Origin of the sequence: Nocardioides cremeus (genome assembly GCF_030518195.1) — a bacterium.
GTDB classification, from domain to species: Bacteria; Actinomycetota; Actinomycetes; order Propionibacteriales; family Nocardioidaceae; genus Nocardioides; species Nocardioides cremeus.
Genome location: NZ_JAULSC010000013.1, coordinates 1 through 55916, shown reverse-complemented (window position 1 = coordinate 55916; position 55916 = coordinate 1). Strand labels below are relative to the sequence as shown.

The following is a 55916-nucleotide window of genomic DNA, read 5'->3' as shown; positions in this document are numbered from 1 at the left end:
GCCTCTTCGAGACCGGCGCCGGCGGCTCGGCGCCCAAGCACGTGCAGCAGCTCATCGAGGAGAACTACCTGCGCTGGGACAGCCTGGGCGAGTTCTTCGCGCTGGCCGCCTCCTTCGAGCACCTGGCCGGGTACGCCGACAACCGTGGCGCGCAGGTCCTTGCCGACACCCTCGACGCCGCGACCGCGACGTTCCTGGAGGAGGACAAGTCCCCGACCCGCAAGATCGGCGGCATCGACAACCGCGGCTCGCACTTCTACCTGGCGCTCTACTGGGCCCAGGAGCTGGCGAAGCAGGACGTTGACGCCGACCTTGCGGCCGCCTTCAAGCCGCTGGCCGAGAAGCTGGCCGCCGAGGAGGAGACCATCGTCTCCGAGCTCAACGGCGTGCAGGGCAGCCCGGCCGACATCGGCGGCTACTTCCAGCCGGTCGACGAGTTGGCCGACAAGGTGATGCGTCCCTCGAGCACCCTCAACGAGGCGCTCGCCTCGCTCTGAGCCGCCCCCGCGGCACCCCGCACCAGCCCCGCACCAGCCCCGCACGAGCCCCGCACGAGCCCCGGACCGGTCACGGTCCGGGGCTCGTCGTGGAATAGCGGTAAACCATCGCGGTGTTGGACGATGGTGACTCGCCCTCCCACGTCTCGGAAGTCCCTCGCATGACTGCTCTCGCCCAGGCCGCACCGGCCGCCGAGCCGGTGACCCGCGCCCGCTTCGTGCTGGCCGTGGTGGCCCTGGCCACCGGTGGCTTCGCGATCGGCACCACCGAGTTCGTGACCATGGGCCTGCTGCCCCAGATCGCCGGCGGCATCGGGGTCACCATCCCGCAGGCCGGCCACCTGATCTCGGCCTACGCCCTGGGCGTGGTCGTCGGCGCCCCGACCCTGGCCGCGCTGGGGGCGCGGCTGCCCCGGCGCGCGCTGCTGGTGTGGCTGATGGTCGCCTACGCGGTGCTCAACCTGCTCAGCGCGGCCGTCTCCCACTACGGCCTGCTGGCCTTCGTGCGCTTCCTCGACGGGCTGCCGCACGGCGCCTACTTCGGCGTCTCGGCGCTGGTGGCCTCCGGCATGGTCAGCCCCGAGCGGCGTGGGCGTGCCCTGGCGCTGGTGATGATGGGCATCCCGGTCGCCAACCTGGCCGGCGTCCCCGCCGCGACCCTGCTCGGCCAGGCCTACGGCTGGCGCGCGGCGTACGTCGCGGTCGGGCTGGTCTCGGTGCTCACCGTCGTGCTGATCCTGCTCTTCGTGCCCAGCACCCCGGGCGACGCCACCGCCACCGGCCGGCGCGAGCTGGCCGCGCTGCGCCACCCGCAGCTCTGGTACGCCGTCGGGGCCGGGGCGATCGGCTTTGGCGGCCTCTTCGCGCTGGTCTCCTACATCGCGCCGATCACCACCGACGTCGGCGGGCTGCCCGAGTCGGCCGTCGCGGTCTTCCTGCTCGTGCTGGGCGTCGGCATGGTCGTCGGCAACGTGGTCGCCGGTCGCCTGGTCGACTGGTCGATCGAGAAGTCGCTGCGCGGCGCTGCCGTGGGCCTGGCGCTGGCGCTGCTGCTCTACTTCGTGCTCGCCCCCACCGGCTGGTGGGCCGTCCTGGCCGGCTTCCTGGTCACCGTGATCGGCTCGGTGCTGGCGCTGGGCTTCATGGCCCGGCTGATGGACGCCGCCGAGCACGCCCAGACCCTGGGCGCGGCGATGAGCCACGCCAGCCTCAACATGGGCAACGCCCTGGGCGCCTGGCTCGGCGGGTTGGTGATCGCGGCCGGCTACGGCCTGCGCGCGCCGCTGGTCGTGGGCGCCGCCCTGGCGCTCGCCGGCCTGGTGGTGCTCGTCGTGGCGCGCCGCGCCCACCTGCTCGAGCGCTAGGCGCACCCGCGGGCGGTCGTGCGCCCGACCCCGGCAAGTCGGTTTCGGCGGCGGTCGGGGAGAATGGCGCCATGGCAGCCACCACCCAGCCCGAGGTGTCCGTGCCGGCAGCACCGCCCTCGGGTGCGCGTCCGCGCGTGCTCTCGGGCATCCAGCCGACCGCCGACTCCTTCCACTTCGGCAACTACCTCGGCGCGCTGCGCCAGTGGGTGGGCCTGCAGCACGACCACCAGCCGTTCTTCTTCATCGCCGACCTGCACGCGATCACCGTCGAGCAGGACCCCAAGGTGCTGCGCGAGCGGACCCTGCGCGCGGCCGCCCAGCTGCTCGCCATGGGCATCGACCCCGAGCGCTCGGCGATCTTCGTGCAGAGCCAGGTGCCGGCCCACGCCCAGCTCGGCTGGGTGCTGCAGTGCCTGACCGGCTTCGGCGAGGCGCGCCGGATGACGCAGTTCAAGGACAAGTCGGCCAAGGGCGGCGAGGGTGCGGCCAGCGTCGGCCTCTTCACCTACCCCGTCCTCCAGGCCGCCGACATCCTGCTCTACCGCCCGCACTTCGTGCCGGTCGGTGAGGACCAGCGCCAGCACCTCGAGCTGACCCGCGACCTCGCGCAGCGCTTCAACCACCGCTACAAGAAGACCTTCCGGCTGCCCGAGCCCTACATCCTCAAGGCGACCGCCAAGATCGCCGACCTGCAGGAGCCCACGGCCAAGATGTCGAAGTCGGCGTCGTCGGCCGCCGGCATCATCGACCTGCTCGACCAGCCCTCGGTGAGCGCGAAGAAGATCCGCTCCGCGGTCACCGACTCCGACAACGAGATCCGCTTCGACCGCGACGCCAAGCCGGGCCTGAGCAACCTGCTCACCATCTACTCGGCGCTGACCGGCGAGGGCGTGGCCGACCTCGTCGAGCAGTACGCCGGCCGCGGCTACGGCGACCTCAAGAAGGACCTCGCCGAGGTGGTGGTCGACGTGGTGACGCCGTTCCGCGACAAGACCCTCGAGCTGCTCGACGACCAGGCCCACCTCAGCGACGTGCTGCGCCGCGGCGCCGAGCAGGCCGGCTCGGTCGCCGAGGCCACCCTGCGCGACGTCTACCAGCGCGTCGGGTTCGTGGCACCGAGCCGCACCTCGTGACCGCTAGGGTCGCAGGCGTGGTCACGATCGGAGTCGCCGTCGCCATCCCCGAGCCCTGGGGGAGCGAGCTGCAGGACTACCGCACCGCCATCGGTGACACCACCGCCACCCAGATCCCGACCCACATCACGCTGGTCCCACCGACCGAGGTCGACGCCGAGGCGGTGCCCGACGTCGAGCAGCACCTGGCGCAGGCCGCGGCCGTGGTCGACCCGTTCGTGGTCCGGCTGCGCGGCACCGGCACCTTCCGCCCGGTCTCGCCGGTGGTGTTCGTGGCCGTCGCCGAGGGCATCGCCGGCTGCGAGCAGCTGGCGGGCGCCGTACGCCGCGGCCCGCTCGACGTCGACCTCTCCTTCCCCTACCACCCGCACGTGACGGTGGCCCACGAGCTCGACGACCCGGTGCTCGACGAGGTCTTCGAGGACCTGTCCCGCTTCGAGTGCCGCTTCGACGTCGACGCCTTCCACCTCTACGTCCACGACCACCAGCACGGCTGGCAGCCGACCCGCGAGTTCCCGCTCGCCGAGCGCCCCGTCGGGCAGGAGTGAGCCGTGACCTCCCTCAAGGAGCGGGCCAGCGACGTCCGTGAGCGACGACCGTTCGTCGACCACCTGGTGCGGATGCAGGCGCACTACGGCGCTGCCCGCGCCAGTCAGCACGCCGGCGCGATCACCTACTTCGCGTTCCTGTCCTTCTTCCCGATCCTGGCGCTGTCGTTCTTCTCGGTCGGCGTGGTCTCCGACGTGTGGCCCGGTGCCAACCAGACGCTCGTGGAGGCGATCCAGTCGCTCTTCCCAGGCATCATCGGGTCCGACGAGGGCCAGCTCGAGCTCAAGGACTTCCGCACCTTCTCCGGCCTCGCCGGTGTGGCCGGCTTCCTGGGTGTCCTCTACGCCGGGCTGGGCTGGATCTCCGCGCTGCGCCTGGCCCTCTTCGCGGTCTTCGAGCCGCCCGAGCAGGCCATCCCCAACTTCGTGATGGGCAAGCTGCGCGACCTGATGACCCTGGCCGTGATCGGGCTGACCCTGCTGGTCGCAGTGGCCCTCACCGGCCTGGTGGCCTCGTTCTCCACCGAGATCCTCGGCTGGGTCGGGCTCGACGAGGAGCTGGCGTGGGCGGTCAAGCTGCTCACTGTCGCACTGGGCCTGATGGCCAACGCGCTGCTGTTCTTCACGATGTTCCGGCTGCTGGGCAGGCCCCAGGCGCCGAGGACCTCGCTGGTCAAGGCCTCCCTGCTCGGCGCCGTGCTCTTCGAGGCCCTCAAGCAGGCGTCCGGCTACCTGATCGCCTCCACGCAGGGCCAGCCCGCCTTCCAGGCCTTCGGCATCGCGCTGGTGCTGGTGGTGTGGATCAACTACTTCAGCCGGGTGGTGCTCTACGCCGCCGCCTTCGCGCACACCTCGCCCGAGGCCCGCGCTCTGCGCCCCGACGACGAGCCCGCCCCCGTGCAGGGCCCGGCGCTGCCCAGCGGCCCCGACGCCGACGGCGTACGCGCCACGACGCAGGCGCCCGCTCACCGCGGTTCCCCGGCCACCGCCGCGGCCGGTGGCGCTGCTGCCACGCTGGCGCTGATGGCCGTCGTACGCCGCCTCGGCGGGCGCGGGGAGGGCTGAGCATGCGGTTCGAGCGCAAGCACGGCTGGTTCCTGCTCGCCGTCGCGGCCTGGGGCTACTACAGCTGGACGATGTTCGCGCGGAACCTGTGGAACGCGTGGTCGGCGGGGGAGGAGCGGGCGCCGGGCTACTGGGTGGCCCACACCGGCCTGATCGTGGTCAACGTGGCCCTCGCCGTCGTCTTCACCGTGTGGGGCCTGCGGGTGCTGCGCGCGGTCCGAGACGCCGAACGCCCCGCCTCCCCGGCCGAGGCCGGGCAGACGGGGCGTCAGGAGTAGCGCTGCTGCTCAGTACCCCGCGCGCAGGGCGTCGCGCAGGTCCTTGTTGAGCTGGGAGATCACGTCGAGCGGGATCTCCTTGGGGCAGGCGGCGGTGCACTCGCCGATGTTGGTGCAACCGCCGAAGCCCTCGGCGTCGTGCTGGGCGACCATGCTGGCCACCCGGCCCATCCGCTCGGGCTGGCCCTGCGGGAGCTCGCCGAGGTGGGTGATCTTCGCACCCAGGAACAGCGAGGCCGAGCCGTTGGGGCAGGCCGCGACGCAGGCGCCGCAGCCGATGCAGGTGGCGACGTTGAAGGCGCGCATGGCCTTGTCACGCGGGGCCGGCACCGAGTTGGCCTCGGGGGCCGAGCCGGTGTTGACCGAGATGTAGCCGCCGGACTGGATGATCCGGTCGAAGGCCGACCGGTCGACGATGAGGTCCTTGACGACCGGGAACGCGCCCGCGCGCCACGGCTCGATCGTGATGGTCTGGCCGTCCGAGAACGAGCGCATGTGCAGCTGGCAGGTCGTGGTGACCTCGGGGCCGTGCGCCTGGCCGTTGATCATCAGGTCGCAGGACCCGCAGATGCCCTCGCGGCAGTCGTGGTCGAAGGCGACCGGCTCCTCGCCGCGCTCGTTGAGCTGCTCGTTGAGCGTGTCGAGCATCTCCAGGAACGACATGTCCTCCGAGATGCCCTCGACGGCGTACGACTGCATCGAGCCGGACGACTGGGCGTCCTTCTGACGCCAGATCTTGAGAGTGAGGTTCACTTGTAGCTCCGCTGCTTCATCTCGATGGCGGTGTAGATCAGGTCTTCCTTGTGCAGCACGGGCTGGCCGCCCTCGCCGCCGAACTCCCAGGCCGCGACGTAGGCGAACTCCTCGTCGTGGCGCAGCGCCTCGCCGTCCTCGGTCTGCGACTCGGCGCGGAAGTGGCCGCCGCACGACTCGCGCCGGTTCAGGGCGTCGATGCACATCAGCTCGCCGAGCTCGATGAAGTCGGCCACGCGGCCGGCCTTCTCGAGGCTCTGGTTGAGGGAGTCGGCGGTGCCGAGCACCTTCAGGTTGCTCCAGAACTCCGCCTTGAGCTCGCGGATCATGTCGATGGCCTTGCGCAGGCCCTCCTCGGAGCGCTCCATGCCGCAGTACTCCCACATGATGTTGCCGAGCTCCTTGTGGAAGGAGTCCGCGGAGCGGGAGCCACCGATCGAGAGGAACTTGTCGATGCGCTCCTGCACCGAGGTGCGCGCCTCGACCACAGCAGGGTGCGCCTCGTCGACCTGCTCGAACGGGCCGTCGGCGAGGTAGTCGCGGATGGTGTTCGGCAGCACGAAGTAGCCGTCGGCCAGGCCCTGCATCAGCGCCGAGGCGCCGAGGCGGTTGGCGCCGTGGTCGGAGAAGTTCGCCTCGCCGGTCACGAAGAGGCCGGGGATGTTGGACTGCAGGTCGTAGTCGACCCACAGGCCGCCCATGACGTAGTGCACGGCGGGGTAGATCCGCATCGGGACCTCGTAGGGGTTCTCGCCCGTGATCCGCTCGTACATGTCGAAGAGGTTGTCGTACTTCTCGCGCACCGCGTCCTCGCCCAGGCGGGCGATCGCGTCGGCGAAGTCGAGGTAGACGCCGCGCCGGAAGTCGCCGACCATCGGGCCCACGCCGCGACCCTCGTCGCACATGTTCTTGGCCTGGCGCGAGGCGATGTCGCGGGGCACCAGGTTGCCGAACGAGGGGTAGATCCGCTCCAGGTAGTAGTCGCGGTCCTCCTCGGGGATGTCGCGCGGGTCCTTGGTGCAGTCCTCCTTGTTCTTCGGCACCCAGATCCGGCCGTCGTTGCGCAGCGACTCCGACATCAGCGTCAGCTTCGACTGGTGGTCGCCGGAGACCGGGATGCACGTGGGGTGGATCTGCGTGTAGCAGGGGTTGGCCATGTAGGCGCCCTTGCGGTGCGCGCGCCACGTCGCGGTGACGTTGGAGCCCATCGCGTTGGTGGAGAGGTAGAAGACGTTGCCGTAGCCGCCGGAGGCCAGCACCACCACGTCGGCCAGGTGGGTCTCGATCTCGCCGGTGACCAGGTCGCGGGCGATGATCCCGCGCGCCTTGCCGTCGACGACGATGACCTCGAGCATCTCGTGGCGGGTGTACTGGGTGACCGTGCCGGCCGCGACCTGGCGCTCCATCGCCTGGTAGGCGCCGATCAGCAGCTGCTGGCCGGTCTGCCCGCGGGCGTAGAAGGTGCGCGAGACCTGCACGCCGCCGAAGGAGCGGTTGTCGAGCAGGCCGCCGTAGTCGCGGGCGAAGGGGACGCCCTGGGCGACGCACTGGTCGATGATGTTGGCGCTGACCTCGGCCAGGCGGTAGACGTTCGACTCCCGCGAGCGGTAGTCGCCGCCCTTCACGGTGTCGTAGAAGAGGCGGTAGGTGGAGTCGCCGTCCTCCTTGTAGTTCTTGGCCGCGTTGATGCCGCCCTGGGCGGCGATCGAGTGCGCCCGGCGCGGGGAGTCCTGGTAGCAGAAGGACTTCACGTTGTAGCCGGCCTCGCCGAGGGTGGCCGCGGCCGCGCCGCCGGCCAGGCCGGTGCCGACGATGATGATGTCGAGCTTGCGGCGGTTGGCGGGGTTGACCAGCCGGTTGTCCATCTTGCGGGTGGTCCAGCGGTCCTTGATCAGGCCGGTGGGCGCCTTGGCGTCGACGAGCTTCTCGGGCGCCGGCGTGTAGTAGCCGTGGGCGTCGTCGGAGCGCTGCTCGGGAGGGCCGTTGAGGACGGTCAGGCCACTGACGTCTGCGGTGGATGCCATGAGTCGATCTCCCTTAGTCGATGACGCCGAAGAGCGTGAAGAGGGGCACCAGCGAGAAGCCGCCGGCGACCACGACCGCCAGCACCCAGCCGGCGGTGCGCGCGCGGGTGCGGGACGCGGCGGTGTTGGTCCAGCCGAGCGTCTGGGCGGCGCTGAAGGTGCCGTGGTGCAGGTGCAGGCCGAGCGCGGCCATCGCGGCGAGGTAGATGAGCGTCATCCACCACACGCCGAAGGTGTCGACCATCAGCTGGTAGGGGTTGTTGGTCTCCCCGCCGGTCGGGTTGATCTTGACGATCGTGAAGTTCAGCAGGTGCCAGACCAGGAAGAGCAGCAGCGTCAGCCCGCCCCAGCGCATGGTGCGCGAGGAGAAGGAGGAGTTGCGTCGCTTGCTCACCTCGTACTTGACCGGCCGGGCCGCCTGGGCGCGCTTCCACAGCACGACGGCGGCGTAGACGTGCACCACGAGCGCGATGATCAGCGCCGCGCGGAACAGCCACAGGAAGCCGGAGTAGGGCAGCAGCGGCTGCCCCAGCTCGCGCAGGTGCTCGGCGTACTCGTTGAAGGCGCTCTCTCCCGAGAACGCCTTGAGGTTGCCGTACATGTGCGCGAGGACGTAGAGGATGAACAGCGCTCCGCTGCCGGCCATCATGATCTTCAGGGTGATCGTCGAGCGCGAAGCGCGCGCTCCTCTGACGAGAGTCGAGGTTGCCACGGCGGTCACGTTACCTCCCGGCACGGGGACGTTCGGTCGCCGGGAGTGTGACAAATGCCCCTCCGGGGGCTTGCGCGATCGCTGGGTGAGGGTACCCTAACCCGCTGCGCGGGCGCCCGCGCCGGGTCGGAGCAGGGCCTCGAGCTCATCGACGGCGACCGTCCAGGTGCGCCGGGCCGCGACCTCCCGGGCGCGTGCACCCAGCAGCGAGCGGCGCGGGTCGGCGGCCACGGCTGCCACCGCACGGGCCAGGGCGTGGGCGTCGCCGGGCTCGTGCAGGAGGCCCGTCTCGAGGTGGCGCACCACCTCGAGCGCGCCGCCGGCGCGGGGCGCCACGACCGGTACGCCGCTGGCGCCGGCCTCGCGCGGTGCGTGCGAGCAGGTCTCGGCCTCGCCGGGGTGGACCACCAGGTCGGTGCTGGCCAGCGCCACCGAAAGGTCGCCGGTGGCCAGGGTGCCGGTGAGCTTGGCGCCGGGCAGGCGGCTGCGCAGCCACTCGCGCTGCGGGCCCTCGCCGATGATGACCGGCCGGATGCCGGGCACCTGCGCCAGCGCCGCGAGCCGTCGTACGCCGTGACGCTTGTGCAGGCTGCCGACGAAGCCGACCACCACCAGCGGGCCGTCCTTCGACGACGCCCGCGACCAGTGCCGGTGCAGCCACTCGTCGCGCAGGGCCGGGGTGAACGCGTCGGTGTCGACGCCGGGCAGCCACGTGGTGGTGCGCACCCCCAACGACTCCAGGCGCGCCGACATCCACGACGCGGTCACCACCACCGTGTCGGCGCGGTCGGCGACCCGGGTGCGCCAGTAGTCCCACGCCAGGTCGGGCACCGGCTGCTGCTGCAGGACCACGGTGCGCACCCCCGCGGCGCGGGCGTGCTTGAGCGCCTTGCGGCCCAGGCCGCCGGGAGTGGTCGCGGGGCTGGTGGCGACCACCACGTCGGGACGGAAGGCCTCGACGGCGGCATGCACCTGGGCGCCGGGCTGCGCCAGCGGGCTGATCCGCACGACCGCACTGCCGCGGTAGCAGCGCAGCCCCGGCGCCGGTGCCACGAACCGCACCTCGTGGCCGCGGTCGATGAGCCGGTCGGCCAGCGCCTTGACGGTCGTGGTGGTCGCGTCGCTCGCCGGGAAGAAGGTCTCGGTCACCAGCAGGATCCGCACACCCCCACCCTCCACCCGCCGCCGGACCCCCTGGCCACGCCGAGGTGACGGCCGGGCGAACGCCACGTGGCGCCCCGCCGACCCGGCCCATACTTCGAGCTGACCCGGCCTGGATCTCGCAGTGACCCGGCCCGAACCTCGCCCGGGAGAAGTCCGGGCCGACTCGGTGGGAAGTCTGGGCCGGGTCAGCGCGACATTCGGGCCGGGTCGGCGGGGTCGGCGGCGCGGAAAACATCACACTCTGTGGCCGAGGCCACGCGGGACTCCTAGGGTTCGCGTCATGACCTCACCCGAAGGTGCCGTGGAGGGCGGACTCGACGAGCCCACCGGCCTGGAGCCGGAGCAGGGCTCGCTGGAGCTGCTCGGACCCGACGACGACTGGCAGCCGGCCGACTGGGAGAAGGCGACGGCGGCGGTGCTGCGCAAGTCGCGCCGGATGCGCGAGGACGACCCCGACTCGCTGGTCTGGGAGAAGCTGACCCGCACCACGCTCGACGACATCCCCGTCACCCCGCTGGGCACCGCCTCGCTGCTCGACGACCTGCTCACCGCCGGGCGGCCGGCCCGGGCCGGCGACTGGGACGTGCGCGCCCACCTGGCCGCCGGGCCCGCGAAGGCCGGCAACGAGGCGCTGCTGGTCGACCTCGAGGGCGGGGTCACCTCGGTGTGGGTCGAGGCCGACGCCGACACCGACCTGGGGGTGCTCCTCGACGGCGTGCTGGTCGACCTGGCCCCGGTCGTCCTCGACGCGCCGACGGCCCCGCTCTCGGTCGCCGAGGCGTTCCTGGCCCTCGTCGGCGACACCGACCTGCCCGCCGGCACCAACCTCGGCGCCAGCGCCACCGCCCCGGCCGACGACCTCGTGGCCGTGGCCCGCCTCGCCGCCGAGCGCGGCGTGCTCGGCGTGGTCGTCGACGGCACCGCCGTGCACGACCGGGGCGCCTCCGACGCCCAGGAGCTGGGCTGGTCGATGGCCGCCGCGGCCCGGGTGCTGCGGGTGCTCACCGAGGCCGGCATGAACGTCGACGACGCCGCCGGCCTCGTCGAGCTGCGCTACGCCGTCACCGACGAGCAGTTCGCCTCGATCGCCAAGCTGCGCGCCGCCCGCCGGCTCTGGGCCCGGGTGCTCGAGCTCAGCGGCGCCACGAGCGGCGCCGCCCAGCGGGTGCACGCCGTCACCAGCCGGCCGATGATGAGCCGCTACGACCCCTGGGTGAACATGCTGCGCACCACCGTGGCCGCCTTCGCCGCGGGCGTGGGCGGCGCCGACGCCGTCACCGTGCTGCCCTTCGACGCGCCCCTCGGGCGCCCCGACGCCTTCGGGCGCCGGATCGCGCGCAACACCTCGCACCTGCTCATCGACGAGGCGCACGTCGCCCACGTGGCCGACCCCGCCGGCGGCTCGTACGCCGTCGAGAAGCTCACCGACGACCTCGCCCGCGCCTCGTGGGAGGTGCTCGGGCGGCTCGACACCCCCGAGGGCCCCGACGAGCAGGCGCTCGAGGAGCTGGTGGCCCGCACCGTCGAGCGGCGCGACCAGCAGGTCGCCACCCGCGAGCGCCCGCTGACCGGGCTCACCGAGTTCCCGAACCTGGCCGAGGAGCTGCCCGAGCGCGAGCCGTACGACGGCTGGGCCGGGGTCCGCTCCTACGGCGCGGCCTTCGAGGCGATGCGCGACGAGCCGCCCGCCGCCCGCGTGCTGCTGGCCACCATGGGCCCGGTCGCCGCGCACACCGCGCGCGCCACCTTCGCCACCAACCTGCTGGCCGCCGGCGGCGTCGCGGTCGACGTGGCCGGGGCCACCGACGGCCCCGACGACCTCGCGGCCGCGCTCGACGGGCACACCGTGGCGTGCCTGGCCGGCGCCGACGCGGCGTACGACGAGTGGGGCCAGGCGGCCGCGGAGGCCCTGCGCGCCGCGGGGGCCACCCGCGTCGTCGTGGCCGGCAAGCCCCGCGAGTGGGCCGACGACTCCTGCGCGACCGGCGTCGACGCCCTCGCCTTCCTGACCCGCACCCGAGAGGCGCTGGCATGAGCATCCCGAAGTCCTTCCGCGACCTGCCGCTGACCGGCGACGGTCCGGCGCCCTCGACCGGCACCCCGGCCCACGACCTGTGGACCGCGCCCGAGGGCATCCAGATCAAGACGTCCTACGGCCCCGAGGACCTCGACGGCCTCGACGCGCTCGACACGCTGCCGGGCCTGAGCCCGTTCCTGCGCGGGCCCTACCCGACGATGTACACGACCCAGCCGTGGACCATCCGGCAGTACGCCGGCTTCTCCACCGCCGAGGAGTCCAACGCGTTCTACCGGCGCAACCTGGCCGCGGGCCAGAAGGGCCTCTCGGTCGCCTTCGACCTGGCCACCCACCGCGGCTACGACTCCGACCACCCGCGGGTGCGCGGCGACGTCGGCATGGCCGGCGTCGCGATCGACTCGATCTACGACGCCCGGACCCTCTTCGACGGCATCCCGCTGGACAAGATGTCGGTGTCGATGACCATGAACGGCGCGGTGCTGCCGGTGCTGGCGCTCTACATCGCCGCCGCCGAGGAGCAGGGGGTGGCGCCGGAGCAGCTCGCGGGGACCATCCAGAACGACATCCTCAAGGAGTTCATGGTCCGCAACACCTACATCTACCCGCCGGCGCCGTCGATGCGGATCATCTCCGACATCTTCAGCTACACCTCTGCGAAGATGCCCCGCTTCAACTCGATCTCGATCTCCGGCTACCACATCCAGGAGGCCGGGGCGACCAACGACCTCGAGCTGGCCTACACGCTGGCCGACGGCGTGGAGTACATCCGCGCCGGCCTCGAGACGGGGATGAGCATCGACCAGTTCGCCCCGCGCCTGTCGTTCTTCTGGGCGATCGGGATGAACTTCTACATGGAGGTCGCCAAGATGCGCGCGGCCCGGGCGCTGTGGGCGCGGCTGGTGCGCCAGTTCGACCCGCAGAACCCCAAGTCGCTCTCGCTGCGCACCCACTCGCAGACCTCCGGCTGGAGCCTGACCGCCCAGGACGTCTTCAACAACGTCCAGCGCACCTGCATCGAGGCGATGGCCTCCACCCAGGGCCACACCCAGTCGCTGCACACCAACGCCCTCGACGAGGCGATCGCGCTGCCGACCGACTTCTCCGCCCGCATCGCCCGCAACACCCAGCTGCTGCTGCAGCAGGAGAGCGGCACCACCGGCACGATCGACCCGTGGGCGGGCTCGTACTACGTCGAGCGGCTCACCCACGACCTCGCCGAGCGGGCCTGGGCGCACATCCAGGAGGCCGAGAAGGCCGGCGGCATGGCCAAGGCCATCGAGCAGGGCATCCCGAAGATGCGCATCGAGGAGGCGGCCGCCCGCACCCAGGCGCGCCTCGACTCCGGCGCGCAGAAGCTCATCGGCGTCAACACCTACCGCCTGGCCGCCGAGGACAAGCTCGACGTGCTGCGCGTCGACAACGACGACGTCTACCGCCAGCAGGTCGCCAAGCTCGAGCGGCTGCGCGCCGAGCGCAACGACGACGACGTCCGCTCGGCGCTCGAGGCGCTGACCCGCTCGGCCGAGCAGGGCCCGCGCCAGGGCTCGCTCGAGGGCAACCTGCTCGCGCTGGCCGTCGACGCGGCCCGCGCGAAGGCGACCGTCGGCGAGATCTCCGACGCCCTGGAGAAGGTCTACGGCCGCCACCAGGCCGTGATCCGTACGATCAGCGGCGTGTTCCGTGACGAGTCCGCCAACGCCGGCGAGGGCGGCAGCCTGGTCACCCAGGTGCTCGAGGCCACCGAGGAGTTCGAGGAGGCCGAGGGCCGTCGCCCGCGCATCCTGGTGGCCAAGATGGGCCAGGACGGCCACGACCGCGGCCAGAAGGTGATCGTCTCCGCGTTCGCCGACATGGGCTTCGACGTCGACGTGGGGCCGCTGTTCTCCACGCCCGAGGAGGTCGCCCAGCAGGCCGTCGACGCCGACGTGCACATCGTCGGCGTCAGCTCGCTGGCCGCCGGCCACCTCGCGCTGCTGCCGGCGCTGCGCGAGGCGCTGGCCGAGCAGGGCCGCCCCGACATCATGGTCGTCATCGGCGGGGTGATCCCGCCCGACGACGTCCCGACGCTGCGCGAGATGGGAGCCGCCGAGGTGTTCCTGCCCGGCACCGTCATCGCCGAGTCGGCGCTGTCGCTGCTCGCCAAGCTCCGCGACGCGCTCGGCCACTGAGGAGCGGCGTGGCAGAGGACCGCGTCGCGGCGCTGGTCGCCGGCATCCGCGAGGGTCGCCGGGCGGCGGTGTCGCAGGCGATCACCCTGGTGGAGTCCTCGCGCCCGCAGCACCGGCTGCAGGCGCGCGAGCTGCTCACCGCCCTGGCCGACGAGTCGGGCCGCGGCGACGTGGTGCGGGTGGGGATCTCGGGCGTGCCCGGGGTCGGCAAGTCCACCTTCATCGAGGCCCTCGGCACCCGGCTCACCGCCGCCGGGCACCGGGTGGGCGTGCTGGCCGTCGACCCCTCCAGCGTGCGCACCGGGGGCTCGGTGCTGGGCGACAAGACCCGGATGGGCCGCCTGGCCACCGACCCCGACGCCTTCATCCGGCCCTCGCCCTCGGCCGGCACCCTGGGCGGCGTCGCCCGCGCCACCGTGCAGGCGATGGCGGTGCTCGAGGCCGCCGGCTACGACGTCGTGCTCGTCGAGACCGTCGGCGTGGGCCAGTCGGAGGTGACCGTGGCCGGCATGGTCGACACGTTCCTGTTCCTGACCCTGGCCCGCACCGGCGACCAGCTGCAGGGCATCAAGAAGGGCATCCTCGAGATCGCCGACGTGATCGCGGTCAACAAGGCCGACGGCGACCGCGCCCAGGAGGCGCGCGCCGCGGCCCGCGACCTGGCCGGCGCCCTGCGGATGGTGCGCGGCAAGGGGGAGTGGGCCCCGCCCGTGGTGACCTGCTCGGCGCTGGAGGACATCGGCGTCGACGACCTGTGGGAGCGGGTGCTGGCCCACCGCGACCACCTCGGCGACGAGGGGCTGCTCGCCAAGCGCGCCGAGCAGCAGCTCGACTTCACCTGGGCGATGGTGCGCGACGAGCTCGACCAGCGCCTGCGGCTCTCGCCGGGGGTGCGCGGGGTGCGCGACGAGGTCCGCGCCGCGGTGCTCGCCGGCGAGCTGCCCGCCACGGTCGCCGCCGACCGGCTGCTCGCGGCGTACGACGCCGACCCGAGGTAGCGCAACACCGGTTCCCCACAACTGGGCATGCCACCGCGGCCGCCGAGGTCCACCATCGAGTCGACCTTGAGCGTGGAGGCCCCCTCCACCCGACCGTGGAGGAACCCCCATGAACCGTCTCGTCTCGGCCCTCGTGCTCGCCCCGGCGCTCGGCGCGCTGGCCACCGGCTCCGTGCTGGCCCCAGCCGCGACCGCGGCCGCCCCCGACCCGTCCGCGCGCCCCGAGGCGCACGGCCTGATGACCCCGCTGAGCCTCGCCGTCACCGAGCGCGGGGTCGTGCACGTCTCGCAGAACTTCGCCGGGCTGCTGACCCGGATCGGGCCCGGCGGGAAGCGGAAGCTGGTCGCCCGGGCCGACCGCGGCGGAGAGGTCGGCGCCGTCTCGGTGCGCCGGGGCGTCGTGACGTACGCCGTCTCCCGCGGGCACAACGAGTCGGGCCTGGTCCGCCAGGTCAGGCGCAACGGCACCGACCGCGCGCTGGCCGACCTCGGCCGCCACGAGCGCCGCAACAACCCCGACGGCGACGTGACCTACGGCTTCACCGACCTGCGCAGGAAGTGCGAGGCCAAGCTGCCGGAGTACGTCGGCCCAGCGCGCTACGACGGGGTCGTCGAGACCCACCCCTACGCGACGACCAGCATCGGCGACACCGTGTACGTCGCCGACGCGGGCGCCAACGCCGTGCTCGCGATCGACCGCGACGGTGACGTCTCCACCGTGGCGGTCGTGCCCCCGGCGGTGGCGAAGGTGACCAAGAAGGTCGCGCGCGCCAACGGCCTGCCGGCCTGCACCGTCGGCTCGCGCTACCGCTTCGAGGCGGTGCCCACCGACGTCGAGGTCGGCCCGGGCGGAGACCTCTACGTGACCTCGCTGCCCGGCGGTCCCGAGGACGGCAGCGTCGGTCGCCTGGGCTCGGTGCACCGCATCGACCGCCTCAGCGGCGACACGACGCGGGTCGTGCGCGGCCTGCTGAGCGCGACCGGCCTGGCGGTCGCCGGCAACGGCGACCTCTACGTCGCCGAGCTCTTCGGCGGCCGCATCGTGCGGGTGCTGGCGGGCTCCTCGAAGCCGACCACCCTGCGCCGGGTCACGATGCCCGGTGACCTCGAGATCGCCGGCGGACGGCTGTGGGCCACCACCGAGGTGCTCGTGGGCACCGAGCCCGGCCAGCGACCGGGCGGCAAGGTGCGCAGCTTCCCCCTGCCGTGACCCTGCCGTGACCCTGCTGCGACTCTGCTGCAACTAGGGTGCCTGGCCCGTACGGGGGAGCCCGGACGGGCCAGGCGGGGCCCGGTGAAGATGGCGCACGCGGGTCATGCGCGCCCGCGCGGGACGGGAGCACGATCGGTCACCATCTCTTCTCCAGGAGGCCGTCGTGCACCCGATCCGTCGCAGCGCCGCTCTAGCCGGCATCGTGTCCGTCACCACCCTGGTGACCGGCTCGATGATCGCCCCCACCATGGCCGCCCGGGCCCCGGATCCGTCCGCGCGGCCCGAGGTGCGCGGCCTGGTGACGCCGTTGAGCCTGGCGGTGGGCGACGAGGGGACCGTCCACGTCTCGGAGAACTTCGCCGGCCGGCTGGTGGAGGTGACCCCGGACGGCAGGCGGCGCGTGGTCGCGTCGGTGCGCCGTGGCGGTGAGATCGGTGCCGTCTCCGTGCACGAGGGCGTGGTGACCTACGCCGTCTCGCGGGGGAACAACGAGGTGGGCAAGATCCGCCAGGTCCGGGCCGACGGCACCGACCGGGGCCTCGCCGACCTCGGCAGGCACGAGCGCGCCGACAACGCCGACGGCGACGTGACCTACGGGTTCTCGAGCTTGAGCAGGAAGTGCGAGGCCAGGCTGCCCGGCTACGTCCGGCCCGCGAGGTACACGGGCCACGTCGAGACCCATCCCTACGCATCGACCAGCCACGACGGCACCGTCTACGTGGCCGACGCCGGCGCGAACACGGTCGTGGCGATCTCCGAGGCCGGCGACATCTCGACCCTGGCCGTGGTGCCCCCGGCGAAGGCGAAGGTGACCAAGTCGATGGCCAGGCGCAACGGCCTGCCGCGCTGCACGGTCGGCTCGCGCTACCGCTTCGAGGCGGTGCCGACCGACGTCGAGGTGGGACCCGACGGGCAGCTCTACGTGACGTCGCTGCCCGGCGGGCCCGAGGACGGCAGCGTCGGCAGGCTGGGGGCGGTCTACCGGATCGATCCCGGCACCGGCGCGATCGAGAAGGTGGTGCGCGGGTTGCTGAGCGCCACCGGGCTCGCGGTCGCCGACAACGGTGACATCTACGTGGCCGAGCTCTTCGGTGGCCGGATCGTGCGGGTCGCCGACGGCACCGGTGAGCCGACCACGCTGCGCCGGGTGACGTTGCCCGGCGACCTCGAGATCGCTGGCGGACGGCTGTGGGCCACCACCGAGGTCCTGGTCGGTGCCGGGCCGGGCGAGAAGCCCGGGGGCATGGTGCGCAGCTTCCCGCTGCCGTAGCCGTCGTGTCCAGCACCACCTAGCCGAGCGGCGGCGCGGGCGGGCCCACTAGCCTGGGCCCGATGTCCAGCGACGCACGCCCCGACGCCCGCCTCCGCGACCTCGTCCGCGACGAGGTGGAGGCGGGCGCCGAGGCGCTCTCGCTGCTGCGCCGCGACCTGCACGCCCACCCCGAGCTGTCGTGGGAGGAGACGCGCACCACCGCGGTGGTCGCCGAGCGGCTCGAGGCCCTGGGCTGGCGCATCGAGCGGCTGCCCGGCTCGGGACTGGTCGCCGACCTGGGGGAGCGCAGCGCCCGCCCGGTCGTGGGCCTGCGCGCCGACCTCGACGCGCTGCCGGTGCAGGAGACGACCGGCGACCCGTGGAGCAGCACCGTGCCCGGCGTGGCCCACGCCTGCGGCCACGACGTGCACACCACGGTGCTCGTCGGCGCCGCGGGCGCGATCGCACGCGCCCACGCCGAGGGGCTGCTGACCGGACGGGTGCGGCTGTTCTTCCAGCCGGCCGAGGAGGTGATGCCCGGGGGAGCGCTGCGCCTGATCGGGCTCGGCCTGCTCGACGGCGTCGACCGCGTCTTCGCGCTGCACTGCGACCCGGGCGTCGACGTCGGCCAGGTGGGCCTGCGCCTGGGCCCGATGACCAGCGCCGCCGACCAGGTCGACGTGCGCTTCGAGGGCGCGGGCGGGCACACCTCGCGGCCCCACCTGACCGCCGACCTGACCTTCGCGCTGGCCAAGGTCACCACCGAGCTGCCCGCGATCCTCTCGCGCCGCTTCGACCCCCGCTCCGGCGTCTCGGTCGTCTGGGGCCGCATCGAGGCCGGCAGCGCCCCCAACGTGATCCCCGAGCGGGGGCTGCTGTCGGGCACGGTGCGCATCCTCGACGCCGCCGCCTGGGCCGACGCCGAGAAGATGGTGCGCGAGATGGTGCACGAGATCGTGCGCCCCTACGGCGTCACCGCCCACGTCGACTACGTGCGCGGGGTCCCGCCGGTGGTCAACGAGGCCGTCTCCCACAAGCTGCTCGGCGACGCCGTCGCCTCCGTGCTCGGCCCCGACGGGCGGGTGCTGGCCCCGCAGAGCCTCGGCGGCGAGGACTTCGGCTGGTACGTCGACGAGGTGCCCGGCGCCATGATGCGCCTGGGCACCCGCACCCCCGGGGGAGCGACGTACGACCTGCACCAGGGCGACCTCCGCGTCGACGAGCGGGCCCTGGTCATCGGGGCCCGCCTGCTCGCCGAGGTCGCGCTGCGCGCCGCCGCTCAGCCCTTGCGGTAGGGCGTGCCCACCGCCGCGGGTGGCCGCGAGCGGCCCACCAGCCCGGCGACCGCGAAGACGGTGACGACGTAGGGCAGCATCAGCATGAACTCGCTGGGCACCGGGGAGCCGATCACCGACAGGACGCCCTGCAGGTTGGAGGCGAAGCCGAAGAGCAGCGCGGCCAGCGTCGCCCGGATCGGGTCCCACTTGCCGAAGATGACCGCAGCCAGGGCGATGTAGCCGGCGCCACCGGTCATCTCGCGGTTGAACTGCGAGACCGAGACCAGGGTGTAGAACGCGCCACCGGCGCCGGCGGTCGCGCCGGCGATCAGCAGGGTGCGGTAGCGGGTGCGCAGGACGTTGATGCCCACCGTGTCGGCGGCCTGGGGGTGCTCGCCGACGGCGCGCACGCGCAGGCCCCACCGGGTGCGGTAGAGCGACCAGGTCACCACGGCCACGGCCACGTAGAGCAGGTAGACCACGACGGACTGGCGGAACAGGATCGGCCCGATCACCGGGATCTCGCCCAGCAGCGGGACCGAGACCGGGCCCAGGCGCGGCGGGCTGTTGAGCGTGGCCGCGTTGGGCGCCAGGACCTGCGAGAACATGAAGCTCGTCAGGCCGATGATCAGCACGTTGAGCACGACGCCGACGATCACCTGGTCGACGAAGTAGCTGATCGCGAAGACGCCGAGCACCAGCCCGACCAGCGCACCGGCGAGCATCGCCCCGATCAGGCCGGCCCAGGCCGAGCCGAGCAGGGAGCCGACCAGCGCGGCCGCGAAGGCGCCGGCCAGCAGCTGGCCGTCGATGGCGATGTTGACCACGCCGACCCGCTCGCCCAGCACGCCGCCCAGGGCGCCGAAGACCAGGGGCACCGCGAGCGCCAGCGCGCCGGCGAGCAGACCGATCACCGGCAGCGTCGCACCGGCGGCGGCCCAGGCCAGGAAGCCGATCATGGCCACGACGCCGTACGCCGCCGGCAGCCAGAGCGGGACCTTGGTGCGCGCCAGGTAGCGGCGCACCGCCTCGGCGGTGGCCAGGGCCATCAGCACGATCGCCACCCAGGCGGTGGCGTTGGCGGGCACGGTGACGTCGGGCAGCTGGGCCAGGTCGCGCCGGGTCGAGAGCCGGAAGGTGGTGTCACCGGTCTGCGAGCCGAACGCCACCACCGCGGCGAGCAGGAGCGTGACGACGCCCAGGATGATCGCGACCTTGGGGCTGGCCGTCGTCATCACGTGCGGGCCGTCGGGCCGCCCGGCGCGGTCGTCGGTGGGAGCGGCGGCGTGCGGCGTGCTCACTTGGCCTCCTGGGCGGGCAGGCGGAACATAGCCCGCACCAGCGGGGGAGCGGCGATGAACAGCACGATGAGTGACTGGATGACGAGGACGATGTCGACCGGGATGCCCTCGGAGGCCTGCATCGAGAAGCCGCCGGCCTTGAAGGCGCCGAAGAGGAGCCCGGCCCCGAGGATGCCCAGCGGGTGCGAGCGGCCCAGCAGGGCCACGGTGATGGCGTCGAAGCCGATGCCGGCGTCGAGGTCGACGGTGACGCCGCTGGTGGCGGTGCCGAGGATCTGGTTGGCGCCGGCCAGGCCGACCAGCGCTCCCGAGATCAGCATCGCCAGCACGTAGGTGCGGCCCACGTCGATGCCTGCGGTGCGGGCCGCGTGCGGGTTGGCGCCCACGGCGCGGAAGCGGAAGCCGAGGGCCGAGCGGTTCAGCACCCACCACACGACCGCCACCGCGACCAGGGCCAGCACGAAGCCCAGGTGCAGGTTGAACCGGTCGCCGAGCAGGTCGGGCAGGATCGCGGAGTCCTGCATGGGCAGCGACTTGGGGTTGATGGACCCCGGCGCCTGCAGCAGGCTCTGGCGCGAGAGGGCGTAGAAGACCAGGTAGAAGCCCACGTAGTTGAGCATGATCGTCACGATCACCTCGTGGGCGCCGGTGCGGGCCTTGAGCACGCCCGCGATGCCGGCCCAGAAGGCGCCGGCGACCATGCCGGCGAGCACGGCCGCCGCCAGGTGCAGCGGGAAGGGCAGGTCGACGTTGATGCCGACCCAGCCCGCCGCGGCGCCGGCCAGCAGCATCTGGCCGCGGCCACCGATGTTGAACATGCCGGCGCGGAAGGTCAGCCCGACGCCGAGCCCGGCCATGATCAGCGGGCCGGCGAACTTCAGGGTCTCGGTCAGCGGCCGGATCTGGGAGGCGAAGTCGGCGCCGCGGGAGTTGTAGATCGAGCCGCGGAACAGGGAGCCGTAGGCACCGGAGATCGCTTGGCCGGCCGCGGAGAAGAAGTCGCCGGGGCGCGAGAACACGTAGCCGGAGGTCTCGCGCACCGCGTCGTCGGTGACCAGGATCAGCAGCGAGCCGATCGCCACCGCGAGCAGCACCGAGAGCAGCGCGACCAGTCCGTTGCCGGTGGTGATGGCACGCACCGCCTCGCGCCACCGGTCCTCGGACGGCGGCGGTGTCGCCGCCTGGCCGGTCGCGGTGCTGGTGCCGGCCGTGCGGTCGGTGGGGCCGGGGATGCCCTGGCTCCCGGCTCCGGTGGGCTGGTCCTCGGGGCGGCTCATGCGACGTCTCCTGTGGGGGGTTCTCCGGTCATCATCAGGCCGAGCACCTGGCGGGGCGTGTCGGCCGGGACGATCCCGACCACCCGGCCCCGGTAGAGCACCATGATGCGGTCGGCGAGCGCGACGACCTCGTCGAGCTCGGTGGAGACCACGATGACGGGGACCCCGGCGTCGCGGGTGGCGACGATCTGGCTGTGGATGAACTCGATGGACCCGACGTCGACGCCGCGGGTGGGCTGGGCCGCCACCAGGAGGCGCAGCTCGCGCGAGAGCTCGCGGGCCACCACGACCTTCTGCTGGTTGCCGCCGGAGAGGTTGCCGGCGGGGGTGGTGATGCCGGGGGCGCGCACGTCGTACTGCGCCAGCTTCTCCTCGGCGAACTCCTGCAGCGCGGAGAGCTGCAGGGAGCCGGCGCGCACGAAGGGGGCGCCGAAGCTGCGGTCGAGCATCAGGTTCTCGGCGATCGTGAAGGAGCCGACCAGGCCGTCGACCTGGCGGTCCTCGGGGACGAAGCCGACCCCGGCGTCGAGCACGTCGCGGACCTTGCGGCCCACCAGCTCGCGGCCGTCGAGGCGGATCGAGCCCAGCACGTGGTGCTGCAGGCCCAGCAGCGCCTCGGTCAGCTCGGTCTGGCCGTTGCCCTGGACGCCGGCCACCGCGAGGATCTCGCCGTCGCGGACCTCGAAGCTGATGTCGTCGACCTGCACGAGCCCGGCCGGGTCGACGACGGTGAGCCCCTCGACGACGAGGGACGCGGCGCCGAGCTCGGGCTCCTTCTTGCTGACCGTCAGCTCGACGGGCCGCCCGACCATCATGGCGGCGAGCTCGGCGTTGCTGGCCGACGGCTCGGCCTCGCCCACGACCTGGCCGCGGCGGATCACGGTGATGCGGTCGGCGACCTCGCGGACCTCGCGCAGCTTGTGGGTGATGAAGACGATCGCGGCGCCGGAGCGGCGCAGCTCGCGCATGATCTCCATCAGCTCGTCGGTCTCCTGCGGGGTCAGCACCGCGGTGGGCTCGTCGAAGACGAGCACCTTGGCGTCGCGGGAGAGCACCTTGATGATCTCGACGCGCTGCTGGACGCCGACCGGCAGGTCGCCGACCACGGCGTCGGGGTCGACGTGGAAGCCGAAGCGGGCGGAGATCTCGCGCACGCGCTCGCGCGCGGCCTCGAGGTCCAGGGACCCCGCGAAGCCGGTCTCCTCGTTGCCGAGCATCACGTTCTCGGCGACGGTGAAGACCGGGACGAGCATGAAGTGCTGGTGGACCATGCCGATGCCGGCCGCGATGGCGTCGCCGGGACCGGTGAAGGACTGGACCTCGCCGTCGAGGACGATCTGGCCCTCGTCGGCGCGGTAGAGGCCGTAGAGGACGTTCATCAGCGTCGACTTGCCGGCGCCGTTCTCCCCGAGCAGGCAGTGGATCTCACCGCCCTCGACGGTCAACGAGATCCGGTCGTTGGCGACCAGGCTGCCGAAGCGCTTGGTCACCTCGCGTAGGGCCAGTTGCATGGGGTGGGTCCTTGCCAGACAGGGGAGCGAGACAGGGGAGTGGTGGACGTGGAAGCGGGGGGAGGCCGGCCGTGGTGGCCCGCCTCCCCCCGCCGGTGCTCAGTTGAGGTAGGACTCGACCTTGATGGAGCCGTCGATGATGCCTGCCTTGACCTGCTCGATCTCGTCGGCCAGCGAGTCGGAGACCTTGTCCTCGAAGTTGTGGAACGGGGCGAGGCTGACGCCCTCGTTCTCGAGGGTGCCGACGTAGGCGGTCGGGTCGAACTCGCCGTTGCTGGCGGCCATGACCGTGTCGTACGTCGAGACGTCCATGCCCTTCTGGATGGAGGTCATGATGACGTCCTGGGTGGCCGGGTCGGTCTCGAACTGGTCGGCGTCGACGCCGATCATGGCGATGTCGCGACCCGAGTCGGCGATCGCGGTCAGCGCGCCCTGGTAGATGGGGCCGCCGACCGGCAGGATCACGTCGACGTCCTGGTCGAGCAGCTGCTTGGCGGTGTTGGTGGCCTTCTCGTTGGCCTCGAAGCCACCGGTGAAGGAGCCGTTCTCGCCGTCCCAGCCGACGACCTCGACGTCGGCATCCTTCTGCTCGTTGTAGTACTCCACGCCCTGGCGGAAGCCGTCCATGAAGATGGTGACGGTCGGGAAGGGCTGGCCGCCGTAGGTGCCCACGACGCCGGTCTTGGTGTAGTCGGCAGCCGCGTAGCCGGCGAGGAACGCCGCCTGGGCGGTGTCGTAGAGGAGCGGCTTGACGTTGTCGGCGTCCTTCTCACCGTCGAAGTCGGTGTCGGCCGCGTCGTCGATGAGGGCGTACTGCATCTCCGGGTTGGCGTTGGCCGACTCGACCGTGGCCGCGGCCAGCGCGAAGCCGACCGAGACGATGATGTCGCAGCCCTCGGCGACCAGGCTGTCGAGGTTCGGGCCGTAGTCGTTCTCGCTGTTGGACTCGACGCCCTTGGCCTCGGTGCCGATCTCCTCGGCGGCCTTCTCGACGCCCTCGAAGCTCAGCTGGTTGAAGGACTTGTCGTCGAATCCGCCGGCATCGGAGACGATGCAGGGCAGGAAGTCGCTCGACCCGTCGGCGCCGGTGCTGTTCTCTTCGCTGGGTGCGTCGCCGCAGGCCACGAGGGTCGTGGTGGCCGCGAGGGCTGCAATGCCGCCGACGACGGTCTTCCTGATGCTGTTCAACGTGTTCCTCCAGTTCCGAGCCCCTCACCTCCGGGGGCCAACGACGGAACGGTAGTACCGAAGGGGGTGGCGCGGGGCCGCATCACGACGGCAGACCTCAACAGTTATCGACTTGGAACCTCGTGGCCGCACCCACTCCGCGCTCGGCGGGTGGTGCCTCGTGGTCCACTGGGACCCGACCGAGGAGGGACGATGGCAGAAGCGGAGCAGGTCCACGGCGAGCCGTGGGAGTCGCTGCGGGAGCGCGCGGTGGAGGCGATGCACCGGGCCTACGCGCCCTACTCGTCCTACCCCGTCGGGGCCGCGGCGCTGGTCGACGACGGCCGCACGGTCGTGGGGTGCAACGTCGAGAACGCGGCGTACGGCGTGACGCTGTGTGCCGAGTGCGGTCTGGTCAGCCAGCTGCACCTCACCGGCGGCGGCCGCCTGACCCACTTCGTGTGCGTGGGCGGCGACGGCCAGGTGATCATGCCCTGCGGCCGGTGCCGCCAGCTGCTGTTCGAGAACGGCGGACGCGAGCTGGTGCTCTGGACGGTCAGCGGTCTGCGGACCATGGACCAGGTGCTGCCCGACGCGTTCGGCCCCGACGCCCTGGACGAGAGGAAACGATGAGCAAGCACGATGCGGTGGAGGTCATCCAGGCCAAGCGCGACGGCCACGGCCTGAGCGACAGCCAGATCGACTGGGTGGTCGACGCCTACACCCGTGGCGACGTCGCCGACGAGCAGATGTCGGCGCTGGCCATGGCGATCCTGCTGCGCGGCATGGACCGCGGCGAGATCAGCCGCTGGACGCAGGCGATGATCGCCTCCGGCGAGCGGATGGACTTCTCCGGGCTCTCGCGGCCCACCGCCGACAAGCACTCGACCGGCGGCGTGGGCGACAAGATCACCCTGCCGCTGGCGCCGCTGGTGGCCGCCTGCGGCGTGGCGGTGCCGCAGCTGTCGGGTCGCGGGCTGGGCCACACCGGCGGCACCCTCGACAAGCTCGAGGCGATCCCCGGCTGGCAGGCCGACCTCTCGAACTCCGCGCTGCTCGAGCAGCTCGAGGAGATCGGCGCCGTCATCTGCGCCGCCGGCGCCGAGCTGGCCCCGGCCGACAAGAAGCTCTACGCGCTGCGCGACGTCACCGGCACCGTCGAGGCGATCCCGCTGATCGCCTCCTCGATCATGAGCAAGAAGATCGCCGAGGGCACCGGTGCGCTGGTGCTCGACGTCAAGGTCGGCACCGGCGCCTTCATGAAGTCCATCGAGGACGCCCGCGAGCTCGCCGAGACGATGGTGGCGCTGGGCAACGACGCCGGCGTCACCACGGTCGCGCTGCTCACCGACATGTCCACCCCGCTGGGCCGGACGGCCGGCAACGCGATCGAGGTCGCCGAGTCCGTCGACGTGCTCGCCGGTGGCGGGCCCGCCGACGTGGTCGAGCTGACCGTGGCCCTGGCCCGCGAGATGCTCGCCGCTGCCGGCGTCACCGACGTCGACCCGGCCGACAAGCTCGCCGACGGCTCGGCCATGGACACCTGGAAGGCGATGATCCGCGCCCAGGGCGGCGACCCCGACGCCGAGCTGCCCCGCGCCAAGGAGGAGCACGTCGTCGAGGCACCCACCAGCGGCGTGCTGACCCGCCTCGACGCGATGGCGGTCGGGATGGCCGCGTGGCGCCTGGGCGCCGGCCGGGCCCGCAAGGAGGACCCGGTGCAGGCCGGTGCCGGCGTCGTGTGGCACGCCCGGCCCGGCGACGAGGTCACCGCCGGCGAGCCCCTCTTCACGCTGCTCACCGACGAGCCCGAGCGCTTCGAGCGCGCGCTGGCCTCGCTCGAGGACGGCTACGACATCAGCGACGCGGGAAGCGACTTCACCCCCGACCCGCTGGTGATCGACCGCATCGGCTGAGCGGGCAGCATGGACGAGCAGCCGTGAACGAGAGGGGCGCCGTCGCCCTGGTCTTCGGCTCCTCGGCGGCCGTGCTGGTCGTCGAGCTGGTGGCGCTGCGGCTGCTGGCGCCGTACCTGGGGCTGACGCTCGAGACCAGCACGCTGGTCATCGGGCTCGCGCTCTCCGCGATCGCGCTCGGCTCCTGGGCCGGCGGCCGGGCCGCCGACCGGGTGCCGCCGCGGCGCACCCTGGGGCCGCTGCTCGGCATCTCCGGGGTGGTCGTGGCGCTCACGCCGCTGCTGGTGCGCGGAGGGGCCGAGACCGGCGCCGGCACCCTGGTCGTGCCGGCCGCGATCGTCACGATCGTGGTGCCGGGGGCGCTGCTCTCGGCGATCACCCCGATGGTCACCAAGCTGCAGCTGACCAGCCTCGAGGAGACCGGCACCGTCGTGGGCCGGCTCTCCGGCATCGCCACCGCCGGGTCGATCGCAGGCACCGTGGTCACCGGCTTCTTCCTCATCTCGCTGGTGCCCGTCAGCGCCATCCTCGTCGCCCTGGGCGTCACGCTCGTGGTCTGCGGGGTGCTGGTCGACTGGCGGGTGCGCGGCTGGCGCACCGTCGCGGCGCCGGTGGCCCTGGTGCTGCTCGGCGGCCTGGGGGCGGCGGCCGCGCCCGGCGGGTGCGACGTCGAGACGACCTACCACTGCGCGGTCGTGCAGGAGGACCCCGAGCGCGACGGCGGCCTGGTGCTGGTCCTCGACGGGGTGCGGCACTCCTACGTCGACCCCGACGACCCGACCCACCTCGAGTTCGCCTACGTGCGCGCGGCGGCCGCCGCGATCGACTCGGTGCGCCCGGCCGGCGAGCCGCTGGAGGCCTACCACCTCGGTGGCGGCGGGCTGACCCTGCCGCGGTGGCTCGAGGCGACCCGCCCCGGCAGCCGCAGCCTGGTCTCCGAGATCGACGCCGGCGTGGTCGACCTCGACGTCGAGCGGCTCGGGCTCGAGACCGGCCCCGACCTCGAGGTGCGCGTCGAGGACGGCCGCCTGGGGATCGAGAGCCTCGACGACGCGGCGTACGACGTGGTGGTGGGTGACGCCTTCGGTGGGCTGAGCGTGCCCTGGCACCTGACCACGCTGGAGGCGGTGCGCGAGGTGCGGCGGGTGCTGGTCGACGACGGCGCCTACGTGCAGAACCTCATCGACCGGGGGCCGCTGGCCTTCGCACGCGCCGAGCTGGCCACGCTCGACGCGGTCTTCGAGCACGTCGCGCTGCTCGCCCCGCCCGCCACCCTGGCCCGCGAGGACGGCGGCAACCTGGTCGCCCTGGCCTCGCCGGCGCCGCTCGACCTCGAGCAGGTGCAGGCCGGTCTCGACGAGCGTGACACCGGCTGGCGGCTGCTCACCGGCGCGGCCCTGCGGGAGTGGGTCGACGGGGCCGAGGTGCTCACCGACGACCACGCCCCGGTCGACCAGCTGCTGACGCCGTACGGCTGAGGGCGCCGGGGCCTGACAGCATGGAGGCATGGATGCCCGTGTGCTGCTCGCGACGTTCTGCCTGATGCCCGAGGGCGAGCCTGGTGGCTCGCTGCTCGTCGACGCCCTCGCCGAGCGTGGCGTCGAGGCCGCCTGGGCGACCTGGGACGACCCGGAGGTCGACTGGGCCGCCTCCGACCTGGTGGCGGTCCGCGCGACGTGGGACTACCAGCGCCGCCTGCCGGCGTGGCGCGACTGGGTGGCCCGCGTCGAGAAGGAGACCCGCCTGCTCAACGGCGGCGCCGTCTTCGACTGGAACACCGACAAGGCCTATCTCGAGACCCTGGGCGAGCACGTGCCGGTGGTGCCCTCCGAGCTCGTCGACGACGAGGACCTGGTCGGGGGGCTGCAGCGCGCCCTGGACCGCTGGGGGAGCGTGGTGGTCAAGCCGCGCATCGGCGCGGGCGGCGTGGGCGTGGTCGTGATCGACTCGGTCGAGGACGACCGGCTGGTCGGGCTGACGCCGGGGCCGTGGCTGGCGCAGCCGCTCGTGGAGTCGGTGCGCACCCGGGGCGAGACCTCCGTGGTGGTGCTCGACGGCGTGGCGCGAACCCAGGTCGACAAGGTGCCGGGCGCCGGCGAGGTGCGGGTGCACACCGAGCACGGTGGGCGCAGCACCCTGGTCGACGTCGACCCCGCGGCCGAACGGCTGGCGCTCGACGCGGTGCGGGCGGCCGAGGCGCTGCTCGAGCAGCGCCTCGACTACGCACGCGTCGACATGATGGAGCTCGACGGCCGGCTCGCGGTCAGCGAGCTCGAGCTCATCGAGCCCGGCCTCTACCTCGACCTGGCGCCCGGGTCGGCCGGCCCGTTCGCCGACCTGGTGGTCGACCGGCTGGGCTGACCGCCCCTGGCTGGTGGTCAGTCGGTGAGCAGCAGCACGACCGACTCGGCGACGCAGGCCGGCTTGTCGGCGCCGTCGATCTCGACGGTGTAGCGCACGGTGGCCTGCTTGCCGGCCGGGATGTCGGTGACCTCGCCGAGGGTGACCGTGGCGCGGATCCGGCTGCCCACGCGCACGGGGTTGGGGAAGCGCACCTTGTTGACGCCGTAGTTGAGCTTGGCGCCGGGGGTGTCGAAGCTGAAGACCTTGCTGCCCAGCCACGGCACCAGCGACAGCGTCAGGTAGCCGTGGGCGATGGTGCCGCCGAAGGGGCCGTCCTTCGCGCGCTCGACGTCGACGTGGATCCACTGGTGGTCACCGGTGGCGTCGGCGAAGGTGTCGACCCGCTGCTGGTCGATCTCGACCCACTCGCTGGTGCCGAGCTCCTGGCCGGCGGCCTCGGAGACCTCGTCGAGGGAGGTGAACACGCGCATGGACTGCTCCTGTCTGGGGGGTGCCCGGTGGTGGGGTGCGAGGATGCCGCCATGAGCGGCACTGCCACCGAACCTATCGTCCCCACCCCCGACCAGGTCGCCCGCGCGCCCAAGGTCGTCCTGCACGACCACCTCGACGGCGGGCTGCGCCCGGCGACGGTCCTGGAGCTGGCCCGCGAGGTCGGCCACGAGCTGCCGGCCGACACCGTCGAGTCGCTCGCGCGCTGGTTCGCCGAGTCCGCCGACTCCGGCTCGCTGGAGCGCTACCTCGAGACCTTCGCCCACACCGTCGCGGTGATGCAGACGGCGCCGGCGCTGACCCGGGTGGCCCGCGAGTTCGTCGAGGACCTGGTCGCCGACGGAGTCGTCTACGCCGAGGTGCGCTACGCCCCCGAGCAGCACGTCGAGGAGGGGCTGAGCCTCGACGAGGTCGTCGCCGCGGTGCAGCAGGGCATCGACGAGGCGGTCGTCGCAGCCGACGGCGCGATCGTGGTGCGCCAGCTGCTGACCGCGATGCGCCACCAGGCCCGCTCGATGGAGATCGCCGAGCTCGCGGTGGCCTGGCGCGACCGCGGCGTGGCCGGCTTCGACATCGCCGGCGCCGAGGCCGGCTACCCCCCGACCCGCCACCTCGACGCCTTCGAGTACCTCCAGCGCGAGAACGGGCACTTCACCATCCACGCCGGCGAGGCCTTCGGGCTGCCCTCGATCTGGCAGGCGCTGCAGTGGTGCGGGGCCGACCGGCTCGGGCACGGGGTGCGCATCATCGACGACATCGAGGTCGGCGACGACGGCAGCGTGAAGCTGGGCCGGCTGGCGGCGTACGTGCGTGACCGGCGGGTGCCGCTCGAGCTCTGCCCGGCGAGCAACGTGCAGACCGGTGCGGCGACCTCGATCGCCGAGCACCCGATCGGGCTGCTGACGCGGCTGCGCTTCCGGGTCACGGTCAACACCGACAACCGGCTGATGTCGGACACGACGATGACCAAGGAGATGACCGCGCTCGTCGACGCGTTCGGCTACACCCTCGACGACCTGCGCTGGTTCACGATCAACGCGATGAAGTCGGCCTTCCTGCCCTTCGACGAGCGGCTGGCGATCATCGACGAGGTCGTCAAGCCCGGGTACGCCGCCCTGGCCGCGGAGGGTGCATGAGCCTCGCCCTGAGCGTGGTGATGCTGGGCGCCGCGGTGCTGGCGCTGCTCGCAGGTGTGGTCCTGGCCGCCCGCGGCCTGCACCAGCGGCGCGAGGCGGCCGGCTTCGGCGACCGCTCCGAGCCGACGACCGCCGAGGTGCTCGAGTCGCTGCCCAAGGACGTGGCGATGGCCGGCGAGCCGGTCACCATCTACTACCAGCAGCTGCGCTACCGCGCCGGTGAGCGCGACGTCGAGGCGCAGACCATGACCGGCGTCGAGCCGCCGGTGCCGCACGTGGGGGAGCGGGTCGAGGTCCGCTACGACCCCCGCCACCCCTCGCGCGTCGTGCTCGCCAGCGCCGACCCCACCGCCGGCGCCGGCGCCACCTCCCTGGCCCTGGCGCGCATCATGCTCGGCCTGGGCATGTCGCTGCCCGTCGCCTGGGTGGTCATCCTCGGCATCGCCCGCACGCTGTAGCGGTGGCTGCGGCGGGGGCGGTGAACTGGCAACCGTTTCGGGCCGTGGTCCGGTTGCTGCCGCACCCCTGGGCCGTGGCTCGGGTGGCGACTCGGCCACGACACTGTTGGGGGCCGGAGTACAGATCTAGGCTCGGGGGATGTCAGCAGCAGAGAACCGCCCGAAGGGGGCCAAGGGCGCGATGGACTACAGCAGCCTGCCCCCGGACGAGCGGCTCGACCAGACGATCGCCACGGTCGACGCCGACACGGTGCCGGATCCGCAAGCGGGGCAGAACCTCGACCAGCACCGAGCCCTGCGTGACGACTGACGCAGGCCGGCGCCTCCCGCCCGTGCTGGCGCCCAGCCCGGCTGTGCCCTTCGGTGTGGCATGGCTCAGCGACGACCTGTACCGCGTCACGGCGGGAAGTGGACGAGCTGGGGAGAAGGTCGAGGTCGACGGTTGGGACGACGCGCTCGACACTGCCTGGAGGCAGCTCGTCGGAGCCCGGCCCGGGATTCCCACCTGGGTCGACGACTACCTGCGGGACGAGAGCAACGACGGCCTCAACGTGACGTTCGGCGATACCAGTCGGGTCGTCGGCCGCCGTGGCTACGGCTGCTTCAACGTGAGCTACCCGGCCGCCCTCATCCTCGCCCACGAGGACCGGGTGTCGGCGATGCGTGCCGCGATCCTCGTCGTGCTCGACCGGCACGTCGACAGGTGTGACCTGCACGTGCCGCCACTGAGCTCCCTCATCGACGCTCACTGACCACGCCTGCAGGGCGGATGGCGGCCTCGCCATCCGGTTCGCCGAGGTGGTTGAGAAAGTAATCAGAAATAGTTCTCGTCGGCCTGTGGAAAACCCCTTCTGACCTGCTTCTTTGTCGGTGGCCCCTGGGAGACTTCTCTCATGGCCACCACCGCGGCGCACCCCATCAACGGGGCGGTCGCGCGCATGCACTCGCTGCTCGACGAGCTCGCCGAGGTGCCGACCTGGTCGATGGGCCAGGCGGCGACGGCGGAGGCGATGGTCGACATCGCGCGGCTCGAGGCGAGGGTGGTCGAGCTGAAGTCGCGGACCCTGGTGCACGCCGAGACTGTGGCGGTGGCGGAGACGAACGCGTCGCCGTCGGTGGCGGTGTGGCACTCCAACGCGACGCGGTCGACGAAGCGGGAGTCGTTCCGCCAGGTCCGCCTCGCGAGTGGTCTCGACCGGTACGACGTGGTGCGGGAAGCGCTCGGACGTGGTGACGTGATCGCGGAGCAGGCATCGGTGATCTGCACCGCGTTGAACGAGCTGCCCGACGACCTCGACCCGACTGTGCTGGAGCAGGCGGCTAAGGCCCTGGTCGCGTTCGCGGAGGTCCACGACGCCAAGGGCCTGCGGGTGCTGGGGCGACGGATCCTCGAGGTCGTCGCACCCGAGGTGGCCGAGGCGTGGGAGGCCGAACAGCTGGACCGCGAGGAGCGGGAGGCGGAGAAGTCCGCGGTGTTCCGGATGCGCGAGGACGGCCATGGTCGCATCAAGGGGTCCTTCACGGTTCCCCTGCTGGTGGGGCAGATGCTGGAGCGGGCGCTGCTGGCGTTCGCCGCACCGAAGCACCAGATGGCCACCCGCGAGGCTCAGGAGGAGCAGAGCGAGGCGCCGGTGCCGGTACGCCGCCCGACCGCGCAGCGGCTGGGTGCGGCGTTCGTGGAGCTCGTCGAGCGCCTGAATCCCAACGACCTGCCGAAGGCCGGCGGCGTCAACGCGACCGTCGTGGTGACGATGACCCTTGACTCGCTGAAGGACGGTCTGGCGGCGGCCACGCTCGACACCGGTGACCGGATCAGCGCCGCCACCGCACGGCGGCTCGCGTGCGAGGCCGGCGTCGTACCCGTCGTGCTCGACGGGGGCAGCCAGCCGCTCGACGTAGGGCGAGCGAAGCGCTACTTCACCCCTGCACAACGGATCGCGATGGGTATCCGCGATGGTGGCTGCACCGCCCGCGGCTGCGACGCCCCGCCGGCCATGTGCCACGCCCACCACGACGACCCCTGGTCCTGCCACGGCCACACCGACCTGGCCCGCGGACGACTCCTCTGCCCCTACCACCACCGCCGCATCCACGACCCCGAGTACGAGTCGGACGTCGGCGGTGACCACCAGGTCAGCTTCCACCGACGAACCTAGACGGGACGCCTCAGCCGGCGAGCCGGCGCGGGACGACCACGAACCACGGCGTGCGCCAGCGCCCGAACGGAAGCCGCCCGGTCTCGAACGACTCCCGGGTCACCCGCAGCGTCGCGCCGCGGGCCGGGTCCCACACCAGCAGGCCCTCGCCGCCGGCGCCGACCACCAGCACCACGTGCCGCGGCAGCAGCCGCGAGCCGACGTAGAGCGGCAGCGGCACGCCCTCGCGTGCCAGCACCAGCAACGCGTCGAACGATTCGCCCCGATCACTCAGGCGCAGCAGTCGGGTGCGCCACCGCGCACCGGGGCGGTGCCCCAGCCGTCGCGAGACCGACCACGGGGGAGTGCCCAGCAGCCGCGGCCACGGCACCGCCAGCCGGCCGGCGTCCCGCAGCCCGGTCACCTCGCGGTGCGTGCGCAGCACCTCGCCGGGCCAGAGGCCGGGGTCGGCGCGCAGCCGGGCGTCGTACGACGCGTCGGTGCTCATGGCCGCCACGACCAGGCAGGCGGCCCCGCAGGAACGCTGGTCGGGCTGGCGGTGCGGCCAGCGGGGGTCAGACACGGCCCGGCCGCAGCGCCGCGACCCGCTCGAGCGCCTCGGCGGGCGCGACCGGCTCGCAGCCCTTCGCGACCGCGTCGGCGACCACGCCGCGCTGGGCCCTGGCCAGCGCCAGCCCGCGGCGCACCAGCACCAGCGGCGGCTTGCGCCGCTCGCGCAGGTCGCGGGTCAGCCGCAGCCAGAACGTGCGCGCCGTGCTGCGCCTGATGCAGTACGCCGCCGCGAGCAGGCCGGCGACCCGCGCCGGCTCCACCACGTCGGGGGCGAAGATGCCCTCGGCCACGAAGAGCGGCGCCCCGCCCAGGTCGACCGGGCGCCACCCGGTGCGGCCGTTGCGCGCGATCTCGTAGATCGGCACCTCGGCGCGACCGGTCTCGCACAGCTCGCGCATGGTCGCCAGGGCGTCGTCCGGGAGCCACGAGTCGGGGTGGTCCCAGTCGACGATCCCGGCGTTGGGACCCTCGGTGATGCGGGGCAGCGACGGGTCGTCGCCGTCCTTGTAGAAGTCGTCGAGGCGCAGCACCGGCAGGCCGAGTCGTTCGGCGAGCCGGGACTTGCCCGACCCCGAGGGGCCGGCCAGGACGATGACCCGGGCGAGCAGGGCGCTCACACCCCCATGGGGTGCCAGACCGTCTTGGTCTCCAGGAACGCCGTCATCGGCTCGAGGCCGGGCTCGGCGCTCCAGTCGGGCTCGGCGGCGGGCGCTCGGCGCACCCGCTTGAGGTTGTCGGCGGCCGCGACCTCGAGGTCGGTGGCCAGGGCGGCATCGCCCGCGACACCGGTCAGGTCGATGGCGTTGACGTCCATGTGGGCGGCCAGCCACGGCGCCACGGTGGCCGCCTTGCCGGTCAGGATGTTGACCACGCCCCCGGGCACGTCGCTGGTGGCGAGCACCTCGGCGAGGTTCACCGCCGGCAGCGGGCGCGAGTAGGAGGAGACCAGCACGGCGGTGTTGCCGCTGACGATCACCGGGGCCAGCACCGAGACCAGACCCAGCAGCGAGGAGCGCTCGGGGGCGAGCACCGCCACGACGCCGGTCGGCTCGGGGGTGGAGAGGTTGAAGAACGGCCCCGCCACGGGGTTGGCGTTGCCGACCACCTGGGCGAGCTTGTCGGCCCACCCGGCGTACCAGACCCAGCGGTCGACGGCCTCGTCGACGACGCGCTCGGCCTTGCTGCCCGAGAGGCCCTCGGACTGCTGGACGGCCTGCACGAACTGCCAGCGGCGGTCCTCCATCACCTCGGCGACGCGGTAGAGGATCTGCGCCCGGTTGTAGGCGGTGCGCCCGGCCCAGCCGGACTGGGCCTTGCGGGCGGCGCCGACGGCGTCGCGGGCGTCCTTGCGCGAGGCGAGCGCGGCGTTGGCCACGAAGGCCCCCTTGTGGTCGTTGACGACGTAGGAGTAGCCCGACTCCGAGCGGGGGAAGGCCCCGCCGATGAAGAGCTTGTAGGTCTTGCGGACGTCGATGCGGGTGCTCACGCGTCGGCTCCCTTCAGGTAGGCGGCGAGGCCGTGGCGCCCGCCCTCGCGGCCGTAGCCCGACTCCTTGTAGCCACCGAAGGGGCTGGTGGGGTCGAACTTGTTGAACGTGTTGGCCCAGACCACGCCGGCGCGCAGGCGCCCGGCGATGTCGAGGATGCGCGAGCCCTTGTCGGTCCAGATGCCGGCCGACAGCCCGTACGGCGTGTTGTTGGCCTTCTCGACCGCCTCGCTGGGCGTGCGGAAGGTCAGCACCGACAGCACGGGGCCGAAGATCTCCTCGCGCGCGATGCGGTGCGCCTGGCTGACCCCGGTGAAGACCGTGGGCGGGAACCAGAAGCCGTTGGCGGGCAGCTCGCACTCGGGCGACCAGCGCCCGGCGCCCTCGGCCTCGCCGACGTCGGAGAGCTCGTGGATGCGGGCCAGCTGGGCGGCGGAGTTGATGGCGCCCACGTCGGTGTTCTTGTCGAGCGGGTCGCCCAGGCGCAGCGTCGACATCCGGCGCTTGAGGCGCTCGAGCACCTCGTCGGCCACCGACTCCTGCACCAGCAGCCGCGAGCCGGCGCAGCACACGTGGCCCTGGTTGAAGAAGATGCCGTTGACGATGCCCTCGATCGCCTGGTCCATCGGCGCGTCGTCGAAGACGATGTTGGCGGCCTTGCCGCCCAGCTCGAGGGTGATCTTCTTGTCGCTGCCGGCGACGGTGCGCGCGATGGCCTTGCCGACGCCGGTGGAGCCGGTGAAGGCGACCTTGTCGATGCCGGGGTGGCCCACCAGCGTCTCGCCGGTGGCGCCGGCGCCGGTGATGATGTTGACCACGCCCGGGGGCAGGTCGGCCTGCTGGCAGATCTCGGCGAAGAGCAGCGCCGTCAACGGCGTGGTCTCGGCCGGCTTGAGCACCACGGTGTTGCCGCAGGCCAGGGCCGGGGCGATCTTCCAGGCCAGCATCAGCAGCGGGAAGTTCCAGGGGATGACCTGGCCGGCTACGCCGAGCGGGGTGCTGCCGTAGCCGGAGTGCTCGAGCTTGTCGGCCCAGCCGGCGTAGTAGAAGAAGAAGGCGGCCGCGGTCGGCACGTCGACGTCGCGCGACTCCTTGATCGGCTTGCCGTTGTCGATCGTCTCCAGCACCGAGATCTCGCGGGCGCGCTCCTGCAGGATGCGCGCGATCCGGTAGAGGTACTTGGCGCGCTCGCGCCCGGGCATCGGGCCCCAGACCTTGTCGTAGGCCTTGCGGGCGGCCTTGACCGCGGCGTCGACGTCGGAGGCGTCGGCCTCGGCGACCTCGGCGAGCACCTCCTCGGTGGCCGGGTTGACCGTCTTGAAGGGGGTGCCGTGGCCGTCGGTGAACTCACCGTTGACGAAGAGCCCGTAGGAGCCCTTGATGTCGACGATCGCGCGGGACTCGGGGGCGGGTGCGTACTCGAAGATGCTCATGCGATCAGTCCAGGGTGAAGTAGTCGGGGCCGGAGTACCGGCCGGTGCGCATCTTGGTGCGCTGCATCAGCAGGTCGTTGAGCAGCGTGGAGGCTCCGAAGCGGAACCAGTCGGGGTCGAGCCAGTCGGGGCCGGCGACCTCGTTGACGGTCACCAGGTACTTGATCGCGTCCTTGGCGGTGCGGATGCCGCCGGCGGGCTTGACGCCCACCATCTGCCCGGTGGCCGCGCGCCAGTCGCGCACCGCCTCGAGCATGATCATGGTCACCGGCAGGGTCGCTGCCGGCTGGGTCTTGCCGGTGGAGGTCTTGATGAAGTGGCCGCCGGCCATCATCGCCAGCCACGAGGCACGACGGACGTTGTCGTAGGTCTGCAGCTCACCGGTCTCGAAGATCACCTTGAGGTGCGCGGGCCCGCAGGCCTCCTTGACCGCCACGATCTCCTCGAAGACCTCGAGGTAGCGACCGGACAGGAACGCGCCACGGTCGATGACCATGTCGATCTCGTCGGCGCCGGCCGCGACCGCGTCGCGGGTGTCGGCGAGCTTGATCTCGCGCGAGGCGCGGCCGCTGGGGAACGCGGTGGCCACGGCGGCGACGTGGACGCCGCTGTCGCCGAGGGTCTGGCGCGCAGTGGCCGCGAGGTCGCCGTACACACACACGGCCGCGACCGACGGGCAGGTCGGGTCGGCGGGGTCGGGGCGCACGGCCTTGGAGGCCAGGGCCCGGACCTTGCCGTCGGTGTCGGCTCCCTCGAGCGTGGTCAGGTCGACCATCCGGATGGCCAGGTCGAGCGCCTGCGCCTTCGCGGTCGTCTTGATCGACCGGGTGCCGAGCGAGGCGGCGCGCGCGTCGGCGCCGACCTGGTCGACGCCGGGCAGGCCGTGGAGGAACCGGCGCAGGGACGCGTCGGAGCGGGTGACGTCCGAGAAGTCCCCGCCGGGTGCGGAGCCGGCGGCGGTGGCGGCCGGGGCTTCCGTGGTGGGCGTGGTGGGCATTGGACCAGCATAGGGTTGGCGGCCGACGGCGCCACAACCGTCGGATCGCACGCCCACGGCCCACGACAGGAGCACCACCGCATGAGCGCCCCGCAGGAGTACGTCGAGGTCTTCAAGCCGACCAGTGGTCGCTTCCTCGGGGTGGTCGGCCTGCTGGTCTGCGCCGGGGTGGTCGTGATCGCGCTGGTCGACCCCGGCTCCGGCATCGGGGTGACCGGGGTCGCCGTGGCGGTGCTCGTCGGGGCGCTGGTGCACGGCTCGATGCTCAAGCCGGTCGTGCGCGCCACCGACGACGAGCTCGAGCTGGTCAACCTCTTCGAGACCGTGCGGCTGCCGCTGGCGGCCGTCGAGTCGGTCGTGGTGCGCCAGGTGCTGGCCGTCCGCGTCGGCGACAAGCGCTACGTCTCGCCGGCGGTGGGGCGCACCTTCCGCCAGGCGCTGAAGAAGCCCCGCTCCACCCGCGAGCTGGCGATGACCCCGGTGCCCGGCGAGGGCCTGGTGGCCGAGGAGGGCATGAGCTACGCCGACTACGTCGAGGACCGGCTGCGCGAGATGGTCGCCGGGGCCCGCAGCCGGCGCCGCGTCAAGATCGGCAGCCCCGAGCAGGCCGCCCTGGCCGCCGACGTCGTACGCCGCCCGGCGCTGGTGCAGCTCGGCCTCGTGGTCGGCGCCGGGCTGGTCGCGGTGCTCAGCCTGCTCCTGGGCTGACCCCGGCTGACCCCGGGCTACAGACCGAGCGCGGCCCGCACGTCGCCGCCGAGCGCGTCGAGGCGGGTGGCCGCGGAGATCCGGGCGGCCTCGACCGGCTCGTCGCGCACCGGCACCACGACCTCGAGGTAGGCCTTGAGCTTGGGCTCGGTGCCGCTGGGGCGCACCACGACGCGGGCGCCGTCGGCGAGGCGGTAGCGCAGCCCCTCGGTCGGGGGCAGGTCGCCGGAGCCCTCGGCGAGGTCGTCGACGCCCTCGACGGCCAGCCCGCCGAGCTCGGTGGGCGGCTGCTCGCGCAGCCGGGCCATGGCGTCGGTGATGAGGGCGAGGTCGTCGACGCGCACGCTGACCTGGTCGGTGGCGTGCAGGCCGTGCTCGGTGGCCAGGTCGTCGAGCAGGTCGAGCAAGGTGCGCCCCTGGGCCTTCGCGTCGGCGGCCATCTCGCAGAGCAGCAGCAGCGCCGAGACGCCGTCCTTGTCGCGCACGTGCTCGGGGTCGCAGCAGTAGCCCAGCGCCTCCTCGTAGCCGAAGGAGAGCCCCTCGACGCGGCCGATCCACTTGAAGCCGGTGAGCGTCTCGGCGTACGGCAGCCCGGCGGCGGCGGCGATCTTGCCGAGCAGGCTCGACGACACGATGCTCGTGGCCAGGGTGCCGGTGACCCCGCGGCGCACCAGGTGGGAGGCCAGCAGCGCGCCGACCTCGTCGCCGCGCAGCATCCGCCAGCCGGTCGGCGTCGGCACGGCCGCGGCGCAGCGGTCGGCGTCGGGGTCGTTGGCCACGACGAGGTCGGCGCCGCTGCGCTCGGCCAGGTCGAGAGCCAGGTCCATCGCGCCGTCCTCCTCGGGGTTCGGGAAGGGCACGGTGGGGAAGTCGGCGTCGGGCTGCTCCTGCTGCTCCACGACCCGGGGGGCCGCGAAGCCGGCGGTCTCGAGCACCTGGGTCACGGTGCTGCCGCCGACGCCGTGCAGCGGCGTGTAGACGACGTCGAGGTCGCGGGGGCCGTCGCCGGCCAGCGCCGCGACGGTGTCGAGGTAGGAGTCGAGGATGTTCTCGTCGAGCACCCGGGCGCCGTCGGCGCGCGGCACCGACGACAGCTCGCCGACCGCGGCGATCCGCTCGGCGATCTCGGCGTCGGCGGGCGGCACGATCTGGCTGCCGTCGCCGAGGTAGACCTTGTAGCCGTTGTCCTGCGGCGGGTTGTGGCTGGCGGTGACCATCACGCCGGCCACGCAGCCGAGCTCGCGGATCGCGTAGGCCAGCACGGGCGTGGGCAGCGGGCGCGGCAGCAGCCACACGTCGAGGCCGGCGCCGTTGATGATCTCGGCGCTGTCGCGGGCGAACTGCTCGGAGAGGTGGCGGGCGTCGTAGCCGATGACCACCGCGCCCCGACCGGCGTGGCCACCCTCGGCCTCGGCCACCAGGTACGCCGCCAGGCCGGCCGCGGCGCGCGAGACGACGACGCGGTTCATCCGGTTGGGCCCCGCCCCCATCGCGCCGCGCAGCCCGGCAGTGCCGAACTCCAGGGTGCCGTCGAAGCGGTCGGCCAGGTCGGCCGACGCGGCCTCGTCGCCCGACTCGGCCGCGGCGACGAGCTGCTCGAGCTCGTCGCGGGTCGCGGGGTCGGGGTCGGCGTCGGCCCAGGCGCGGGCGCGGTCGAGCAGCTCGGTCGAGGAGGTCGGCGAGGTCATGCCCGCACGCTAGTCCCTGGTGAGGGGTCCTGCCCGGGGGAGGTGTCGGTGGGCCCGCCTAGGATCGAGGGGTGAAGCGACGATGAGCAAGATGGACGCCCTGCGGGCGATGCGCGAGGCCAAGTACGAGGCCGCCCAGAAGACGAGCCAGAAGGCCGGCGCCAAGGCGCCCCAGGCGCGCACCCGGCCCCCGGTGGCTCCACCCACCACGACCCCCGCAAGCAAGGCGAAGCCGGCGAAGGCCGAGCAGTCAGAGGAGCCGGCAGCGCAGTCCGAGGCCCTCTGCGGGCACCGCAACATGAGCGGGCGCACCTGCACCCGTGAGCACGGGCACGCCGCCAAGAGCCACCGCTACTCGAGCTAGTTCGGGCTAGTCGAGCGGCGCGCTGAGCATCGCCACGCTCATCCGCACCAGGTTGTCGACGAAGTCGTCGGTCGCCAGCTGCGCCCGGCCGGGCTGCTCGCGGTCCATCGCGCGGGCCCGGTCGCTGATGGCGCGCAGCAGGAAGCTGGTCATCAGCGCGAGGCGCTCGTCGAGGAGGTGCTCGGGCATCGCCGGTATCCGCGCGCGGATCTCCTCGAAGACGGCGTACCCGCCGGTGCGCTCGAGCGCCCCCCGGATGTCGGGGTGGATGTCGGTGCGCTCCTCGGCGACCAGCTCGGCCACGATCTGCACGTAGTGCCGGCCGCTGCTGCTGGCCTCGGCCAGCTCGGTGGTGGGCCGGGCCGCGGCCTCGACGGCCGCGCCCAGATCGCCGGGGCGCTCCTGGGCGAGCGCCAGCAGGGCGAGCTCGCGCTCGGCCAGGAACGAGGCGTGCTGCTCGAGCACGGCCGCGACCAAGCCCTCGCGGGAGCCGAAGTGGTAGTGCACCGCGCCGCGGTTGCGCTGGCCGGCCTGCCGGGTGATGTCGAGCAGCGACGCGTTGGCGGTGCCGTGCTCGGCGAAGGCGCGGCTGGCGGCCGCGATCAGCAGCTGGCGGGTCTCGGCGCCGACCTCGTTGCCCATCTCAGACCCGCGGGACGAGTCGGCCCAGCAGGTTGCCCATCCGCTCCGCCGCGGCCCGACCGGCCTCGATGACCTCCTGGTGGTCCAGGGGCTGGTCGCTGATGCCGGCCGCCAGGTTGGTCACCAGGCTGATGCCCAGGACCTCCATGCCGGCCTCGCGGGCCGCGATCGCCTCGAGGGTGGTCGACATCCCGACCAGGTCGGCGCCGAGCACGCCGGCCATCCGCACCTCGGCCGGGGTCTCGTAGTGCGGTCCGGGGAACTGGGCGTAGACGCCCTCGTCGAGGGTCTCGTCGACCTCCTTGCACAGCGCTCGCAGCCGCGAGGAGTAGAGGTCGGTCAGGTCGACGAAGTTCGCGCCGACGATGGGGGAGCGCCCGGTGAGGTTGAGGTGGTCCTTGATGAGGACCGGCGTGCCGGGCGTCCAGGCCTCGTTGAGGCCGCCGCAGCCGTTGGTCAGCACGATGGTCGCGCAGCCGGCCGCGGCCGCCGTACGCACCGGGTGCACCACGGCGGCGACGCCGCGGCCCTCGTAGTAGTGGGTGCGGGAGAGGAAGACCAGCAGGTTGCGCTCGCCCGAGCGCACCGAGCGGATCTTGCCGGAGTGCCCGGCCACCGCCGCGGCGCTGAAGCCCGGCAGGTCGGTGGTCTCGATCTCGGCGGTCGCCTCGCCGAGCGCGTCGACCGCGGGCAGCCAGCCCGAGCCGAGCACGAGGGCGACGTCGTGGCGCTCGATCCCGGTCAGCTCGGCGAGGCGTCGGGCGGCCGCCTCTGCGAGGGCGTACGGCGTGTCGGTGGGCGTGTCGCTGTGGTTCACGCCGTGAGCCTAGACGCTGCGCGCCCCCGTCGTCAGAGGCCCGTCGTCAGAGGCCGGTCGAGCGACACGGCCGGCGGCGCAGCGCGGCGACGTAGTCGTCGGGGGCGGCGGCGGCCTCCGCGGCGTCGGCCAGGACCCCCAGGTGCAGCGCCGAGGGCAGCCCGCCCTCGTAGGCGTCGAGGACGTAGGTCCAGGCGACCTCCTCGCCGTTCATCGTCGAGACGCGCACCTTGGTCTTGCGGTAGAGCCCGGAGTCGGCCGACTCCAGCTCGTCCAGCAGCTTGGCGTCCTCGGGGGTGACGTCGTAGAGCGCGACGAAGACCTGCTCGAAGGGGTCCTGCACCAGCGTCGGCAGGGCGCCGTCCCAGCCGTGCTCCTCGCCGCCGAAGGTCAGCCGCCAGCCGGCGAGCCAGCCGGTGGTGCGCAGCGGCGAGTGCGGGCAGCGCTCGCCCATGCGGGCCGGATCGAGGTTGGTGCCGTAGGCGGCGTAGAGGCTCACGACACCGAAGGTTAGACCGTCGGGCGTCGGCATTAGGGTGGTGGGCGTGACCCACTTCGATGTTCTCGTTCTTGGTGCCGGCCCTGGTGGCTACGTCGCGGCGATCCGGGCGGCTCAGCTCGGCAAGTCGGTGGCGGTCGTGGAGGAGAAGTACTGGGGCGGTGTGTGCCTCAACGTCGGCTGCATCCCCTCCAAGGCCCTGCTGCGCAACGCCGAGATCTCCCACCTGATCACCCACGAGAAGAAGACCTTCGGCATCGAGGGCGACGCCACGATGGCCTTCGGCCCGACCCACGCGCGCAGCCGCAAGGTCGCCGAGGCCAGCGCCAAGGGCGTGCACTACCTGATGAAGAAGAACAAGATCACCGAGGTCGACGGCTGGGGCACCCTGACCGGCACCAAGGACGGCAAGCACGGCATCGACGTCAAGGGCGCCGACGGGGAGGTCACCTCCCACACCTGCGACGACCTGATCATCGCCACGGGCGCCAAGACCCGGCTGATCCCGGGCACCGAGCTCAGCGAGCGCGTGGTCACCTACGAGGAGCAGATCCTCACCGACCAGCTGCCCGGCTCGATCATCATCGCCGGCTCCGGTGCCATCGGCGTCGAGTTCGCCTACGTGATGGTCAACTTCGGCGTGAAGGTCACCATCGTCGAGTTCCTCGACCGGATGGTGCCCACCGAGGACGCCGACGTGTCCAAGGAGCTGCTCAAGCAGTACAAGAAGCTCGGTGTCGACGTGATGCTCTCGACCAAGGTTGAGAAGATCGACGACTCCGGCGAGAAGGTGAAGGTCACCGTCACCAAGGACGGCCAGGAGCAGGTGCTCGAGGCCGACAAGGTGATGCAGGCCATCGGCTTCGCCCCGCGCGTCGAGGGCTTCGGCCTCGACGCCACCGGCGTCGAGCTGACCGAGCGCGGCGCGATCGCGGTCGACGCCCGCGGGCGCACCAACGTCGACGGCGTCTGGGCGATCGGTGACGTCACCGGCAAGCTGATGCTGGCCCACACCGCCGAGTCGATGGGCGTCATCGCCGCCGAGACGATCGCCGGCGCCGAGACCGTCGAGATCGACTTCGACATGATCCCGCGCGCCACCTTCTGCCAGCCCCAGATCGCCTCCTTCGGCTACTCCGAGGAGCAGGCCAAGGAGAAGGGCTACGACGTCAAGACCTCGCAGTTCCCCTTCTCCGCCAACGGCAAGGCCCGCGGCATGGCCGAGGGCGTCGGCTTCGTCAAGATCGTCGCCGACGCCGAGCACAACGAGATCATCGGCGCCCACATGATCGGCCCCGAGGTCACCGAGCTGCTGCCGGCGCTGACGCTGGCGCAGAAATGGGACCTCACCGCCGACGAGGTCGCCCGCAACGTCTTCGCGCACCCGACCCTGTCGGAGGCGATGAAGGAGGCCGTCGAGGGGATCGCCGGCCACATGATCAACCTCTGAGACACCAGCAACGCACGGAAGGAACAGATGAGCGACAAGGTCGTCATCGTCGGGGGAGGCCCCGGCGGGTACGAGGCGGCGCACGTGGCCGCCCAGCTCGGGGCCGAGGTGACCATCGTCGACAGCGACGGTCTGGGCGGCTCGGCCGTGCTGACCGACTGCGTGCCGAGCAAGACGCTCATCGCCACCAGCGAGGTGATGAGCGAGGTGGCCGAGGCCGCCGAGCTCGGGATCACCTTCAACGACCCGCAGGGCGACGCCGCGACGGCCATCAAGGTCGACCTCGGCCGGGTCAACCGGCGGGTCAAGCAGCTGGCCGCCGACCAGTCCGGCGACATCCGCCGGCGCCTGGAGCGCGACGGGGTCGAGCTGGTCGTGGGCCGCGGCCGCCTCGACGGGCCCGGCCGGGTCGTGGTCACCGACGCCGACGGCGCCGAGTCGACGCTCGAGGCCGACGCGGTGCTCATCGCCACCGGCGCCTCCCCGCGGGTGCTGCCCACCGCGCAGCCCGACGGCGAGCGGATCCTGTCGTGGGACCAGGTCTACGACCTCGACGAGCTGCCCACCGAGCTGATCGTGGTCGGCTCCGGTGTCACCGGAGCCGAGTTCGCCAGCGCCTACCTGGCCCTCGGCGTGCCGGTCACCCTGGTCTCCTCGCGCGACCGGGTGCTGCCCGGCGAGGACGCCGACGCCTCGCTGGTGCTGCAGGAGGTCTCCGAGCGCCGCGGCATGAAGGTGCTCTCGAAGTCGCGGATGGAGTCGGTGACCCGCGACGGCGACGTCGTCACGGTCACCCTCACCGACGGGCGCACCGTGCAGGGCTCGCACTGCATCCTCGCGCTCGGCTCGGTGCCCAACACCGCCGACCTGGGCCTCGAGGAGTCCGGGGTGGTGCTCAAGGACGGTGGCTTCGTCAACGTCGACCGGGTCTCGCGCACCTCCGCCCGAGGCGTGTACGCCGCCGGCGACTGCACCGGTGTGCTCATGCTCGCCTCCGTGGCCGCGATGCAGGGCCGGATCGCGATGTGGCACTTCCTCGGCGACACCGTGCACCCGCTGGACCTCAAGAAGGTCTCCTCCAACGTCTTCACCGCTCCCGAGATCGCCACCGTGGGCTGGTCGCAGCAGGCCGTCGACGCCGGCGAGATCCAGGCCGAGGTCGTGATGCTGCCGCTCGGCGGCAACCCGCGGGCCAAGATGCAGGGCGTGCGCGACGGTTTCGTCAAGCTCTTCTGCCGCCCCGGCACCGGCATCGTCGTCGGTGGCGTCGTGGTGGGCCCCCGGGCCAGCGAGCTGATCCACCCGGTGGCCCTCGCGGTCGCCGAGTCGATCACCGCCGACCAGCTGGCCCAGACCTTCACCGTCTACCCCTCGATGAGCGGTTCCATCGCCGAGGCCGCCCGCCGGCTGCACCGGGTCTGAGTCGCGGGTCCTCGGGTGCAGTTCGAGCTCGAGGGCCCCGTGGTGGAGTGGCGCGGTCCTGCGCCGTTCTACTTCGTGCAGGTCTCCGACGAGGACTCCGAGGACCTCAAGGAGGCGGCCAGGGGCGTGGAGTACTGGGGCCAGGTCCCGGTGCTGGCCCGTCTGGGCGACGTCGAGTTCCGCACCGCACTCTTCCCCAAGGACGGTCGCTACCTGGTGCCGCTCAAGGCCGCGGTACGCCGGGCGGCCGGGGTCGAGCACGGTGAGGTCGTGACCGTGCGGCTCGACGTCGTTCGTGGCTGAAGTGAATCAGGCCGGCAGACCGTCCTGACGACCCTCACGCGACACGCCGACGGCGGCGTTCGGGTCGTCAGGACGGCTGCAGCACCCGCTCGTCGAGAGCGGTCCCGCGAGCGGTCGGCGCCGCGCGCCGGCCGGTCGCGACCAGTGCCAGCCACACCGTGAACCACAGCTCGGCGACCACCGAGGGCACCGCGACGACCGCCAGCATCAGGTCGGCGTACGCCTCGTAGTCGCTGAGCAGCAGGTGCGCGACGGTGTCGGTGGCGTACGCCGCTCCCGCGAGCACCAGCAGCCACCCCAGCAGGCGTGGGGCGCCGGTGGCCCGCAGCAGCAGGAGCCCGACGAGCACCAGGTGCACGCCGAAGGCCGAGAGCCCCACGACCCACAGGAAGTCGAAGGACTGCAGGGCCAGCAGCACCGAGCTGTCCGCGGCTCCGGGGGTCTCGACCAGCTCGAGGGCCACGAAGAGCGCCACCATCGACGCGCCGAGCAGCACCGTGTAGGTCAGCCGGAACCACGCCGCGAGCAGCGCCAGGTCGGGCTGGACCGCGCGCAGCAGCACGAGCAGCGCCCAGGCGATGACCACGTCGAGCAGGAAGATCGCCAGGAAGGCGGCCGCCCCCAGCCTCATCGACGTCTCGTGCTCGACCAGGGCCGCGGCCGTGGCGGGAGCGTCGGCGGGGTCGAGCACCTGGCCCAGCGCGATGAAGTTGGCGAAGATCGCCAGCACGAAGAGCAGCGCGTAGGAGACGGCGGCCCAGCCGGCGGCGGTGCGCGCCGAGGTGCGCGGCGCCGTGGTCGCGGCGCTCACGGGACCACCACGATCTTGCCGCGCACGTGGCCCTCGACCAGGTGGTCGATCGCCTTGGCGGCCTCCTCCAGGGCGTAGGTGCGCTCCAGCACCGGCCGCAGCTCGCCCCGGTCGGCCATGTCGGCGAGCGTGGCGAAGTCGGCGGCGGTCTCTTTGCTCAGCAGCGGGGTCAGGCGCTGGCGGACGAAGGGGGAGAGCGCCATGGCGCCGAGCTGGCGGTGGGTGCCGCCGAGCCAGCGGTCGCCGCCCTCGCCGCCGGCGATCACGAGCGTGCCGTCGGGGGCCAGGCAGCGGCGCAGCAGTGAGAGGCGACGCAGGCCGGCGAGGTCGATGATGACGTCCCAGCGCCGGCCGGACGCGTCGATCTCCTCGCGGGTGTGGTCGATGACGTCGGTGGCACCCAGCGAGCGCACCAGGTCGGCCTTGGCGCCGCTGGCCACCCCGGTGACCTCGGCGCCGAGCGCCGCGGCGACCTGCACGGCGTACGACCCGACTCCGCCGGAGGCGCCGATCACCAGCACCCGGTCGCCCGCCTCGACGCCGGCGCGGCGGACGGCCTGGAGGGCGGTGCCGCCGGAGATCGGCAGGGTGGCCGCCTCCTCGAAGGAGAGGCTGGTGGGCTTGCGGGCCAGGCGGGTGACGGGGACGACCGCGAAATCGGCGTACGAGCCGTCGGCGGTGCCGATCACCTCGTCGCCGATCGCGAACGAGGTCACCCCGTCGCCGACCCGGTCGACGACACCGGCGACGTCGCGGCCCACGACGGGGAGCTTGGGGCGGCGCAGCCCGAAGGCCAGGCGCACGGCGTAGGGCCGCCCGGCCATCAGGTGCCAGGTGCCGCGGTCGACACCCGCGGCCCTGACCCGCACGAGCACCTCGCCGGGCCCGGGGGTGGGGGTGTCGATCTCGGTGAGCTGCAGGGTCTCGGTGCCGCCGTAGCGGTGCTGCGTGATCGCACGCATCATGGTCTCCGTTTCTTACGTCGTAAGGTTACGATTCCCACGGTAGGCTTACGGCGTAAGGTCAGTCAACGACCAGATCGGGTATGGAGGCACGGATGGGCAGGAGCGGCCTGACACGGGCGAGCATCGTGGCGGCGGCGGTCGGGGTCGCCGACGCCGAGGGCGTGGCCGCCCTGTCGATGCGCTCGGTGGGCAAGCGCCTGGGGGTGGAGGCGATGTCGCTCTACCACCACGTGGCCAACAAGGAGGACCTGCTCGACGGCATGGTCGACGCGGTCTTCGCGGAGTTCCACGCCCCCGAGGTCGGGGGAGCCTGGCGCGGGGAGATGCGCGCGCGCCACCACTCGGCGCGCGCGGTGCTGAAGAAGCACCCGTGGGCGGTGGGCATGATGGACTCGCGCCGCAACGCCGGCTTCGAGACCCTGCGCCACCACGACGCGGTGCTCGGCTGCCTGCGCGAGGCCGGCTTCTCGCTGGCCCTGACCGGGCACGCCTTCGCCGTCCTCGACGCGCACCTCTACGGCTTCCTGGTCCAGGAGCTCAGCCTGGCCTTCGACGGCGAGCAGGACCTCGCCGAGCTGGGGGAGCAGATCCTCACCGCCCTGCCCGAGGGCCAGCTGCCGTACTTCCGCGAGTTCACTCTCGAGCACGCGCTGCAGCCGGGCTACGACTTCGGCGACGAGTTCGAGGTCGGGCTGGAGCTGCTGCTCGACGGGCTCGCGGCGAGGCTCGAGGGGTCCTAGTCTGTCGAGATGCCCGACGACGAGGTCCTGCACCGCGCCCTGGCGCACGCCCGGGCCTGGCGGGCCGGCGCCCCCGAGCACCGGGTGGGGCCGAGCGCCGACATCGAGGAGATGCTCGCGACGTTCGGGGGCCCGCTGCCCGAGCAGGGCAGCGATCCCGTCTCGGTCATCGACGAGCTCGGCGTGGGCGCCCCGCCGGGGCTGCTGAACATCCAGTCGGGCCGGTTCTTCGGCTGGGTGATGGGCGGCACCCTCCCGGCCGCGCTGGGCGCCGACTGGCTGGTGAGCACCTGGGACCAGAACGCCGGCCTGCGCGACGCGATGCCGACGGTCGCGGCGCTCGAGGAGGTGGCCGGTGCCTGGATCCTCGAGCTGCTCGGGCTGCCGAGCGAGGCCGACGTCGGCTTCGTGACGGGCGCGACGATGGCCAACTTCACCGGGCTCGCGGCGGGCCGGTTCGCGGTGCTCGACCGCGTGGGGTGGGACGTCCACCGCGACGGGCTGACCGGCGCCCCGCGGGTGCACGTGCTGGTGGGCGCCGAGCGGCACGACACGGTCGACCTGGCGCTGCGCTACCTGGGGCTGGGCGCCCCGAGGGTGGTGGCGGCCGACGGCCAGGGCCGGATGGACCCCGCCGCGCTGGACGCCGCGCTGGCCGACGTACCCGACGGGGAGCCGGTGATCGTGTGCCTGCAGGCGGGCAACCTGCACTCGGGGGCCTTCGACCCGTTCCCCGAGCTCGTCGCCGCGGCCCACGAGCGGGGCGCCTGGGTGCACGTCGACGGCGCGTTCGGGCTGTGGGCGCTGGCCTCGCCGCGCCTGGCCCCGCTCGCGCGCGGCGTCGAGGCGGCCGACTCGTGGGCGACCGACGCCCACAAGACCCTCAACGTCACCTACGACTGCGGCATCGCGGTCGTGCGCGACCCGGTGGCGGTGCGCAGCGCGATGGGCGTGCACGCGAGCTACCTGCCCGACGCCGTCGGCCCCGGCAACCACTACGAGAAGGTGCCCGAGCTCTCGCGACGTGCGCGCGGCGTGCCGGTGTGGGCGGCGCTGCGCTCGCTGGGCAGCGCCGGCGTCGCCGCCCAGGTCGACCGGCTGGCCGAGCGGGCCCGCGGCATCGCCGACGGGCTGGCCGGGGTGACGGGCGTCGAGGTGCTCAACGACGTCGTCTACACCCAGGTCTGCCTCGACGTCGGCGACGGTCGCACCCAGGAGTTCTGCGCGCGGCTGACCGGCTCGGGCGAGGTGTGGATGTCGCCGTCGCGCTGGCAGGACCGCGACGTCGTGCGGGTCTCGGTCTCCAACGCCGCCACGACCGACGACGACGTACGCCGCACGGTGGCGGCGGTGCGCCGGGCGGTGGCCGGCTGAACTCCCGCCGTCAGGAGGGCCCGGCGGGGCCGCGGCTCGACGCCGTCCGCGCGCCGCGTCGCACCCCGAGCTCGTAGGTGGCGAGCGCGACCAGCGTGAGCGCGGTGAGCGGCAGCACGAACCCGAGCATCACCGCGCTGAACCGCGGCAGCGCGTCGTGGCCGGCGGAGTCGAGCAGCAGGTAGGCGACGTAGGCGGAGTAGTAGGCAAGGAACAGCCCGGCCTCCCACCGCGCGACGGTGAACCCGGTGAAGACGATCGGCAGCACCACGAAGGCGACGGCGACCATCACCGGCAGGTCGAAGGCGACGGCCGCGGCGTCCACCGGCACCCCGCCGTCGGCGACCACCGAGGTCAGGCCCATCACCGCGCCGATGTTGAAGATGTTGGACCCGATGGCGTTGCCCACGGCCATCTCGACCTTGCCCCTGAGCGCGGCGAGCACCGACGTGGCCAGCTCGGGCAGCGAGGTGCCGATCGCCACCACGGTCAGCCCGATGACGGTGTCGCTGAGCCCGAGAGCCGAGGCGATGTCGGTGGCCGCCACCACCAGCCAGCGCGCGCCGAGGACGAGCATCGCGACGCCGACCGCGACCATGACGGCGGAGACGACCAGCCGCCGGGACCGGCCGGCCTCGGGCGCCGCGGGCTGGTCGTCCGGGGTGAGCACCTCCGCCCGGTCGCCCCGCCGGCTGCCCACCACCGTCCACACGACGTACACCGCGAGCAGCAGCACCAGCACCGCACCGTCGACGGTGGAGACCGCGCCGTCGAGGCTCATCAGCCAGAAGAGCAACGACAGCCCGATCATCACCGGCACGTCGCGGCGCACCACGGCGGCGCGCACGGCCAGCGGCAGGATCAGCCCGGCGACGCCGAGCACCAGCAGGATGTTGACCACGTTGGAGCCCACCACGTTGCCGACGGCCAGACCGGGGCTGCCGGCGGCGCTGGCCTGCAGGGTCACCGCGAGCTCGGGCGCCGACGTCGCGAACGAGACCACGGTGAGGCCGACCACGAGCGGCGAGATCCCGGCCGCCGTGGCGATGGTGCCGGCTCCGCGCACGAGCACCTCGCCCCCGACGACCAGGAGCACGAGGCCGGCGACGAGCAGCAGGGCGGTCACGGGTCACAGCCTTCCACGGCGACGGTGCGGCGGCGCTCAGTCGGCGGCGACCTCGGAGCGGTCGCCCGACCAGAGGGTGTGGAAGACCCCGTCGCGGTCGGTGCGCCGGTAGGTGTGGGCGCCGAAGAAGTCGCGTTGGGCCTGGATCAGCGCGGCGGGCAGGCGCTCCGAGGCCAGCGCGTCGTACGACGCCAGCGCGGAGCCGAAGGCGGGCGCGGGGACGCCCGCGGTGACGGCCAGCGCGACGACGCGGCGCCAGGCGGCCTCGCCGTCGCGGACGGCCTCGGCGAAGTAGGGGTGCGCGAGCAGGGTGACCAGCGACGGGTCGTCGTCGTAGGCCTCGGCGATGCGGTCGAGGAACCGGGCGCGGATGATGCAGCCGCCGCGCCAGATGCGGGCGATCGCACCGAGGTCGATGTCCCAGCCGTGCTCCTCGGCGCCGGCGCGGATCAGGTCGAAGCCCTGGGCGTAGGCGACCACCTTGGAGGCGTAGAGGGCGGCGCGCACGTCGTCCTCGAAGCCGTCGGGTGCCGTGGGCACGTCAGGGCGGTCAGAGAAGGTGCTGCGCACGGCGTCGCGGTGCTCGGCGGAGCAGGAGAGCGCGCGGGCGAAGACGGCCTCGCCGATCGCGGTGGCCGGGACGCCGAGACCGAGGGCGTTCTGCACCGTCCACACGCCGGTGCCCTTGGAACCGGCGCGGTCGAGGATCACGTCGACCAGCGGCCCGCCGGTCTCCGCGTCGTCCTGGCGCAGCACCTCGGCGGTGATCTCGATGAGGTAGGACTCCAGGTCGCCGCCGTTCCACTCGGCGTAGACGTCGGCGAGCGAGGCGGGGTCGTGGCCGCCGATGCGCCGCAGCAGGTCGTAGGACTCGGCGATGAGCTGCATGTCGGCGTACTCGATGCCGTTGTGGACCATCTTGACGAAGTGGCCGGCCCCGTCGCTGCCGACGTGGGTGACGCAGGGCTCGTCCTGCGCGACCGCGGCGATCGAGCGCAGGGCGGGGGCGAGGGCCTCCCAGGCCTCCTTCGAGCCCCCGGGCATGAGGGAGGGGCCGTTGAGCGCGCCCTCCTCGCCGCCGGAGATGCCGCAGCCCACGAAGTGCAGGCCGCGCTCACGCAGCTCCTCCTCGCGGCGGATGGTGTCGTGGAAGTCGGCGTTGCCGCCGTCGACGATGATGTCGCCCTCCTCGAACCGCTCGGCGAGCTGCTCGATGACCGCGTCGGTGCCGGCACCGGCCTGCACCATGATGATCGCCGTACGCGGCGTGGCCAGGGAGGCGACGAAGTCGTCGATGGTCTCCGCGGCGACGAAGCCCGCCTCGGGGTGCTCCTCGACCAGCGCGTCGGTCTTGGCGGTGGTGCGGTTGAAGACCGCGACCGTGTTGCCCTCGCGGGAGGCCAGGTTGCGGGCGAGGTTGGAGCCCATCACCGCCAGCCCGATGACGCCGATCGTGGCCTCGCCGCTGGTCCGGGTGGTCTGCTCGGTGTCGCTCACTGCTGCTCCTCGAGTGGTCGGTGTGCGCTCCTCTCGACGGTAGGCGCCGGGTCCGTCTACCGGGCCACCTGAGGGGTGAGCGGGTGCCGCACCACCCTGCGGCGCAGCGTGGGGGAGGAGACCACCTCGTAGCCGGCGGCGAGGAAGACCTGCAGCAGCCCCACCGACGCCTCGTCCCAGATCACGGTCTTCCCGGGCTCGGGCTCGGTGGGGTAGCCCTCGAGCACCCGCGCGCCGACGTTGCGCCCGTGCTCGACGGTGGCGGCGGCCAGCTCGTACATCAGCCCCTCGCGGCGGAAGCCCTTGCGCACCACGAAGCAGGTCACCGACCAGACGCCCTCGAGGTCGGGGTCGGTGCGCATCCACGCCTTATGGCGGGCCCAGATCCGCGGGTAGTTCTCCCGCGGCTCGACCGCCACCCAGCCGGCCGGCTCGCCGTCGACGTACCCGATCAGGCCCGACGTGGGGCCGGGCGTGCCGCAGGCGGTCTGCTCGAGCAGGGCGGCGTCGCGCTGCTCCTGGGTGGTGTCACGCCAGATCCAGCCTGCCACCTTCAGCCCCTGGCAGCGGCACGTGCGGGCGCCGCCGGCGGCGAGGACCGTCTCGACGTCCTCGGTGGTGGCCTCGTTGGCCGGTCGCCAGGTGAACTCGGGCATGTCGCAGCGTAGGCCCGATCGCTTTGCCTTGCGCGGACCTTGTGTGGGTCAAGCGGTCAGGTGCCGTCCTCGGTGAGTGTCGTGGGCGGCAGCCAGTCGGCGCCGAGCAGCTCGGCGAGGTCGGTGAGGCCGGTGGTGTCGCTGCCGACGGTGTCGGAGGCGGCGGCGATCCGCTCGACCATCACCTTGCCGACCTGCTCCTCGACGGTGCCCTCGGCGTAGGCGATGTGCCACGGCGAGACCTGGTGGTCGCGGTGGGTGCGGCCGGTGACCTGGCGCCCGGCGATGCCCGAGAAGCGGGCCTGGTGGAAGACGCCGACGCGGGGCTCGGTGCTGGCCTGGCGGCCGTCGGCGAGGCTCTCGCCGGCGTGCAGGCTGATGGAGGCGACGGTGGTGAAGACGCAGACCTTGGCCTGCCCGGTCTGGAACCGCAGCCGCTCCGCCTCGGGGTCGAACCGGTCGCGGCCGTAGATCGTGGCGACCTCGATGCCGGAGTCGCGCAGCCGGTCGGCGATGGGGTCGGCGGCGGTCGCGACGAACTCGACCGAGCAGGCCACCTGCCGCTCGGCCTGCACCTGCTGGGCGATCCAGTCGACGGTGGAGTCGACGCGGATCAGCCCGGCCTTCTGCCGGAAGCGCAGCAGTGCGGCTCGGCCCTTGGCGGTGTTGCGGCCGCGGCGGGCGATGTCCATCTCGCGGCAGAACTCGCCCCACTCGGCCTCGTACGCCGCCCGCTCGGCCGGAGTGAGCGTCACCGGCATGCCCGAGATCGGCACCGGCCCCCAAGGCGCGGCGCGGTGCAGCATCGCCGGGGGCTGCTCCTCGTCGAGCCAGCCGCGCACCAGCTTGAGGTCCGCAGCGCGGCGGGCCGGGTCGGTCGTCCAGGTGGCGCCGTAGCGACCGTGCTCGACCTCGACGCCGTGGCGCTCGAGCGCGGTGGCGAAGGCGGCGCCGGGCTGCGTGGCCGAGGTCCACTCCTTCATCGGCTCGCCGAGCACCTGCGCGTAGGCCGGCGCGAGGTAGGGCAGCTCGAGGGGCGTGTGGCCGGGAGTGGCGGTGGTGGCGATGACGAACGGCGCCTTGTCGTGGGGCTTGGCGTGGCCGGAGATGCGCGCCCAGAGCTTCCAGCGCCTGGTCGTCGTACGCCGCAGCGCGTGGGCCTCGTCGGCGACGATCACGTCCCAGGTGTGGTCCTTGACCTTCTCGAGCCGGTCCCAGGTGATCACCACCCACTCGAGCCCGCCGTCGCCGAGCGCGGTGATGGTGCGACACCAGTGGCCGATCGTGATCGCGGCGGGCCGGTCGGCGACGACGAGCACGCGCTGCACGCCGCGCAGGTCGCCGACCGCCGTCGCGCCGAGGACTGCCGAGATCGTCTTGCCGACACCGGGCTCGTCGGCCAGCAGGAACTGCCGCCCGCCCGCCGCGGCGCGCTCCGCGATCGCGTCGGCCGCCTCGAACTGGAGCCGGCGCGGCTCGAGCGTGTCGCTCGGCTCGGGGGAGGGCGCCGGGTCGTCGGGGTTGAGGGTGTTCTCGACGAACCGCCCCAGCGTGTGCGGGCCCGGCGCGTACGGCGCCAGGTGCGTCGGCAGCGCTCGCCCGACGTAGAGGTGGGTCTTGACCGCGGGGTGCCAGCTCGCGCCGTCGACCTGCGTCCCGTACGGCACGTCGAGCACCCACACCCGTTCGCCTGGACCGGCGGCCGGCAAGGGCCGGGGTGCGCTGCTCTTACGAGTGCTGCCGCTTCGTCGACGTCCATTGGATCGACGAGAGCTGGCCATCCGCTGACGCTATCGGGGCGGCGATCACGTCCCGTGCCGGCGCGCCAATGCTTCGAGGGGATCTGGCGCGCTCAGCCCCGCGAGACGAAGCGATCGTCGAGGGGAGTAGATGCGTCGCTTCATCCGCGGGCGGCGGGTTGCCGGTATACGCCCACTGATCAGCATCGGTGCGACGCGGGTTTTGGCTAGGTGACAGTCGTAGCCGTGCACCTGCCTCTCAAACGAGGAAGCCCTGGACCTGCTAGCGGGATAGCGCCGATCCTTGCGTACTGGTATCTAGACCAGCGGCTTCAATAGGCGCTTTCGATCGATTTACCGTTGCGGGCCCGACGTCTCTGCGCCAGAGTGAAGTCGATCGCATCGACACCGCCGCGATCAGCGGTGTCACCGCCTCTCCGGAGGACCACCAGACGGCTGAAAATGGGCCCTCTGGCTTTAGTTGACCCCTACGCACAGTAGGGATGTCCGCCGCCGAGTTCATCCCGGGGCGCGTCCCGTGTAGCGGGAGGAACGCTTCCCTTCGCGATACGCACACACGTGCGATACGCGGACGGCAGCGTCCCCCAGATCGCCGCCGTTGCGGCGACTAGTCCCTACAAAGGGGCCTCGTAGTCGACCGCCTTGTAGTGCGGTCCACGCGTCGCACTTCGCGACGCTTGTCGGCTTTGGCGTCAACAACGCCCGGCGTACACATCCGTACGCCGGGCTCATCTGCGTACGCGCAGCATCGCGTGTACGTCACTGCAGAGGAGAACCGAAATGAACCTGGCCCAGCTGCCTGAGTTGCCCGTCACCGATCGGGATCTCGACCTGCTCGACATCCTTGCTCCTTTGTGTTCCGGAAGGTTCTCGTGCAACGGCCGCACCATCTGGCCGACCGACCACTGGGGCTGGAGCCATCCCAGCACCCGACGGACCCTGGACGTCGAGTGCGAGCTGCTGGAACTGCTTCGTCGACTGATGATTCGTATCGACAGTCGCGGCGGCCGGATGCTGCTCAGCCTGGAGCACGGGTATGCGTTCCATCTCGCGAGCAGATTGCCGATGGCCCGTCTGGTTGTTAGCGGTGTGGCGTGAGCGCCCTACATCGTTGCCGCCGCGGCGGCAAGCGTCGCTTCCGCGACCACCACGAGGCCGTCCGCGCCTTGCATCAGGCGGGCAATGCGCGGCGTCGAGCCTTCGACGAGGGACAGGACTCCACCCGTAGAGAGACCCGGGTGTATTCCTGCGATGCCTGCCACGGCTGGCACATGACGAGCCAGCACAAGCGGGTCGACGCCCCGAGCGGAGCCGAGTGATGGCGGGGAAGGACCCGGTCCCGGCCGCCCAGCGCTCGCAGCGGGGGACGCAAGAAGCTATCCACCAACGCTATGCATGCGACGTTCGAGATCACCTCCTGCGGATTGACACGTTCCTTACGAGACATGACTTTTACTGCGCCCGCAGAGAGATCGAAGCCCTGCAGGCGATCCGGGATCGCGTTTATGGCAGATATCGGCCACAGCTGGATCTGTTGGTGCAGGCCAATTGGGATAGGTATTGCGAGGCCCGAGGCATCGCGATTCGCGAGCGGCCTGTTTCGGTTCGCGCCTGCTCCGCGGGCTTGCCCAGCCTGGGCCGTCGTTGACAGTGCAGGCGCGCGTGACCTCGGGTCCCGACCGCCGCAGTGCCAGTCGCGACGGTGGGACTTCGGGCCAGCGCGGTCCTCTGTCGATGTCGTCCACTTCGCCCATGCACAGGTCAGCGTGGGTGCGTCGGGACTGTCGGTGCCTGGTGCTTGAGTATCAGCATGCTGATCGAGACGGACCTGGCGGGTGGTCCGGTGCGGGTCGATGACCTGGACCGGGACTCGGTGCTGTGGTTCGCCGAGCAGGCCAAGGCACGCGAGGCCGCGGCGGCGCTGGCGGTGCTGCACGCCACGATCCGCTGGTGCGAGACCAACACCGTCGACGATCCCAAGTGGGCGGCGGGGTTCGGGGAGGTCGGGGGCGACCTGGACTGTCCGGAGAAGATCGGTGGTGACGGGCGCCCGATGGTCGCGGCGTTCTCGGCCGAACCGTTGGCCGCGGCGATGGAGATCTCCACCACCGCCGCCCTGACGCTGATGGCCGATGCGCTCGAGCTGGCGCACCGGCTGCCGCGGGTGATGGCCCGCGTGGAGGCCCTCGAGGTGCCGGTGTGGCGCGCCCGCAGCATCGCCCAAGCCACCTCCTCGCTCTCACCCCTGATCCACCGGCGGCGTCCAGCGGTGTGAGCGTGGCGTAGAACGAGGTGCCCTCTTGAGCAGGGAAGATGTCGATTGCGACGTCGAATCCACCTGTTCACGAGAGGCACCTCGTAAGT

At 72.6% G+C, this 55916-nt stretch carries 54 protein-coding genes (1 of these 54 running past the window's edge); 30 read left to right on the top strand and 24 right to left on the bottom strand.

The window, feature by feature from the left end:
• From QWJ41_RS13380 to QWJ41_RS13355, 6 genes are all read left to right on the top strand, one after another.
• Positions 1-497: the end of an NADP-dependent isocitrate dehydrogenase gene (locus QWJ41_RS13380; protein ID WP_302708953.1), read on the top strand. The gene continues 1714 nt to the left of window position 1, outside the view; 497 of the gene's 2211 nt are visible here — the last part of the coding sequence; its start codon lies off the left edge, out of view; it ends in the stop codon at positions 495-497.
• A 161-nt stretch (positions 498-658) separates the two neighbouring features.
• Positions 659-1861 (top strand): MFS transporter, encoded by a 1203-nt coding sequence (locus QWJ41_RS13375; protein ID WP_302708909.1) that lies wholly within the window; start codon positions 659-661, stop codon positions 1859-1861.
• 71 nt (positions 1862-1932) lie between these two features.
• Positions 1933-2997 carry a tryptophan--tRNA ligase gene (gene trpS / locus QWJ41_RS13370; protein WP_302708908.1) on the top strand — a complete coding sequence of 355 codons (1065 nt, stop codon included), beginning with the start codon at positions 1933-1935 and terminating at the stop codon, positions 2995-2997.
• A 17-nt stretch (positions 2998-3014) separates the two neighbouring features.
• On the top strand, positions 3015-3545 hold the full coding sequence (locus QWJ41_RS13365; RefSeq protein ID WP_302708907.1) for a 2'-5' RNA ligase family protein: 531 nt from the start codon (positions 3015-3017) through the stop codon (positions 3543-3545).
• 3 nt (positions 3546-3548) lie between these two features.
• Positions 3549-4610 (top strand): YihY/virulence factor BrkB family protein, encoded by a 1062-nt coding sequence (locus QWJ41_RS13360; RefSeq protein WP_302708906.1) that lies wholly within the window; start codon positions 3549-3551, stop codon positions 4608-4610.
• A gap of 2 nt (positions 4611-4612) precedes the next feature.
• Positions 4613-4888 carry an SCO4848 family membrane protein gene (locus tag QWJ41_RS13355; RefSeq protein ID WP_302708905.1) on the top strand — a complete coding sequence of 92 codons (276 nt, stop codon included), beginning with the start codon at positions 4613-4615 and terminating at the stop codon, positions 4886-4888.
• A 9-nt stretch (positions 4889-4897) separates the two neighbouring features.
• Here QWJ41_RS13355 and QWJ41_RS13350 read toward each other — a convergent pair whose 3' ends face one another.
• The 4 genes from QWJ41_RS13350 to QWJ41_RS13335 all read right to left on the bottom strand — a co-directional run bounded on the left by QWJ41_RS13350 (position 4898) and on the right by QWJ41_RS13335 (position 9541).
• Positions 4898-5641 (bottom strand): succinate dehydrogenase/fumarate reductase iron-sulfur subunit, encoded by a 744-nt coding sequence (locus tag QWJ41_RS13350; protein WP_193667047.1) that lies wholly within the window; start codon positions 5639-5641, stop codon positions 4898-4900.
• Positions 5638-7665, bottom strand: a complete 2028-nt coding sequence (locus QWJ41_RS13345; protein WP_302708904.1) for a fumarate reductase/succinate dehydrogenase flavoprotein subunit — start codon at positions 7663-7665, stop codon at positions 5638-5640. Before QWJ41_RS13345 ends, QWJ41_RS13350 begins: the two co-directional genes overlap by 4 nt.
• Positions 7666-7678: 13 nt before the next feature.
• Positions 7679-8377, bottom strand: coding sequence for a succinate dehydrogenase cytochrome b subunit (locus QWJ41_RS13340; RefSeq protein ID WP_302708903.1), 699 nt, complete (start codon positions 8375-8377; stop codon positions 7679-7681).
• 96 nt (positions 8378-8473) lie between these two features.
• Entirely contained in the window at positions 8474-9541 is a 1068-nt protein-coding gene (locus QWJ41_RS13335; RefSeq protein WP_302708902.1) for a glycosyltransferase, read from the bottom strand.
• A 280-nt stretch (positions 9542-9821) separates the two neighbouring features.
• Here QWJ41_RS13335 and QWJ41_RS13330 point away from each other — a divergent pair, with 280 nt between their 5' ends.
• From QWJ41_RS13330 to QWJ41_RS13305, 6 genes are all read left to right on the top strand, one after another.
• A complete protein-coding gene (locus QWJ41_RS13330) occupies positions 9822-11576 on the top strand; it encodes a methylmalonyl-CoA mutase family protein (protein ID WP_302708901.1) in 1755 nt (584 codons plus the stop codon).
• Positions 11573-13747: a methylmalonyl-CoA mutase gene (gene scpA, locus QWJ41_RS13325; RefSeq protein ID WP_302708900.1), complete on the top strand. Its 2175-nt coding sequence runs from the start codon at positions 11573-11575 to the stop codon at positions 13745-13747. Before QWJ41_RS13330 ends, scpA begins: the two co-directional genes overlap by 4 nt.
• Before the next feature lie 8 nt (positions 13748-13755).
• Positions 13756-14745, top strand: coding sequence for a methylmalonyl Co-A mutase-associated GTPase MeaB (meaB, locus tag QWJ41_RS13320; protein ID WP_302708899.1), 990 nt, complete (start codon positions 13756-13758; stop codon positions 14743-14745).
• Positions 14746-14854: 109 nt separating this feature from the next.
• A complete protein-coding gene (locus QWJ41_RS13315; protein ID WP_302708898.1) occupies positions 14855-15955 on the top strand; it encodes a ScyD/ScyE family protein in 1101 nt (366 codons plus the stop codon).
• A 166-nt stretch (positions 15956-16121) separates the two neighbouring features.
• Entirely contained in the window at positions 16122-17228 is a 1107-nt protein-coding gene (locus QWJ41_RS13310; protein WP_302708897.1) for a ScyD/ScyE family protein, read from the top strand.
• Positions 17229-17290: 62 nt separating this feature from the next.
• Positions 17291-18505: an amidohydrolase gene (locus tag QWJ41_RS13305; RefSeq protein ID WP_302708896.1), complete on the top strand. Its 1215-nt coding sequence runs from the start codon at positions 17291-17293 to the stop codon at positions 18503-18505.
• On the opposite strand, the gene QWJ41_RS13300 is transcribed toward QWJ41_RS13305, so the two are convergent.
• The 4 genes from QWJ41_RS13300 to QWJ41_RS13285 all read right to left on the bottom strand — a co-directional run bounded on the left by QWJ41_RS13300 (position 18490) and on the right by QWJ41_RS13285 (position 23764).
• Positions 18490-19788 carry an ABC transporter permease gene (locus QWJ41_RS13300; protein WP_302708895.1) on the bottom strand — a complete coding sequence of 433 codons (1299 nt, stop codon included), beginning with the start codon at positions 19786-19788 and terminating at the stop codon, positions 18490-18492. The two genes, QWJ41_RS13305 and QWJ41_RS13300, sit on opposite strands and share 16 nt — an antisense overlap.
• A complete protein-coding gene (locus QWJ41_RS13295) occupies positions 19785-21065 on the bottom strand; it encodes an ABC transporter permease (protein ID WP_302708894.1) in 1281 nt (426 codons plus the stop codon). The genes QWJ41_RS13300 and QWJ41_RS13295 overlap by 4 nt, the downstream gene beginning before the upstream one ends.
• Positions 21062-22576 (bottom strand): ABC transporter ATP-binding protein, encoded by a 1515-nt coding sequence (locus tag QWJ41_RS13290; protein ID WP_439117328.1) that lies wholly within the window; start codon positions 22574-22576, stop codon positions 21062-21064. The genes QWJ41_RS13295 and QWJ41_RS13290 overlap by 4 nt, the downstream gene beginning before the upstream one ends.
• Positions 22577-22675: 99 nt before the next feature.
• Positions 22676-23764, bottom strand: coding sequence for a BMP family lipoprotein (locus tag QWJ41_RS13285; RefSeq protein WP_302708893.1), 1089 nt, complete (start codon positions 23762-23764; stop codon positions 22676-22678).
• Positions 23765-23956: 192 nt separating this feature from the next.
• Here QWJ41_RS13285 and QWJ41_RS13280 point away from each other — a divergent pair, with 192 nt between their 5' ends.
• From QWJ41_RS13280 to QWJ41_RS13265, 4 genes are read left to right on the top strand one after another with little or no spacing between them, the layout of a single operon-like run.
• Complete coding sequence (locus QWJ41_RS13280) at positions 23957-24376, top strand: cytidine deaminase (RefSeq protein WP_302708892.1); 420 nt, start codon at positions 23957-23959, stop codon at positions 24374-24376.
• Entirely contained in the window at positions 24373-25659 is a 1287-nt protein-coding gene (locus tag QWJ41_RS13275) for a thymidine phosphorylase (RefSeq protein ID WP_302708891.1), read from the top strand. The genes QWJ41_RS13280 and QWJ41_RS13275 overlap by 4 nt, the downstream gene beginning before the upstream one ends.
• Positions 25660-25682: 23 nt before the next feature.
• Positions 25683-27137 carry a fused MFS/spermidine synthase gene (locus tag QWJ41_RS13270; RefSeq protein WP_302708890.1) on the top strand — a complete coding sequence of 485 codons (1455 nt, stop codon included), beginning with the start codon at positions 25683-25685 and terminating at the stop codon, positions 27135-27137.
• Between the two features lie 28 nt (positions 27138-27165).
• Positions 27166-28020, top strand: coding sequence for an ATP-grasp domain-containing protein (locus QWJ41_RS13265; protein ID WP_302708889.1), 855 nt, complete (start codon positions 27166-27168; stop codon positions 28018-28020).
• A 17-nt stretch (positions 28021-28037) separates the two neighbouring features.
• On the opposite strand, the gene QWJ41_RS13260 is transcribed toward QWJ41_RS13265, so the two are convergent.
• On the bottom strand, positions 28038-28493 hold the full coding sequence (locus tag QWJ41_RS13260) for a MaoC family dehydratase (RefSeq protein WP_302708888.1): 456 nt from the start codon (positions 28491-28493) through the stop codon (positions 28038-28040).
• A 51-nt stretch (positions 28494-28544) separates the two neighbouring features.
• On the opposite strand from QWJ41_RS13260, the gene QWJ41_RS13255 reads away from it, so the two are divergent.
• The 5 genes from QWJ41_RS13255 (at position 28545) to QWJ41_RS13235 (ending at position 32262) form a co-directional block, all read left to right on the top strand.
• On the top strand, positions 28545-29648 hold the full coding sequence (locus QWJ41_RS13255; protein WP_302708887.1) for an adenosine deaminase: 1104 nt from the start codon (positions 28545-28547) through the stop codon (positions 29646-29648).
• Positions 29645-30106 (top strand): DUF3592 domain-containing protein, encoded by a 462-nt coding sequence (locus tag QWJ41_RS13250; protein WP_302708886.1) that lies wholly within the window; start codon positions 29645-29647, stop codon positions 30104-30106. The genes QWJ41_RS13255 and QWJ41_RS13250 overlap by 4 nt, the downstream gene beginning before the upstream one ends.
• A 139-nt stretch (positions 30107-30245) precedes the next feature.
• Positions 30246-30416, top strand: a complete 171-nt coding sequence (locus QWJ41_RS13245) for a hypothetical protein (RefSeq protein WP_302708885.1) — start codon at positions 30246-30248, stop codon at positions 30414-30416.
• Positions 30406-30858 carry a hypothetical protein gene (locus QWJ41_RS13240; protein WP_302708884.1) on the top strand — a complete coding sequence of 151 codons (453 nt, stop codon included), beginning with the start codon at positions 30406-30408 and terminating at the stop codon, positions 30856-30858. The genes QWJ41_RS13245 and QWJ41_RS13240 overlap by 11 nt, the downstream gene beginning before the upstream one ends.
• A 141-nt stretch (positions 30859-30999) precedes the next feature.
• Positions 31000-32262, top strand: coding sequence for an HNH endonuclease signature motif containing protein (locus QWJ41_RS13235; protein ID WP_302708883.1), 1263 nt, complete (start codon positions 31000-31002; stop codon positions 32260-32262).
• A gap of 10 nt (positions 32263-32272) precedes the next feature.
• Here QWJ41_RS13235 and QWJ41_RS13230 read toward each other — a convergent pair whose 3' ends face one another.
• The 5 genes from QWJ41_RS13230 to deoC are packed head-to-tail and all read right to left on the bottom strand — an operon-like array spanning position 32273 to position 36730.
• Positions 32273-32824, bottom strand: a complete 552-nt coding sequence (locus QWJ41_RS13230; protein WP_302708882.1) for a hypothetical protein — start codon at positions 32822-32824, stop codon at positions 32273-32275.
• Positions 32817-33431, bottom strand: coding sequence for an ATP-binding protein (locus tag QWJ41_RS13225; RefSeq protein ID WP_302708881.1), 615 nt, complete (start codon positions 33429-33431; stop codon positions 32817-32819). The genes QWJ41_RS13230 and QWJ41_RS13225 overlap by 8 nt, the downstream gene beginning before the upstream one ends.
• A complete protein-coding gene (locus QWJ41_RS13220) occupies positions 33428-34300 on the bottom strand; it encodes an aldehyde dehydrogenase family protein (protein WP_302708880.1) in 873 nt (290 codons plus the stop codon). The genes QWJ41_RS13225 and QWJ41_RS13220 overlap by 4 nt, the downstream gene beginning before the upstream one ends.
• Positions 34297-35733 (bottom strand): aldehyde dehydrogenase family protein, encoded by a 1437-nt coding sequence (locus QWJ41_RS13215; protein WP_302708879.1) that lies wholly within the window; start codon positions 35731-35733, stop codon positions 34297-34299. Before QWJ41_RS13215 ends, QWJ41_RS13220 begins: the two co-directional genes overlap by 4 nt.
• A gap of 4 nt (positions 35734-35737) precedes the next feature.
• Positions 35738-36730 (bottom strand): deoxyribose-phosphate aldolase, encoded by a 993-nt coding sequence (gene deoC / locus QWJ41_RS13210; protein ID WP_302708878.1) that lies wholly within the window; start codon positions 36728-36730, stop codon positions 35738-35740.
• Between the two features lie 81 nt (positions 36731-36811).
• Here deoC and QWJ41_RS13205 point away from each other — a divergent pair, with 81 nt between their 5' ends.
• A complete protein-coding gene (locus tag QWJ41_RS13205; protein WP_302708876.1) occupies positions 36812-37438 on the top strand; it encodes a hypothetical protein in 627 nt (208 codons plus the stop codon).
• Positions 37439-37455: 17 nt separating this feature from the next.
• Here QWJ41_RS13205 and QWJ41_RS13200 read toward each other — a convergent pair whose 3' ends face one another.
• The gene (locus QWJ41_RS13200; RefSeq protein ID WP_302708874.1) at positions 37456-39126 is read right to left on the bottom strand and encodes a phospho-sugar mutase; all 1671 of its coding nucleotides are present in this window, start codon (positions 39124-39126) and stop codon (positions 37456-37458) included.
• An 82-nt stretch (positions 39127-39208) separates the two neighbouring features.
• On the opposite strand from QWJ41_RS13200, the gene QWJ41_RS13195 reads away from it, so the two are divergent.
• Positions 39209-39490, top strand: a complete 282-nt coding sequence (locus QWJ41_RS13195; protein ID WP_302708872.1) for a hypothetical protein — start codon at positions 39209-39211, stop codon at positions 39488-39490.
• A 6-nt stretch (positions 39491-39496) separates the two neighbouring features.
• Here QWJ41_RS13195 and QWJ41_RS13190 read toward each other — a convergent pair whose 3' ends face one another.
• The 3 genes from QWJ41_RS13190 to QWJ41_RS13180 are packed head-to-tail and all read right to left on the bottom strand — an operon-like array spanning position 39497 to position 41448.
• Positions 39497-40132 carry a TetR family transcriptional regulator gene (locus tag QWJ41_RS13190; protein WP_302708870.1) on the bottom strand — a complete coding sequence of 212 codons (636 nt, stop codon included), beginning with the start codon at positions 40130-40132 and terminating at the stop codon, positions 39497-39499.
• 1 nt (position 40133) lies between these two features.
• The gene (locus QWJ41_RS13185) at positions 40134-40949 is read right to left on the bottom strand and encodes a purine-nucleoside phosphorylase (RefSeq protein ID WP_302708868.1); all 816 of its coding nucleotides are present in this window, start codon (positions 40947-40949) and stop codon (positions 40134-40136) included.
• Between the two features lie 46 nt (positions 40950-40995).
• Complete coding sequence (locus QWJ41_RS13180) at positions 40996-41448, bottom strand: gamma-glutamylcyclotransferase family protein (RefSeq protein ID WP_302708866.1); 453 nt, start codon at positions 41446-41448, stop codon at positions 40996-40998.
• A 46-nt stretch (positions 41449-41494) separates the two neighbouring features.
• Here QWJ41_RS13180 and lpdA point away from each other — a divergent pair, with 46 nt between their 5' ends.
• Genes lpdA through QWJ41_RS13165 form a run of 3 tightly spaced genes read left to right on the top strand, consistent with a single transcriptional unit; the run spans position 41495 to position 44623 of the window.
• Positions 41495-42898 carry a dihydrolipoyl dehydrogenase gene (gene lpdA, locus QWJ41_RS13175; RefSeq protein WP_302708865.1) on the top strand — a complete coding sequence of 468 codons (1404 nt, stop codon included), beginning with the start codon at positions 41495-41497 and terminating at the stop codon, positions 42896-42898.
• A 27-nt stretch (positions 42899-42925) separates the two neighbouring features.
• The gene (locus tag QWJ41_RS13170) at positions 42926-44320 is read left to right on the top strand and encodes an NAD(P)H-quinone dehydrogenase (protein WP_302708864.1); all 1395 of its coding nucleotides are present in this window, start codon (positions 42926-42928) and stop codon (positions 44318-44320) included.
• Between the two features lie 15 nt (positions 44321-44335).
• Positions 44336-44623, top strand: coding sequence for a DUF1905 domain-containing protein (locus QWJ41_RS13165; protein ID WP_302708862.1), 288 nt, complete (start codon positions 44336-44338; stop codon positions 44621-44623).
• Between the two features lie 67 nt (positions 44624-44690).
• On the opposite strand, the gene QWJ41_RS13160 is transcribed toward QWJ41_RS13165, so the two are convergent.
• Together QWJ41_RS13160 and QWJ41_RS13155 are read right to left on the bottom strand one after the other, a co-directional pair.
• Positions 44691-45434, bottom strand: a complete 744-nt coding sequence (locus tag QWJ41_RS13160; RefSeq protein ID WP_302708861.1) for a DUF4386 domain-containing protein — start codon at positions 45432-45434, stop codon at positions 44691-44693.
• A complete protein-coding gene (locus QWJ41_RS13155) occupies positions 45431-46396 on the bottom strand; it encodes an NAD(P)-dependent alcohol dehydrogenase (protein WP_302708859.1) in 966 nt (321 codons plus the stop codon). Before QWJ41_RS13155 ends, QWJ41_RS13160 begins: the two co-directional genes overlap by 4 nt.
• 95 nt (positions 46397-46491) lie before the next feature.
• On the opposite strand from QWJ41_RS13155, the gene QWJ41_RS13150 reads away from it, so the two are divergent.
• Entirely contained in the window at positions 46492-47139 is a 648-nt protein-coding gene (locus QWJ41_RS13150) for a TetR/AcrR family transcriptional regulator C-terminal domain-containing protein (RefSeq protein ID WP_302708857.1), read from the top strand.
• 9 nt (positions 47140-47148) lie between these two features.
• Positions 47149-48513 (top strand): pyridoxal phosphate-dependent decarboxylase family protein, encoded by a 1365-nt coding sequence (locus QWJ41_RS13145; protein ID WP_302708856.1) that lies wholly within the window; start codon positions 47149-47151, stop codon positions 48511-48513.
• Positions 48514-48523: 10 nt separating this feature from the next.
• Here QWJ41_RS13145 and QWJ41_RS13140 read toward each other — a convergent pair whose 3' ends face one another.
• From QWJ41_RS13140 to QWJ41_RS13125, 4 genes are read right to left on the bottom strand one after another with little or no spacing between them, the layout of a single operon-like run.
• The gene (locus tag QWJ41_RS13140) at positions 48524-49639 is read right to left on the bottom strand and encodes a calcium/sodium antiporter (RefSeq protein WP_302708854.1); all 1116 of its coding nucleotides are present in this window, start codon (positions 49637-49639) and stop codon (positions 48524-48526) included.
• A gap of 36 nt (positions 49640-49675) precedes the next feature.
• A complete protein-coding gene (gene gnd / locus QWJ41_RS13135; RefSeq protein ID WP_302708852.1) occupies positions 49676-51136 on the bottom strand; it encodes an NADP-dependent phosphogluconate dehydrogenase in 1461 nt (486 codons plus the stop codon).
• A gap of 56 nt (positions 51137-51192) precedes the next feature.
• Positions 51193-51792, bottom strand: coding sequence for a GNAT family N-acetyltransferase (locus tag QWJ41_RS13130; RefSeq protein WP_302708850.1), 600 nt, complete (start codon positions 51790-51792; stop codon positions 51193-51195).
• Between the two features lie 56 nt (positions 51793-51848).
• A complete protein-coding gene (locus QWJ41_RS13125; RefSeq protein WP_302708848.1) occupies positions 51849-53474 on the bottom strand; it encodes a DEAD/DEAH box helicase in 1626 nt (541 codons plus the stop codon).
• Positions 53475-54332: 858 nt separating this feature from the next.
• Here QWJ41_RS13125 and QWJ41_RS13120 point away from each other — a divergent pair.
• Together QWJ41_RS13120 and QWJ41_RS13115 are read left to right on the top strand one after the other, a co-directional pair.
• Positions 54333-54650, top strand: a complete 318-nt coding sequence (locus tag QWJ41_RS13120; protein ID WP_302708846.1) for a hypothetical protein — start codon at positions 54333-54335, stop codon at positions 54648-54650.
• 712 nt (positions 54651-55362) lie between these two features.
• The gene (locus QWJ41_RS13115; protein WP_302708845.1) at positions 55363-55827 is read left to right on the top strand and encodes a hypothetical protein; all 465 of its coding nucleotides are present in this window, start codon (positions 55363-55365) and stop codon (positions 55825-55827) included.
• Positions 55828-55916: the final 89 nt, after the last annotated feature.

What these genes read in the sequence shown, in the direction of transcription:
- QWJ41_RS13255 (WP_302708887.1), top strand. Translation starts at nt 28,545, where the DNA reads ATGAGCGGCACTGCCACCGAACCTATCGTCCCCACCCCCGACCAGGTC.
- QWJ41_RS13250 (WP_302708886.1), top strand. Translation starts at nt 29,645, where the DNA reads ATGAGCCTCGCCCTGAGCGTGGTGATGCTGGGCGCCGCGGTGCTGGCG.
- QWJ41_RS13190 (WP_302708870.1), bottom strand. Translation starts at nt 40,132, where the DNA reads ATGGGCAACGAGGTCGGCGCCGAGACCCGCCAGCTGCTGATCGCGGCC.
- deoC (WP_302708878.1), bottom strand. Translation starts at nt 36,730, where the DNA reads ATGCCCACCACGCCCACCACGGAAGCCCCGGCCGCCACCGCCGCCGGC.
- QWJ41_RS13145 (WP_302708856.1), top strand. Translation starts at nt 47,149, where the DNA reads ATGCCCGACGACGAGGTCCTGCACCGCGCCCTGGCGCACGCCCGGGCC.
- QWJ41_RS13345 (WP_302708904.1), bottom strand. Translation starts at nt 7,665, where the DNA reads ATGGCATCCACCGCAGACGTCAGTGGCCTGACCGTCCTCAACGGCCCT.
- QWJ41_RS13120 (WP_302708846.1), top strand. Translation starts at nt 54,333, where the DNA reads ATGAACCTGGCCCAGCTGCCTGAGTTGCCCGTCACCGATCGGGATCTC.
- QWJ41_RS13215 (WP_302708879.1), bottom strand. Translation starts at nt 35,733, where the DNA reads ATGAGCATCTTCGAGTACGCACCCGCCCCCGAGTCCCGCGCGATCGTC.
- QWJ41_RS13155 (WP_302708859.1), bottom strand. Translation starts at nt 46,396, where the DNA reads ATGCGTGCGATCACGCAGCACCGCTACGGCGGCACCGAGACCCTGCAG.
- QWJ41_RS13315 (WP_302708898.1), top strand. Translation starts at nt 14,855, where the DNA reads ATGAACCGTCTCGTCTCGGCCCTCGTGCTCGCCCCGGCGCTCGGCGCG.
- QWJ41_RS13245 (WP_302708885.1), top strand. Translation starts at nt 30,246, where the DNA reads ATGTCAGCAGCAGAGAACCGCCCGAAGGGGGCCAAGGGCGCGATGGAC.
- QWJ41_RS13170 (WP_302708864.1), top strand. Translation starts at nt 42,926, where the DNA reads ATGAGCGACAAGGTCGTCATCGTCGGGGGAGGCCCCGGCGGGTACGAG.
- QWJ41_RS13115 (WP_302708845.1), top strand. Translation starts at nt 55,363, where the DNA reads ATGCTGATCGAGACGGACCTGGCGGGTGGTCCGGTGCGGGTCGATGAC.
- trpS (WP_302708908.1), top strand. Translation starts at nt 1,933, where the DNA reads ATGGCAGCCACCACCCAGCCCGAGGTGTCCGTGCCGGCAGCACCGCCC.
- QWJ41_RS13275 (WP_302708891.1), top strand. Translation starts at nt 24,373, where the DNA reads ATGAGCAAGCACGATGCGGTGGAGGTCATCCAGGCCAAGCGCGACGGC.
- QWJ41_RS13235 (WP_302708883.1), top strand. Translation starts at nt 31,000, where the DNA reads ATGGCCACCACCGCGGCGCACCCCATCAACGGGGCGGTCGCGCGCATG.
- QWJ41_RS13200 (WP_302708874.1), bottom strand. Translation starts at nt 39,126, where the DNA reads ATGACCTCGCCGACCTCCTCGACCGAGCTGCTCGACCGCGCCCGCGCC.
- QWJ41_RS13305 (WP_302708896.1), top strand. Translation starts at nt 17,291, where the DNA reads ATGTCCAGCGACGCACGCCCCGACGCCCGCCTCCGCGACCTCGTCCGC.
- QWJ41_RS13130 (WP_302708850.1), bottom strand. Translation starts at nt 51,792, where the DNA reads ATGCCCGAGTTCACCTGGCGACCGGCCAACGAGGCCACCACCGAGGAC.
- scpA (WP_302708900.1), top strand. Translation starts at nt 11,573, where the DNA reads ATGAGCATCCCGAAGTCCTTCCGCGACCTGCCGCTGACCGGCGACGGT.
- QWJ41_RS13260 (WP_302708888.1), bottom strand. Translation starts at nt 28,493, where the DNA reads ATGCGCGTGTTCACCTCCCTCGACGAGGTCTCCGAGGCCGCCGGCCAG.
- QWJ41_RS13375 (WP_302708909.1), top strand. Translation starts at nt 659, where the DNA reads ATGACTGCTCTCGCCCAGGCCGCACCGGCCGCCGAGCCGGTGACCCGC.
- QWJ41_RS13290 (WP_439117328.1), bottom strand. Translation starts at nt 22,576, where the DNA reads ATGCAACTGGCCCTACGCGAGGTGACCAAGCGCTTCGGCAGCCTGGTC.
- QWJ41_RS13265 (WP_302708889.1), top strand. Translation starts at nt 27,166, where the DNA reads ATGGATGCCCGTGTGCTGCTCGCGACGTTCTGCCTGATGCCCGAGGGC.
- QWJ41_RS13330 (WP_302708901.1), top strand. Translation starts at nt 9,822, where the DNA reads ATGACCTCACCCGAAGGTGCCGTGGAGGGCGGACTCGACGAGCCCACC.
- QWJ41_RS13355 (WP_302708905.1), top strand. Translation starts at nt 4,613, where the DNA reads ATGCGGTTCGAGCGCAAGCACGGCTGGTTCCTGCTCGCCGTCGCGGCC.
- QWJ41_RS13205 (WP_302708876.1), top strand. Translation starts at nt 36,812, where the DNA reads ATGAGCGCCCCGCAGGAGTACGTCGAGGTCTTCAAGCCGACCAGTGGT.
- QWJ41_RS13195 (WP_302708872.1), top strand. Translation starts at nt 39,209, where the DNA reads ATGAGCAAGATGGACGCCCTGCGGGCGATGCGCGAGGCCAAGTACGAG.
- QWJ41_RS13150 (WP_302708857.1), top strand. Translation starts at nt 46,492, where the DNA reads ATGGGCAGGAGCGGCCTGACACGGGCGAGCATCGTGGCGGCGGCGGTC.
- QWJ41_RS13280 (WP_302708892.1), top strand. Translation starts at nt 23,957, where the DNA reads ATGGCAGAAGCGGAGCAGGTCCACGGCGAGCCGTGGGAGTCGCTGCGG.
- QWJ41_RS13295 (WP_302708894.1), bottom strand. Translation starts at nt 21,065, where the DNA reads ATGAGCCGCCCCGAGGACCAGCCCACCGGAGCCGGGAGCCAGGGCATC.